Source organism: Pedobacter ginsengiterrae (assembly GCF_039537385.1).
Classification (GTDB): domain Bacteria; phylum Bacteroidota; class Bacteroidia; order Sphingobacteriales; family Sphingobacteriaceae; genus Pedobacter; species Pedobacter ginsengiterrae.
The window spans coordinates 173,014-230,684 of sequence record NZ_BAABAK010000010.1 but is presented as its reverse complement, the minus strand read 5'-3'; the positions used below and the strand labels follow the sequence as shown (position 1 = coordinate 230,684).

48 protein-coding genes (2 of these 48 only partly in view) are annotated in these 57,671 nt (G+C 35.9%); 35 read left to right on the top strand and 13 right to left on the bottom strand.

Features of this window, described 5'->3' with window-relative positions; genetic code table 11:
- Positions 1–63, bottom strand: partial view of an acetyl-CoA carboxylase carboxyltransferase subunit alpha gene (locus ABD692_RS10535; protein ID WP_316756099.1) — the 5' portion only. The gene continues 900 nt to the left of window position 1, outside the view; 63 of the gene's 963 nt are visible here — the first part of the coding sequence; the start codon lies at positions 61–63; its stop codon lies beyond the left edge, outside the window.
- A 242-nt stretch (positions 64–305) separates the two neighbouring features.
- Here ABD692_RS10535 and ABD692_RS10530 point away from each other — a divergent pair, with 242 nt between their 5' ends.
- Positions 306–905 (top strand): thioredoxin family protein, encoded by a 600-nt coding sequence (locus ABD692_RS10530; protein ID WP_344766782.1) that lies wholly within the window; start codon positions 306–308, stop codon positions 903–905.
- 207 nt (positions 906–1,112) lie between these two features.
- Here ABD692_RS10530 and ABD692_RS10525 read toward each other — a convergent pair whose 3' ends face one another.
- Positions 1,113–1,394, bottom strand: a complete 282-nt coding sequence (locus ABD692_RS10525; protein ID WP_316756095.1) for an ATP-dependent Clp protease adaptor ClpS — start codon at positions 1,392–1,394, stop codon at positions 1,113–1,115.
- Between the two features lie 148 nt (positions 1,395–1,542).
- Between ABD692_RS10525 and ABD692_RS10520 the strand changes: the two genes are divergently transcribed.
- The 8 genes from ABD692_RS10520 to ABD692_RS10485 all read left to right on the top strand — a co-directional run bounded on the left by ABD692_RS10520 (position 1,543) and on the right by ABD692_RS10485 (position 14,864).
- The gene (locus ABD692_RS10520; RefSeq protein ID WP_344766780.1) at positions 1,543–2,589 is read left to right on the top strand and encodes a 3-oxoacyl-ACP synthase III family protein; all 1,047 of its coding nucleotides are present in this window, start codon (positions 1,543–1,545) and stop codon (positions 2,587–2,589) included.
- A gap of 95 nt (positions 2,590–2,684) precedes the next feature.
- Complete coding sequence (locus ABD692_RS10515) at positions 2,685–4,253, top strand: DUF1800 family protein (RefSeq protein ID WP_344766778.1); 1,569 nt, start codon at positions 2,685–2,687, stop codon at positions 4,251–4,253.
- Entirely contained in the window at positions 4,250–5,836 is a 1,587-nt protein-coding gene (locus tag ABD692_RS10510) for a DUF1501 domain-containing protein (RefSeq protein WP_316756087.1), read from the top strand. Before ABD692_RS10515 ends, ABD692_RS10510 begins: the two co-directional genes overlap by 4 nt.
- A 75-nt stretch (positions 5,837–5,911) precedes the next feature.
- Positions 5,912–6,865 carry a Smr/MutS family protein gene (locus ABD692_RS10505; protein WP_344766776.1) on the top strand — a complete coding sequence of 318 codons (954 nt, stop codon included), beginning with the start codon at positions 5,912–5,914 and terminating at the stop codon, positions 6,863–6,865.
- A gap of 183 nt (positions 6,866–7,048) precedes the next feature.
- On the top strand, positions 7,049–8,113 hold the full coding sequence (locus ABD692_RS10500) for a FecR family protein (protein WP_344766774.1): 1,065 nt from the start codon (positions 7,049–7,051) through the stop codon (positions 8,111–8,113).
- A 186-nt stretch (positions 8,114–8,299) separates the two neighbouring features.
- Positions 8,300–11,575 (top strand): SusC/RagA family TonB-linked outer membrane protein, encoded by a 3,276-nt coding sequence (locus tag ABD692_RS10495; RefSeq protein ID WP_316756080.1) that lies wholly within the window; start codon positions 8,300–8,302, stop codon positions 11,573–11,575.
- Positions 11,576–11,594: 19 nt separating this feature from the next.
- On the top strand, positions 11,595–13,175 hold the full coding sequence (locus ABD692_RS10490) for a SusD/RagB family nutrient-binding outer membrane lipoprotein (RefSeq protein ID WP_344766771.1): 1,581 nt from the start codon (positions 11,595–11,597) through the stop codon (positions 13,173–13,175).
- Between the two features lie 129 nt (positions 13,176–13,304).
- Positions 13,305–14,864: a S10 family peptidase gene (locus ABD692_RS10485; protein ID WP_344766769.1), complete on the top strand. Its 1,560-nt coding sequence runs from the start codon at positions 13,305–13,307 to the stop codon at positions 14,862–14,864.
- Positions 14,865–15,160: 296 nt separating this feature from the next.
- Here ABD692_RS10485 and rsmA read toward each other — a convergent pair whose 3' ends face one another.
- Entirely contained in the window at positions 15,161–15,946 is a 786-nt protein-coding gene (gene rsmA, locus ABD692_RS10480) for a 16S rRNA (adenine(1518)-N(6)/adenine(1519)-N(6))-dimethyltransferase RsmA (RefSeq protein ID WP_344767080.1), read from the bottom strand.
- 157 nt (positions 15,947–16,103) lie between these two features.
- On the opposite strand from rsmA, the gene pdxA reads away from it, so the two are divergent.
- From pdxA to ade, 16 genes are all read left to right on the top strand, one after another.
- The gene (pdxA, locus tag ABD692_RS10475; RefSeq protein WP_344766767.1) at positions 16,104–17,183 is read left to right on the top strand and encodes a 4-hydroxythreonine-4-phosphate dehydrogenase PdxA; all 1,080 of its coding nucleotides are present in this window, start codon (positions 16,104–16,106) and stop codon (positions 17,181–17,183) included.
- 279 nt (positions 17,184–17,462) lie between these two features.
- On the top strand, positions 17,463–18,638 hold the full coding sequence (locus ABD692_RS10470) for an MFS transporter (RefSeq protein WP_344766765.1): 1,176 nt from the start codon (positions 17,463–17,465) through the stop codon (positions 18,636–18,638).
- A gap of 149 nt (positions 18,639–18,787) precedes the next feature.
- Positions 18,788–19,627, top strand: a complete 840-nt coding sequence (locus tag ABD692_RS10465; protein ID WP_344766763.1) for a sulfurtransferase — start codon at positions 18,788–18,790, stop codon at positions 19,625–19,627.
- Positions 19,628–19,631: 4 nt separating this feature from the next.
- The gene (locus ABD692_RS10460; RefSeq protein WP_344766761.1) at positions 19,632–20,387 is read left to right on the top strand and encodes a hypothetical protein; all 756 of its coding nucleotides are present in this window, start codon (positions 19,632–19,634) and stop codon (positions 20,385–20,387) included.
- 239 nt (positions 20,388–20,626) lie between these two features.
- Positions 20,627–21,157 carry a YceD family protein gene (locus tag ABD692_RS10455; protein ID WP_316756066.1) on the top strand — a complete coding sequence of 177 codons (531 nt, stop codon included), beginning with the start codon at positions 20,627–20,629 and terminating at the stop codon, positions 21,155–21,157.
- Positions 21,158–21,172: 15 nt separating this feature from the next.
- Positions 21,173–21,364 carry a 50S ribosomal protein L32 gene (rpmF, locus tag ABD692_RS10450; RefSeq protein ID WP_025143959.1) on the top strand — a complete coding sequence of 64 codons (192 nt, stop codon included), beginning with the start codon at positions 21,173–21,175 and terminating at the stop codon, positions 21,362–21,364.
- Between the two features lie 101 nt (positions 21,365–21,465).
- Positions 21,466–22,404 carry a phosphate acyltransferase PlsX gene (plsX, locus tag ABD692_RS10445; RefSeq protein WP_316756058.1) on the top strand — a complete coding sequence of 313 codons (939 nt, stop codon included), beginning with the start codon at positions 21,466–21,468 and terminating at the stop codon, positions 22,402–22,404.
- A 9-nt stretch (positions 22,405–22,413) separates the two neighbouring features.
- Positions 22,414–23,409, top strand: a complete 996-nt coding sequence (locus tag ABD692_RS10440; protein WP_316756056.1) for a beta-ketoacyl-ACP synthase III — start codon at positions 22,414–22,416, stop codon at positions 23,407–23,409.
- Between the two features lie 146 nt (positions 23,410–23,555).
- On the top strand, positions 23,556–24,032 hold the full coding sequence (accB, locus tag ABD692_RS10435; RefSeq protein ID WP_316756054.1) for an acetyl-CoA carboxylase biotin carboxyl carrier protein: 477 nt from the start codon (positions 23,556–23,558) through the stop codon (positions 24,030–24,032).
- Positions 24,033–24,162: 130 nt separating this feature from the next.
- Entirely contained in the window at positions 24,163–25,503 is a 1,341-nt protein-coding gene (accC, locus tag ABD692_RS10430; protein WP_316756052.1) for an acetyl-CoA carboxylase biotin carboxylase subunit, read from the top strand.
- A 70-nt stretch (positions 25,504–25,573) separates the two neighbouring features.
- Positions 25,574–26,458 (top strand): twin-arginine translocase subunit TatC, encoded by an 885-nt coding sequence (gene tatC / locus ABD692_RS10425; protein WP_316756050.1) that lies wholly within the window; start codon positions 25,574–25,576, stop codon positions 26,456–26,458.
- 46 nt (positions 26,459–26,504) lie between these two features.
- Positions 26,505–26,942 (top strand): ribose 5-phosphate isomerase B, encoded by a 438-nt coding sequence (rpiB, locus tag ABD692_RS10420; protein WP_344766755.1) that lies wholly within the window; start codon positions 26,505–26,507, stop codon positions 26,940–26,942.
- 30 nt (positions 26,943–26,972) lie between these two features.
- The gene (locus ABD692_RS10415; protein ID WP_344766753.1) at positions 26,973–28,607 is read left to right on the top strand and encodes a M28 family peptidase; all 1,635 of its coding nucleotides are present in this window, start codon (positions 26,973–26,975) and stop codon (positions 28,605–28,607) included.
- A 90-nt stretch (positions 28,608–28,697) separates the two neighbouring features.
- Positions 28,698–30,086, top strand: a complete 1,389-nt coding sequence (locus ABD692_RS10410) for a LutB/LldF family L-lactate oxidation iron-sulfur protein (RefSeq protein ID WP_344766751.1) — start codon at positions 28,698–28,700, stop codon at positions 30,084–30,086.
- An 18-nt stretch (positions 30,087–30,104) separates the two neighbouring features.
- Positions 30,105–32,081 (top strand): alpha-ketoacid dehydrogenase subunit alpha/beta, encoded by a 1,977-nt coding sequence (locus ABD692_RS10405; RefSeq protein ID WP_344766749.1) that lies wholly within the window; start codon positions 30,105–30,107, stop codon positions 32,079–32,081.
- A gap of 90 nt (positions 32,082–32,171) precedes the next feature.
- Positions 32,172–33,809: an adenine deaminase gene (ade, locus tag ABD692_RS10400; protein ID WP_344766748.1), complete on the top strand. Its 1,638-nt coding sequence runs from the start codon at positions 32,172–32,174 to the stop codon at positions 33,807–33,809.
- A 108-nt stretch (positions 33,810–33,917) separates the two neighbouring features.
- On the opposite strand, the gene ABD692_RS10395 is transcribed toward ade, so the two are convergent.
- On the bottom strand, positions 33,918–34,535 hold the full coding sequence (locus ABD692_RS10395; RefSeq protein WP_344766747.1) for a SprT-like domain-containing protein: 618 nt from the start codon (positions 34,533–34,535) through the stop codon (positions 33,918–33,920).
- Positions 34,536–34,771: 236 nt separating this feature from the next.
- Positions 34,772–37,093, bottom strand: a complete 2,322-nt coding sequence (locus tag ABD692_RS10390; protein WP_316756035.1) for a helix-turn-helix domain-containing protein — start codon at positions 37,091–37,093, stop codon at positions 34,772–34,774.
- Positions 37,094–37,874: 781 nt separating this feature from the next.
- Here ABD692_RS10390 and ABD692_RS10385 point away from each other — a divergent pair.
- Complete coding sequence (locus ABD692_RS10385; RefSeq protein WP_316756033.1) at positions 37,875–39,458, top strand: peptide chain release factor 3; 1,584 nt, start codon at positions 37,875–37,877, stop codon at positions 39,456–39,458.
- A 169-nt stretch (positions 39,459–39,627) separates the two neighbouring features.
- Complete coding sequence (locus ABD692_RS10380; protein ID WP_316756031.1) at positions 39,628–40,239, top strand: sugar O-acetyltransferase; 612 nt, start codon at positions 39,628–39,630, stop codon at positions 40,237–40,239.
- Between the two features lie 97 nt (positions 40,240–40,336).
- Here the strand turns inward: ABD692_RS10380 and ABD692_RS10375 are convergent, their stop codons facing one another.
- Complete coding sequence (locus tag ABD692_RS10375; RefSeq protein WP_344766745.1) at positions 40,337–40,762, bottom strand: YybH family protein; 426 nt, start codon at positions 40,760–40,762, stop codon at positions 40,337–40,339.
- Between the two features lie 85 nt (positions 40,763–40,847).
- On the opposite strand from ABD692_RS10375, the gene ABD692_RS10370 reads away from it, so the two are divergent.
- The 4 genes from ABD692_RS10370 (at position 40,848) to ABD692_RS10355 (ending at position 46,073) form a co-directional block, all read left to right on the top strand.
- On the top strand, positions 40,848–41,714 hold the full coding sequence (locus tag ABD692_RS10370; RefSeq protein ID WP_316756026.1) for a carbohydrate kinase family protein: 867 nt from the start codon (positions 40,848–40,850) through the stop codon (positions 41,712–41,714).
- A 281-nt stretch (positions 41,715–41,995) separates the two neighbouring features.
- Positions 41,996–43,093 carry a vWA domain-containing protein gene (locus ABD692_RS10365; protein ID WP_316756024.1) on the top strand — a complete coding sequence of 366 codons (1,098 nt, stop codon included), beginning with the start codon at positions 41,996–41,998 and terminating at the stop codon, positions 43,091–43,093.
- A 157-nt stretch (positions 43,094–43,250) separates the two neighbouring features.
- Complete coding sequence (locus ABD692_RS10360) at positions 43,251–44,738, top strand: MoxR family ATPase (protein WP_344766744.1); 1,488 nt, start codon at positions 43,251–43,253, stop codon at positions 44,736–44,738.
- 90 nt (positions 44,739–44,828) lie between these two features.
- A complete protein-coding gene (locus ABD692_RS10355; protein ID WP_316756019.1) occupies positions 44,829–46,073 on the top strand; it encodes a metallophosphoesterase in 1,245 nt (414 codons plus the stop codon).
- A gap of 93 nt (positions 46,074–46,166) precedes the next feature.
- On the opposite strand, the gene ABD692_RS10350 is transcribed toward ABD692_RS10355, so the two are convergent.
- The 3 genes from ABD692_RS10350 to ABD692_RS10340 all read right to left on the bottom strand — a co-directional run bounded on the left by ABD692_RS10350 (position 46,167) and on the right by ABD692_RS10340 (position 50,508).
- Entirely contained in the window at positions 46,167–46,856 is a 690-nt protein-coding gene (locus ABD692_RS10350) for a response regulator transcription factor (protein WP_316756017.1), read from the bottom strand.
- An 88-nt stretch (positions 46,857–46,944) separates the two neighbouring features.
- Positions 46,945–48,618, bottom strand: coding sequence for a sensor histidine kinase (locus ABD692_RS10345; protein ID WP_316756015.1), 1,674 nt, complete (start codon positions 48,616–48,618; stop codon positions 46,945–46,947).
- Between the two features lie 3 nt (positions 48,619–48,621).
- Positions 48,622–50,508: a S9 family peptidase gene (locus tag ABD692_RS10340; protein ID WP_316756013.1), complete on the bottom strand. Its 1,887-nt coding sequence runs from the start codon at positions 50,506–50,508 to the stop codon at positions 48,622–48,624.
- A gap of 227 nt (positions 50,509–50,735) precedes the next feature.
- On the opposite strand from ABD692_RS10340, the gene ABD692_RS10335 reads away from it, so the two are divergent.
- Positions 50,736–52,559, top strand: coding sequence for a tetratricopeptide repeat protein (locus ABD692_RS10335; RefSeq protein ID WP_344766740.1), 1,824 nt, complete (start codon positions 50,736–50,738; stop codon positions 52,557–52,559).
- On the opposite strand, the gene ABD692_RS10330 is transcribed toward ABD692_RS10335, so the two are convergent.
- Positions 52,556–52,894 (bottom strand): hypothetical protein, encoded by a 339-nt coding sequence (locus ABD692_RS10330; protein ID WP_344766738.1) that lies wholly within the window; start codon positions 52,892–52,894, stop codon positions 52,556–52,558. The two genes, ABD692_RS10335 and ABD692_RS10330, sit on opposite strands and share 4 nt — an antisense overlap.
- 268 nt (positions 52,895–53,162) lie before the next feature.
- On the opposite strand from ABD692_RS10330, the gene ABD692_RS10325 reads away from it, so the two are divergent.
- Positions 53,163–53,474 carry a DUF4286 family protein gene (locus tag ABD692_RS10325; protein WP_316756007.1) on the top strand — a complete coding sequence of 104 codons (312 nt, stop codon included), beginning with the start codon at positions 53,163–53,165 and terminating at the stop codon, positions 53,472–53,474.
- Positions 53,475–53,508: 34 nt separating this feature from the next.
- Here the strand turns inward: ABD692_RS10325 and ABD692_RS10320 are convergent, their stop codons facing one another.
- The 3 genes from ABD692_RS10320 to dtd are packed head-to-tail and all read right to left on the bottom strand — an operon-like array spanning position 53,509 to position 55,823.
- Positions 53,509–53,838: a nucleotide pyrophosphohydrolase gene (locus ABD692_RS10320; RefSeq protein WP_316756005.1), complete on the bottom strand. Its 330-nt coding sequence runs from the start codon at positions 53,836–53,838 to the stop codon at positions 53,509–53,511.
- Positions 53,828–55,369, bottom strand: coding sequence for a glycosyltransferase family 39 protein (locus ABD692_RS10315; RefSeq protein ID WP_344766735.1), 1,542 nt, complete (start codon positions 55,367–55,369; stop codon positions 53,828–53,830). Before ABD692_RS10315 ends, ABD692_RS10320 begins: the two co-directional genes overlap by 11 nt.
- Position 55,370: 1 nt before the next feature.
- Positions 55,371–55,823 carry a D-aminoacyl-tRNA deacylase gene (gene dtd / locus ABD692_RS10310; RefSeq protein WP_316756002.1) on the bottom strand — a complete coding sequence of 151 codons (453 nt, stop codon included), beginning with the start codon at positions 55,821–55,823 and terminating at the stop codon, positions 55,371–55,373.
- Between the two features lie 29 nt (positions 55,824–55,852).
- Between dtd and ABD692_RS10305 the strand changes: the two genes are divergently transcribed.
- Together ABD692_RS10305 and ABD692_RS10300 are read left to right on the top strand one after the other, a co-directional pair.
- On the top strand, positions 55,853–56,878 hold the full coding sequence (locus ABD692_RS10305) for a hypothetical protein (RefSeq protein WP_316756000.1): 1,026 nt from the start codon (positions 55,853–55,855) through the stop codon (positions 56,876–56,878).
- On the top strand, positions 56,844–57,671 hold the 5' end (the start) of the coding sequence (locus ABD692_RS10300; RefSeq protein ID WP_344766732.1) for a hypothetical protein. The gene runs 1,641 nt beyond the window's last position; 828 of the gene's 2,469 nt are visible here — the first part of the coding sequence; it begins with the start codon at positions 56,844–56,846; its stop codon lies off the right edge, out of view. Before ABD692_RS10305 ends, ABD692_RS10300 begins: the two co-directional genes overlap by 35 nt.

Below are 57,671 nucleotides of genomic sequence, written 5' to 3'. Positions count from 1 at the left end.
TATCTGCTGAACTAAATCGGCAATAGGTTTTTCAAAATCGAATGATGTTTTTATCTGCTGCATAATTGGGTTACAAAAATAAGCAATTATTTTTAGTTTGCAGTTAACAGTTTTTTTTTGCCAATATTTTTGATTCCGATAAATGAAATGTATAACTCAAAACTCACACAATCTTTATTGTTAGCCACGCTCTTCTCTATTCATAATTATAATAATCATGCATTAATAATAGCGAACAATTTCTTGCAAACAGATGATTATTTTCGATGATTTTCTGCTTTCCTTTGCGACATAATTTAAACATCATGGTTAATTACAGCGAAATTTTCAACGAGCAAGGAATGGATTATCAAACCTACCGTACTTTGATCGATCAACTTCTTTTAGAGGGGAAAGCAACAGGCGATGTATCTTATGATTTGCACTACACTAAAATGAATGTGCAAAGGATGAGCCGCGTTGATAAGACTGTTAACTTAATTGATGAATTAACATCAACTATCGATGCTCTTAAAGAAAATTATAAGTTTTTAGTAATTACTGAAGGCTGGTGTGGCGATGCTGCTCAAATTGTTCCAGTATTTAATAAAATTGCAACTGCCTCTTTAGGTAAAATTGATTTAAGATTTGTTCTTCGCGATAAAAACCTGCCTTTAATTGATGCGCATTTAACGAATGGTGGCAGAGCAATTCCTGTTCTTTTAGTTTTAAATGAAACTGCCGGTAAAGTTTTAGTTAGTTGGGCACCAAGACCACAGGTTTTGCAAGAACTTTTAAAAGAGTGGAGAAAAGAAACTTCTGATATGACCATCTTATCCGAAAAACTTCACAGCTGGTATGCTAAAGATAAAACGCAAAGTACACAAGCAGAATTAAATAAACTTTTAAAAAGCTTAGTTGCCTAACGAGCCTGCTGCGGGCCAGTAATCGGAAGCTGTGGTTAAAAGTGAGAAAGCGGCATTTGGTAAAAAGAAAGGCATTCTTTCCGTTTGCTCAGATTTATCATCATGACCATACGCTGCTATTGAATCAAAATCATCTTTCCATATAAATGATGAGTTTTTTCATACCCAAAGTTTAAAAACCATTTCGCTGGCAGCCAAAGTATTTCATTAATCAACAGAAACGGTCAATCCTTCTTGTTGAAGAATTTTGCGGTAAACCTCCATTTCAGTAAATGAACCTTCTAAAACAGGGCATTTTCCGTCATTATGTACTTTCCAGGCAATTTTTTCTGCCTGAGATTCGTTATAATCTAAATACTTCATCATGCAGTAAATTACATGATCGAATGTATTTACATCATCATTCCACAAAATAAGGCGATGTACGGTTTTAATAGAAGTTAGAATTTCTTCGAGCGTAAAGGTCTCTTCTTTGGTTTCTGTAGACATGCCGCAAAAATAACTATTTTTATGTAAGATGTAATAGGTTAAATGGAAGATGGTTGCGATTATTAGTTACACTTATATACATTTTCAATCCAACCTTGCACATCTTCCCTCCGTTTTAATACATTTGTTAACCAAATATTAATTTAATATGCACCAATCTAAAATTGCAGGAATCGGATATTACGTTCCAAAAAATGTATATACAAACAATGATTTAAGTCGTTTTATGGAAACCAGCGACGAATGGATTCAGGAGCGAACAGGAATTAAAGAACGTCGTTTTGCAGATAGAAATGAGGAAACTACAACCACTATGGGCATTGAGGCTGCTAGAATTGCAATCGAACGTGCTGGCATTACAGCAAAGGATGTAGATTTTATTGTATTTGCAACACTTAGCCCTGATTATTATTTCCCAGGCTGCGGTGTTTTATTACAGCGTGAAATGGGTATGGGAGAAATTGGCGCCTTAGATATTCGTAATCAATGCTCAGGATTTGTGTATGCACTTTCGGTAGCCGATCAGTTTGTAAAAACTGGTATGTATAAAAATGTTCTGGTTGTTGGAAGCGAGAAACATTCTTTCGCCATGGATTTCGAAACAAGAAGCAGAAATGTATCTGTAATTTTTGGGGATGGTGCAGGAGCCGTAGTTTTACAACCAACAGATGAACCTGGCAAAGGGATTTTAAGTACTCATTTACATAGTGATGGAGCTGATGCCGAAATTTTGGCAATGTACTACCCTGGTTCTCATGCAAATAAATGGATGAAAGATAAACCCGCCTTCCCCGATCAGGAATTAGGAGGCTTGTTTATGACGCCAGAGATTTTAGAAAGCAATGCGATGTTACCGTATATGGATGGTCCATCAGTTTTCAAAAAAGCAGTTGTTAAATTTCCAGAGGTGATAAAAGAAGCGTTAGCTGCCAATAATTTAACCGAAAAAGATATCGATATGTTGGTGCCGCATCAAGCTAATTTAAGAATAAGTCAATATGTACAACAATTGCTCGGCTTAAAAGATGACCAGGTTTTTAACAATATTCAGAAATACGGAAACACCACCGCAGCATCAGTTCCAATTGCTTTATGCGAAGCTTGGGAAGCTGGGAAAATAAAAGATGGTGACTTAGTTTGTTTGGCGGCTTTTGGATCAGGTTTTACCTGGGCAAGTGCGCTAATTAGATGGTAATTTCGGTTTTAGTAACTAAATTTTGACATTTCGTGTAAAATAACTGGAATTCAGTTATTTAATACTTAATTTTATTTTGTTTCTAAAGAGATTTTATGGCGATAGAGGTTTACTCTGGAAATTTCGGGACAAAAGAACTAAATCATTTACTAAAACGCACTTTATTTGGCGCAAAAAGAAGTGATATAAATTCGCTTGTTGGTCAATCTGTATCTCAGGTTGTCGATTTATTATTGAAAGATTTACCCCTTCCAAATCCACCAGTTAATAATTACAATGACGCCAATTATACAGATGCAAATGTTTTAGCTGGGCAAACCTGGGTAAATGCAATTTATACCGATGGAACAGCAAACAGTCGCCGTGTTGCCTCGTTTAAAGCTTGGTGGGTAACTCAAATGCTTAATCAGCCGATCTCATTAAGAGAAAAGATGACCCTATTTTGGCATAATCATTTTTCTACTGAAGCTGATACAGTTGATGATGCCCGATACATTTACAAACACAATAATTTACTCAGAAGCCTGGCCTTCGGCAATTTCAAAACACTAACCAAACAGGTAACTATAGACCCCGCAATGGTGCGTTATTTAAATGGTTATGCAAGTACAAAGGCTGCCCCCGACGAAAACTACGCAAGAGAATTACAAGAGCTTTTTACCTTAGGAAAAGGCCCAAATTCGAAATATACCGAAGCCGATGTTAAGGCTGCTGCACGTGTACTAACGGGTTACACGCTGGATGGTACAAATATTACATCCGTATTTAATACTTCGAGGCACGATACTACCGACAAACAGTTTTCATCATTTTATGGTAACAAGTTAATTAAAGGCAGAACTGGACTAGATGGTGCAAATGAAGTTGATGATTTGCTAGATATGATTTTTACTCAGGCGGAAGTGAGCAAATACATTTGCCGCAGGCTATATCGCTTTTTTGTTTATTATGATATTACTGCTGATGTAGAATCAAATATAATTACACCCTTAGCGGAAATTTTCAGGACAGCCAATTATGAAATTAAACCTGTTCTTAAAGCGCTGTTAACCAGTAATCATTTTTTCTTACCCCAAACCAGATCTTGCAATATTAAAGCACCTGTGGATTTTGTAGTCGGTTTAGCCCGCGAATTTGAAATTGTTTTTCCTGATGCTACTGATTATGTAAATGTTTACTACATGAGCGATTATTTGCGCAGCACAGCGTCTAATCTCCAACAAAACCTTGGCGATCCGCCGAATGTTTCTGGCTGGCCAGCCTATTACCAAACCCCACAGTTTTACGAACTTTGGGTAAATTCGGATACCTTACCAAAACGGAATGTTTTTACCGATAGATTTATAAGCACAGGTTATACCCGAAACAGTAAAAAAATAGTTATAGATCCAATAGCTTATACCTCAAAATTCAGTAAGCCCGAAGATCCAAATATTGTTGTTGATGAATCACTTGCACATCTTTATACCATTGATGTAAGCGCCGATGTAAAGAAGTTTTTAAAAAGCATTTTACTTAGTAATCAGGTTAACGACGCTTATTGGACGACAGCCTGGCAAGATTATAAAGCAGCACCAACTACAGCTAAAACAGCTATTGTACAAACTCGTTTACAAGAGTTTTATAAATATATTATGAACCTTGAAGAATATCAGTTATCATGAAAAGACGGGAATTCTTAACCAAGGCAATGCCTGCAGGAGTAGTTCTTCCTTCTTTAATTGGAGGCTTTTCATTGAAAGCTTTTGGCGCTTCAAGCTTGTTATCGGCGATTACGGCAGCAAATCAAGAAACCGATCATGTTTTGGTTATTATTCAGCTAAATGGTGGTAACGACGGGTTGAATATGATTCTTCCTTTGGATCAATATGATAATTTAACATTGGCCCGCCCGAATATTATTCTTCCAAAAAATAAAATTATAAAACTCACAGGATACAATACTGGAATTCATCCATCAATGTCGGGTTTGGCGGGATTATATGATGATGGAAAAGTTCAGGTTATCCAATCAGTAGGTTATCCGCAACCGAATTTCAGTCATTTCAGAGCAACCGATATTTGGCTTTCCGCATCAGATTCTGATCAAACTATAGAAAGTGGTTGGGCTGGAAGATATTTGAGTAATGAGTACACCAATTTTCCAATTGGCTATCCAAATACAGTAATGCCCGATCCGTTGGCTATCCAAATTGGCTCGTTTATTTCACCTGCATTCCAGGGGCCATCTGTAAATATGGGCATGGCAATATCCGATCCTGTCAATTTTTACAACTTGATAAATGGCATTCAATCGCCTGCACCGAACACCAACGCAGGAAAGGAATTAACCTACATCAGACAAGTTTCTCAACAAACCCAACAATATGCCTCGGTAATAAAAACAGCTGCAGGGAAAGTGACGAAACAAGGGGTTTATCCTACAAATAATTCCTTAGCCGACCAGCTCAAGGTTGTGGCCAGATTAGTTGCAGGTGGATTAAAAACCCGCCTTTACATGGTTAATATTGGATCTTTTGATACGCATGCTGCTCAGGTAAATACGGGCTCAACTGAAACAGGCACCCATGCTATACTGCTTCAAAAGGTGAGTGATGCCATTAAAGCATTTATGGATGATTTGAAAGGTTTAGGTGCTTCTAAGCGAGTTGCTGGCATGACCTTTTCTGAGTTTGGAAGGCGGATAAAATCCAATGCCAGTAACGGAACCGATCATGGTGCTGCTGCGCCTTTAATCGTTTTTGGTGATGCCATTCAGGGCGGTGTATTAGGCAAAAACCCAACAATTTCTGCCACAACTTCGGTAAATGATAATATCCCTATGCAATACGATTTTAGGTCGGTTTATGCTACATTGTTAGAGAAATGGTTTTGCGTTGATAAGGCAACTCTTTCAGCTGTAATGTTAAAAGATTTTCAATCTCTACCACTTATTCAGGCGAGTACAAATTGTATGTCTACCAGTTTGGCGCAAGCCAATCATTTAAGTGGCGAAAGTTTAATTTCCAATTACCCAAATCCATTTACCACATCTACTACTATAAAATACTCATCAAGAGGTGGTCACGTTTTAATTCAGGTGTTTAATACGATGGGCAAATTAATGTCGACAGTAGTAGACAACGTTAAAGAAGAGGGCACATATAATATCAATTTCGAAAATCAACATTATGCACCTGGAGTATATTATGCCCGTTTTCAAAATGGCGAATTGCAACAAGTTCGAAATATGCTCATCGTAGCCTAATTTAAAAATCGATACCTTTGTGCTTAATCTCCTCATTTCTTTGTGGAGATAATTTGATACTCAATCTGATAAAAAATGAAATTTAAGCTGGGTGATTTTGTGCGTTTCGTTGATGAAAAACGTGAAGGCTATGTTACTAAAATTATTGATGCACAAACTTTGGGTGTTACTGATGAAGACGGCTTTGAAATTCCCGTTGCAGTAAGCAATCTAACATCCGTGCACGGACATGGAGTTGTTGCAGAAGAAACTGATACACCAAAGCCAATTAAGGTTAATATACCAAGTGTAAGTAAAATAGAAAATGGAATTTATGTTGCCGTTGCTACTGATGATAAGGCGGGTAATGTTGTTCATTTCCATTTGCAAAATCAATCGGCTAATGTTTTATTGGTAAGCTTAACAACCGAAAGAAAAGAAAAATATGTAGGTTCTTTTTATGGTATTCTAGAAGCTTATCAAGCTAAATTAGTTTATTCTGCATCGCTTGCCGATTTAGATATCTGGCCAGAATTTACCTTTCAAGTTTTATTATTCAGCAAAGCTGATGTTAAACCCGCTGAACCTTTAGTAATTAAGAAGAAGTTTAGAGCAAAGGATTTTTCTTCAGAACAAAAGGAACTGCCACAACTAAAAAATAAGGGTTGGTTAATTCGTTTAGATGAATTGCCAATGGTTGCTATTGATGCTCAGAAATTAAAAGAAAGCTTTTTTAAATCGCCTGCCGAAAAGAAAACTGTTGATGCCCCATCAAAGGAAATTGATTTACATATTGAAAAACTAAGAGATGATCATCATTTTTTAGAAGCAGATGAAATATTGCAGATTCAGTTATCTCATTTTCAAAACACTTTAGATGCAGCAATTGTTCACCATTTCGATAAAATGATTTTTATTCATGGCTCTGGCAATGGAACTTTGAGAGATAAAATTCACAAACTAATAAGCAAAAACCCTCATATCAAAACGTATATGGATGCCAGAAAAGAGAAGTTTGGTTATGGAGCAACAGAAGTGGTTTTTAAATAGAAAGATTGTTTATCAGTTTATTCTTTTACTTGGCAAAAAATGCGCATTAAAAGTTTTTAGCCAATATTAATTCGTCTGTTAATCTACTTACAAGGCATATATTTCGTGTTGTTAAAAAAAAGTTAAAATTTCTTTAGGAAAAAGTAAACTTTTTAGGCACTGATATATAAAAGCCAAATAATAATGATTGATAGAAGTCAATTCGATGCAGAAGACTTTCTTGTAGATAGCACTTTCCAGCAATTTTGCGCTGGAACTGATAAGCTGTGTGTTGAATATTGGGAGAAGTATATTTCGGCTCACCCAGAGCAGGCAAAGGTTATTGCCGAATCAAAAAGATTATACTTTATTTTAAGCGGGAACAAACGTCCTTTAAATAATCAGCTTGAATTATTGAAGCAGAATTTCGACACCGAAAAGAAAAATTTTAAACTTAATAGAAATTACAACTGGTTAAAAATAGCCGCGGCTATATTTTTAGTTGCGAGTATTGGTTTCCTGTACGAAAACTATAAAACTAAAAAAGATATACTGGTTGCATCCGTGGCTCAAACTTTTTCGACAAAAAGCGGAGAAAGAAAAAAAATCACGCTTTCTGATGGTTCGACAGTTTTACTTAACGCAAAAAGTTCTATTTCAATAAGTGCAACGTTTAACGAAACAAATCGAGAAGTTATTTTAAATGGTGAGGCTTATTTTGATGTTGTTCATAATAAGGATAAACCTTTTAAGGTTCATACAAACGAATTCAACATTAATGTATTGGGCACGGCTTTTAATGTTAGGGCTTATTCTGATGAAATTTCATCCGAAGCTACATTAATTAGAGGTTTAATTACCATGGAAGCCGTTAATGGAAATGGTGGTACAATTACATTAAAGCCAAGCCAGAAGGTAACTTTTTATAAAAACGTTATTGTTGAAGAAAAAAAGAAAGTTTTAAAACCTGCTAAAATCAGTCCTGAGATTACCATAAACCACTATACTTTAATAAAAGATAGCACAATTGTAGAAACGGCCTGGACTCAAAACCGAATTGAAATTTATGATCAGGATTTCGACGAAATCCAAGGCGTTTTAGAAAAATGGTTTAATGTTAAAATCAAATTTGCTGATCCTGAAATAGAAAAATATCGTTTTACGGCAACATTTAGCCAAGAAAGTATTGAACAGGTTTTATCAGCCTTACAGAAAGTAGAAAATTTTAAATATGAAATAAAAGGAAATCAAGTAATCATCTCGAAGTAAGAGAAAAAAAGGACGGTGTTGGCGCACCGCCCCTTAAAAGTTCTTCTTTGATTAATCAATGGCAGTTTATGCGCAAACAGATTGCTGCCAACTAATTATGCAACCAAAAAAAACAAAAATATGATTTATTATTACTTATTGCAAGGGCATCCAAAATACAGGAGGCTTTTAAAATTCATTATGCTAATGAAACTAACCTGCATCATGGTTTTCATTACCTGCCTTAATGTTTCTGCATCGGTTTTTTCTCAGGAAAAAATTTCTTTAGATGTAAAGAAAACAAAACTAGCCAGGGTTTTACAGATTATAGAACAGCAAAGCAGCTATCATTTTGTTTACAGCTCTTCTTACGTTCCTGTTAATAAGGATGTAAGTATTACTGTAACCAATATTCCTGTTACTGATGTGCTATCAACCATCTTAAACAGAACCAATTTAAAATATTCAGTTTCTGATGGTGGTTTAATTGTTATTAGCAGAAACAAGGAAGTTCCAGTTTCAGGAACTGTAAAGGATGCACAAGGCGGATCATTACCTGGAGCCACAGTAAGGGTAAAGGGAACGGCTATTGGTACCTCATCAGATGTGAATGGCAAGTTTACCTTAAATGCGCCAGAAAATGCAGTATTAGTTGTTTCTTACGCTGGGTTTCAAACCAAAGAAATTTCTATAGGTACGCAAACATCGATTGATGTTGTATTGGCTGAAGATACCAAGCAACTTACCGATGTTGTGGTTACAGCCTTAGGTATAAAAAAGGAAAGAAGAGCTTTGGGTTATTCGGTAACACAAGTTGGAGGCGAAACCTTAACTCAAGCCCGTGAAAATAATATTACCAATTCATTAGTGGGTAAAGTTGCAGGTTTAGATATTGCTGGAACTTCTGGTGGTGCAGGAGCTGCAACAAACGTAACCATACGTGGCGTATCTAGTTTAGGCTCATCAAGTCAGCCCTTATATGTTGTAAATGGTATCCCGATGGAAAGTGCACCAGTTGGTTTTGGTAGTACAATCGGAATTGGCAATAATGGTGGACAATACGATAACGCACCAGATTTAGGAGATGCGATTAGTAATTTAAATCCTGATGATATCGAGAGTATTTCAGTGCTTAAAGGTGCAGCAGCTTCGGCTTTATACGGAAACAGAGCGAAAGCAGGTGTAATTTTAATAACCACTAAAAGTGGAAAAGGAAATAGTATAGAATTTAGCAGTAATTATGTTGCTGAACAGGTAATGGACAGAACAAACTGGCAATATGTTTATGGCCAGGGCGTAAATGGCATTAAACCGACTACACAATTAGCCGCGGCATCAACAGGTAGTTCGAGTTGGGGAGCTAAATTAGATGGCAGCAATGTTATTCAGTTTGATGGGGTAAGCAGACCATATAGTGCCCAAGAAAACAATATCGAAGATTTCTACAGAACTGGAGGAAGCTGGACTAATACATTAGCTTTGAATAAATCATTTACGGGCGGTGTAATTCGTTTATCTGCTAGCGATTTAACTAATAAATCTGTTGTCCCAAATTCGGGTTTAGATAGACAAAATTTTACCTTATCTGGTACTTTCGATCCGATTAAAAATTTGGTGATTGATGCTCGCATGAACTATATTTTAGAGCAGGCTAACAACAGACCAATGCTTTCAGATGGTGCTGGTAATGCCAACTATAATGCAGCATTTCTGCCAACAAGCGTAAATATTGCAACTTTGCAACCAGGTAAAAATCCTGATGGAAGTGAACTTTCTTACAATACAGGTAATCCTTATGCAACAAACCCTTGGTTTGCAGCTAACGACTTTATTCATAACACCAAAAGAGAGCGTTTATTAAGCTCGTTCAGTGCTAAATACACTTTCGATAATGGGTTGTTTTTACAAGGTAGAGCTGGTAGAGATTCGTACAACGATAGCTATATTGCTGTAACACCTTCTGGAACAGCTTATGATGCAGATGGAGGATATACTGAACAAAACAGTAAATTCTCTGATATTAATATTGATGGTTTAGTTGGTAAATCTTTTAAAGTAGCAGATTTCTCTATTACACCTAATATTGGCGCAAGTTATCGCCGAACAAAAAGCGAGGCGGTTACAAACGGAGGTGCTTCTTTCCAATTATTTGGTATATATACTTTAGCGAATACTGGTGGTAAATCGGTTTCTGCCTATAAACAAGATCAAGAAACTCAATCCGTTTACGGAACTTTAGAGCTTGCTTATAAAGATGTTCTATACTTAACTGGAAGTGCCCGTTCGGATTGGTTTTCTACATTGGCTACACCTGGAAAAGACAATAAACTTAATGTAATCTATCCTTCAGTAAGTGGTTCATTTGTTTTTTCTGAATTGTGGAAACCATCATTCTTAAGCTTTGGTAAATTAAGAGCTGGTTACGCAATGGTTGGACAAGCGACTATACCTTTTCAAACTCAGCTTTATTACAATTTACGTAGCGAATCTATTAATAATAACCCATTGGGTAACATCGTAAACTCTTCTATACCAAATTCATCATTAAGAGCATCAAAAGCAACAGAGTTGGAAATTGGTACTGAAATGAAATTTTTTAAAGATAGATTGAGTTTAGATTTTACCTGGTATAATAAAAAATCTACTGATGAGATTCTTCCTGTTCCCACCTCAACAACTACAGGGTACAGTGGAGCTGTGTTAAATATCGGTAAACTTAGAAATAAAGGAGTAGAAGCTTTGGTTTCTGGCGTTGTTCTAAAAACAGATGATTTCAACTGGACATCTAGCATAAACGGGTCTTACAACGACAACAAAGTTATTACGCTTGCACCAGGAACTGCATCTCAGCTTTTGGCAACATCAAGAAGTAATGTAGGTTTCTTGCAGAATTTAGAAGGTATGGCTATCGGGCAAGTTATGGCTTATGATTTCTTATATGATGCAAGTGGTAACATTGTGAAGGATACCAATGGCGCACCACAAAGAGGCGAATTAAAAGCTTATGGTTCTGCTTACAATAAATGGGCCGCTGGTTGGAATAACGAATTCAGTTATAAAGGCGTAAATCTTTCTTTCTTAATTGATGGTAAATGGGGCGGAAAAATCTTCTCTGCAACAGATTATTATGGCTACATTTTTGGCTTGCACCAGGCAACGCTCGAAAATCGTGATGCTTTAGGTGTTAATGCTGCTAACTATTACAGCACTTACGCTAACAATGTATCAAAACAGTTCGTTCAGGATGCGAGTTTTATCAAATTCAGACAGGTTATACTTGGTTATAATTTCCCAGCTAAAATGTTTAACAATAAGATTAAGGGCTTAAACGTAAGTTTTGTTGGGCGTAATTTATTTATCCTGATGAAGAAAACAGATAATATAGATCCAGAATCGAGTTATAATGCAACTATTCCAGGTATGGAATTAGGTGGTGTTCCACCAGTACGTACATACGGTTTAAATTTAAGTGTTAAGTTATAATCTTTTAAACGAATTGAAAATGAAAACGATCATAAAATTATACGTACCACTTTTATTATCTGGCTTAGTCATGATATCTGGGTGTACAAAAGACTTCCAAAAAATAAATACCGATCCTGTATCTGTGAGTCAGGAACAATATAATCCAAATTACTTATTATCTACAGCACAGTTAACATATACTGGCAGTACAGATTTTGCATACGAAACCTGGAGAGGAAATCTAATTTATGCATCGACAATGATGCAAGGTTTATCATCGGTAATTGGTTATTGGGCTGGTGATAAATACATGTTAAATGAGGGTTATACCGCCGCTTATTGGGAAAAGGCATATCCAGATCAGGTAAAATATGCGGTTGATTTAGTTGAGCTTACCAGAGGTAAAGCACAATACAACAATGTTCATCAAATGGGTAGAATCTGGAAAGCATTAATTTTCGAGAGACTAACTGATTTATATGGCGACATACCTTATTCTGATGCAGGAAAAGGCTATTATTCGGCAATTCTTTATCCTAAATACGATGCTCAACAAGCAATTTATACCGATTTATTAAAGGAAGTAGATGAAGCTTCTACCGCTTTAAATGCATCGGGCGATGTAGTTGGTGGCGATTTGGTTTTTGCTGGCGATGTTGCTAAATGGAAACGTTTCGGAAATAGTTTGATGTTGCGTATGGCAATGCGTTTAACCAAGGCAGATGCTACGCTTGCTCAAACTTACATTACAAAAGCAGTTGGAAAAACAATGACCAGCGATGGCGATAATGCAATTTTTAAGCACGACGCTAATGGTGGTCGTGTTACACAAAACAGGAATGCACAGGTTCTATTGGGCGACGGTGGACAAGAAAATTATTATACCAGATGGAGCAGTACTTTTATTAATTACTTAAAAACGAATAACGATCCGCGCTTAAGTAAAATTGCAGTAACCAAATTATATTTAACTGATGCAACGAAAGTTCAAAATCCTGCATTTGTTACTACAGCGGCTGTACAAAAAGGTATGCCAAATGGAAAAGACTTAAGTGGCATTGCTGGTAGAGATGTTCGTCAGGATGCTTCCTACACTGATTTTACCGATTATTCTTCACCACACCCAGGCATGCTAAAAAGAGATGGAAATACTTTCATCTTAACTTATGCAGAAAGCGAATTACTTTGGGCCGAAGCTGCACAGCGTTATGCTATTGGCGGTTCAGCGGCAACGCATTACAATGCTGGGGTAACTTCTGCAATGACTTATTTATCTCAATATGATGCTAATATGGCGGTAAATGCAAGCGATGCGGCAACGTATTTAGCTGCACATCCCTATGTAGCCGCAAATGGATTAGAAATGATTGCTACACAGTACTGGGCACATACCATCACCATGTTGGATTTTTACGAAACATGGTCGAACTGGCGAAGAACTGGCTTACCTGCTTTAGTCCCAATTGTATATCCAAATACAAATACAGGCGGTTCAATTCCACGTCGTTTTCCTTATCCGTTAGGCGAAGGTGTATCAAATGCTGCAAACTATAAAACAGCTTCAGCTGCGGTTCCAGGCGGAGATAAACTTGTTGGAAAAGTTTGGTGGGATAAATAATACTTCAAAACACACATATTTTAAAACGGCATTGCATAAAGCAACGCCGTTTTTTTATGGTAACATTTTCAATGTTTTTTTGAATAGCAAAAGCTTTAGTTTGATATTTATAATCCAAATCCAAACTAAATGAAAATTAAACTCCTACTCACTGCAGGCTTATTCGCAGGCCTTTTTGCCCACGCACAGCAAACACCCAGAAGAATCCCTGCTAAAGAAACTACCACAACATCTCAGGTAACCATTAAAGAAGAGCCAAAACCAACAGGTAATGAGCGGGCTTTAAAGGTAGAAAGTGCTGTAATTACGAATCACTCCATTAATATTGATGGTAAATCGGTTCCATATAAAGCCACAACTGGAACCCTGCCTGTGTGGGATGAAGATGGTAAACCGATTGCTGGTTTATTTTATACTTATTACGAAAGAACCGACGTTCAAAATCGCGATAAAAGACCATTAGTAATTTCTTTTAACGGTGGCCCTGGTTCGGCATCTGTTTGGATGCACATTGCTTACACTGGTCCTGTTGTTTTAAATATCGATGATGAAGGTTATCCTGTTCAGCCTTATGGCTACAAAGAAAACCCATATTCTATTTTAGATGTTGCCGATATTGTTTACATCGACCCAGTTAACACAGGTTATTCAAGAGCTGTAAATAAAGACATCCCGACGAATAAATTCTTTGGTGTACGTGCCGATATCAAATATTTAGCCGAATGGATTAACACTTTCGTTACCCGCAACAATCGTTGGGCATCACCTAAGTTTTTAATTGGCGAAAGTTATGGTACAACCCGTGTTTCTGGTTTGGCATTAGAACTACAAAATAGCCAATGGATGTATTTAAACGGTGTTGTTTTGGTTTCTCCAACAGAATTAGGCATTGAGCGAGGCGGCCCAGTTGATGCAGCTTTACGCCTACCCTATTTCGCGGCTACAGCCTGGTACCACAAAGCCTTACCAGCAGATTTACAGTCGAAAGATTTAACAGCAATGTTGCCTGAAGTAGAAAGTTTCACCATAAACGAAGTTATTCCTGCAATTTCTCAGGGAGGAATGTTAAGTGCCGATAAAAAGAAAGCAATTGCGGCAAAAATGGCCCGCTACTCAGGCATCTCCGAAAAAGTGTTTTTAGATTATAACCTTGATGTGCCAACTAATTTTTTCTGGAAAGAATTATTAAGAGATAAAGGTTTTACGGTTGGCCGCTTAGATTCTCGCTATAAAGGTATCGACAAAATGACCGCTGGAGATGGCCCTGATTACAATGCAGAACTTACTTCTTGGTTACACTCTTTTACGCCTGCAATTAATATGTATATCAGAAACGAGCTGAATTATAAAACAGATTTAAAATATAACATGTTTGGTTCAGTTTACCCTTGGGATAACTCTGGGAATAAAACAGGCGACAATTTAAGACAAGCTATGGCGCAAAACCCTTATCTACATTTATTGGTACAATCGGGTTATTACGATGGCGCTTGCGATTATTTTAATGCAAAATACAGCATGTGGCAATTAGATGCTGCTGGCAAATTGCAAGATAGAATGAGTTGGGAGGGTTATCGCAGCGGACACATGATGTATCTGCGTAAAGAAGATTTAAAAAATTCTAATAACCACATCCGCGATTTCATTAAAAAGGCATTGCCAAAAGCTGGCGAAGCGGCGAAGTTTTAAGGATTTATCGATTTTAAGATGATGGTGAGAAGGATTTCCATTTCCTTAAATATACGAGAATCCTTTATTGAAACTTATAATTTGTAGCGCAAAAACAGTACAACTATTATCGTTCGTCCTGCTTTGCGCTATATTTTTTGCTTTAGTCCTAGCTCGAAAACCCTTTCAAAGCAAAAAATGCCGCTTCAATCAGGGCTATTTAACTCAGGTATTTGCAAATCCCCTCAATTTGTACAAACCTGTGTAATCAAAAACACACTGCCGAAACCAAAAAGTACAGAAATTTACTTTAAAAATTAAGCTTCCATCAACTTGCTTACATGTTGTGTAAGTGCTACAAAATCTGCAACGGTTAATTGTTCTGCCCTTTTTTCGAAGTAAATATGATTATCCATTTTATCTTTTGGCATTACAGCCGAAACCGCATTTCGCAATGTTTTTCTGCGTTGATTAAAACCAGCTTTAACTACACGCCAAAATAGTTTTTCATCGCAATCCAATGTTTCCACCTCGTTTCGGGTTAAACGAATTATAGCCGAATGAACTTTTGGTGGTGGATTAAATGTTCCAGGCTTAACTGTAAACAAGTATTCGATTTTGTAATAAGCTTGAAGAAAAACGCTTAAAATACCATAATCTTTCGTTCCTGCTGGCGAAGCGCAACGTTGCGCAACTTCTTTCTGAAACATACCAACCATTTCGACAACCTTATGGCGATTATCTAAAATTTTAAATAAAATTTGTGAAGATATGTTGTAAGGAAAGTTACCAATAATGGCAAAATGGCCAGGAAAAGTATCGTCGAAATTCATTTTAAGAAAATCGCCATTTATTAAACGATCGCCCAACTGAGGATATTTCTCATTCAGAAAGTGATAAGACTCCGTATCTATATCAATAAGGTAAGTTTGTAAATCCTCGCGTTGCAGCAAAAAATCAGAAAGAATACCCATTCCAGGGCCAACTTCCAAAACCTGATTATACTGATCAGTACGCACCAAACTTTCTACAATGCGCTTAGCAATGCCTTTATCGGTTAAAAAATGCTGCCCTAAATGTTTCTTTGCTTTTACTAAACTCATATCACCCCAAACCCCTAAAGAGGCTTTAAAATTTAAAATTACCAGCAAAGATAGGCTTATTATTCCTTTGCGAATAACTTCGTGTTCTTTACGGTTTCATTTTTTTTAAAGTCTTTAATCGAAAATCAGTAATTTGCGCTAAAATTTTCCAGTAATTATGAGCAATAAACTTAAAATTGGCATCAGTATAGGCGACGTGAACGGCATAGGTTTAGAGGTAATCATCAAAACATTATCCAACCCTGCAATTTTAAATTATTGTACACCAATTGTTTACGGCCATACAAAGGTTTCTTCCTTCCACAGAAAGGCAAATAACCTTGGCGATTTCAGTTTTAATGTAATTAATCACGCTAATCAAGCGCAGCTTAAAAAAGCAAATATGATTAATTGCTGGGAAGAAGATGTTAAAATAGAGCTGGGGCAGGTAACCGAAACAGGCGGAAAATATGCGCTTTTATCATTAGAAAGAGCTACAGCCGATTTGGTAAATGGCGATATCGATGCTCTGGTTACGGCTCCGATCAATAAACACAACATACAATCAGAAACCTTTGCTTTTCCAGGTCACACCGAATATTTGCAAGAAAAAAGTGGCAGTAAAGATGTATTAATGTTCTTAATCAGCGAAAATTTAAGGGTTGGTGTAGTTACTGGCCATATTCCAGTTAAGGATGTTCCGACAAATATTACCAAAGAAAAAATTCTCAGCAAGCTAAAACTGATTAATGATAGTTTAAAAAAAGATTTTTGGATTGAAAAACCGAAAATTGCCGTTTTAGGTTTAAATCCACACGCAAGCGATAATGGTTTATTAGGAGCGGAAGAAGCTGAAATTATTACTCCAGCAATTCAAGAAGCTTACGATAAAGGCATGATGGTTTTTGGCCCATATCCTGCCGATGGCTTTTTCGGAAACGGAAGCTACAAAAAATTCGATGCGGTATTGGCTATGTACCACGATCAGGGTTTAATCCCTTTCAAAACATTGGCTTTTCACAATGGCGTTAATTATACGGCTGGCTTAAATTTCGTGCGCACCTCTCCCGATCATGGCACAGGTTACGATATCGCAGGTAAAGATCTAGCCGATTCAACCTCATTTACCGAAGCTTTATTTTCGGCAATTCATATTGTTAAAAATCGTAGAGAGCAAGAGGAAATGTTAAGCGGTCAGTTGCGTACGGGTGGCAAAGTTGTAGAAACACAGTTCGATATTAAAGACGATGCTTCTTAGGCAGAAAGATTAAAGCCTAAGGCCAAACTTAACTGTTCAAAGATTTCTTAGGTGTAAAATAATTTGTAAAGCAAGTACAGTATTCCATTGGCTGCATCAGTACTGCTATGCGTTACAATCTTTTTTAACTCCTGTCATTCTAAGGTACGAAGAATCTGTTTCATCGCATGCAAATGCTTCGTACCTCAGCATAACAGCACACTCAAGGTTACTGCAATCAAAAAAGTATTTCCACTTCTATCAGGTTTATTTTTATTAAAATTGTACATCAAATAAAAAATGAGCGGCACCAGCAATACTAAATTTGTCCTTCTAATCATCGTTATTTCGCAATTTCTTTGCACTTCCTTGTGGTTTGCAGGTAATGCAGTTCTGCCCGATATAATTAAAAATTTTCCCGCCGAATTAAATCTTTTAGCCAATTTAACCAGTATGGTTCAATTCGGTTTTATAGCTGGAACTTTAGTGTTTGCTATATTCGCCATATCCGATATTTTCGCCCCATCAAAGGTTTTCTTCGTTTGTGGTATCGCCGCTTCCATATTTAATTTAGGGATTTGCCTGGAGTTTTCTGATGTTAATTTATTGCTTTTATTCCGCTTTTTAACTGGCTTCATGCTTGCAGGAATTTATCCTGTCGGAATGAAAATTGCATCCGACTATTTTAAAGATGGCTTAGGCAAATCTTTAGGCTTTTTAGTCGGCGCTTTGGTTTTAGGCACCGCATTCCCACATTTATTAAAAACTTTTACTGCAGATTTTCCATGGAAATATGTAATCTACGCAACTTCAACACTATCATTAATCGGAGCAAGTTGTGTTTTCTTTTTAGTACCCAACGGGCCATTCAGAATGGCAGGACAAAAATTCGATTTTAGTGCCTGTTTAAGCGGATTTAAGAACATTAATTTCCGTTCAGCAGCATTTGGCTATTTCGGGCACATGTGGGAATTATACACGTTTTGGGCTTTCTTACCAGGAATACTTCTGCTTTACAAAAGCACGCATGATGTGGCTAAACTAAACGTTTCCTTATTTGCGTTTTTAATTATTGCATCGGGCGGCTTATCTTGTATGCTTGGAGGATTACTTTCTCAAAAGTTTGGAGCAAAAAAAATTGCAACTATCGCACTTTCTGTATCAGGTTTATGCTGCTTACTTTCTCCAATATTTCTTTTTGCCGATTCGGTTTATATCTTTTTCATGTTTTTATTTATCTGGGGTTTAGCCGCAACCGCCGACTCACCACTTTTTTCCTCATTAGTCGCCAAAAATGCGCCAGAACACTTAAGAGGAACCTCACTTACTTTAGTTAATTGTATTGGCTTTGCAATTACAATCGTAAGTATTCAGTTACTCAATATTTTGTCAAAGGAGATGAATTCGCATTATCTTTACATGGTTTTGGCAATCGGTCCGATTTTAGGGCTTTGGGCTTTATTAAAGAGAGCCTAAGAATTCGATTAATTGACCATAGGGTTTTCTTTTCTCATTGTCGAATCAATAAAATTCCTGAACTTTAAATAAACCAAAGGAAAACGAGTAAAACATTAGTTTAGCGTTTGCTTCTTAGATTAATTTATAGTGATACACACTTTATTTATATGCAAAATACACTATCACCAGTCATAAAACCCGAAGATTTAACCTGGTTAAATCAGGATGAAGAAATAATAATTATCGATGCCAGTGCTGGCTCAAAAACCAGGTATGATGAACAACATTTAACTGGAGCCTTATTTGTTGATGTGAATGAGGATTTGGCTGCCATCGGTGATTTCGCTGTTGGCGGTCGTCATCCACTACCATCCTTTGAACAATTTGCCACCGTTTTACAGAAACTCGGAATCACAAAAGATACACTTGTTATTGTTTACGATGATAAAAACGGTGGAAATGCTGCCGCTAGATTATGGTGGATGTTGCGGTCTATCGGGCACGAAAAAGTTCAGGTAATAGATGGAGGATTTCAAGCTGCTGTAAAAGCAGGTTTTCCTACAACAGGAAAAGCTGAAAATCCTAAATCGGTTGGCGTTTATCATATAAAATCGTGGAATCTACCTTTATCAAATATTGATGAAGTAGAAAATGTTGCAAAAACCAATGAATATTTAGTTATTGATGTGCGAGATGCAAATCGTTACGCTGGTTTAACAGAACCCATTGATTTAATTGCAGGTCATATTCCTGGTGCAACGAATATTCCATTTACTGAAAATCTGGATGCCGATGGCCGTTTTTTGGCCCCAGAAATACTTAGAGAGAAATACACCGAAGCTTTGGCTAATGTTAAGCCAGAAAATGTAATTGTACATTGTGGCTCGGGGATTACTGCTTGCCATACGCTTTTAGCTTTAGATTATGCAGGTTTACCAATCCCGAAGCTTTATGTTGGCTCTTGGAGCGAATGGAGCAGAAACAATAAAGAAATGATTTTGGCGTAATTATATGAATATAAGCAAATTAGCCCTCTTGTTTCTGCTTACGATGTCCAGCAAGACATTACACTCACAATCACAAGTATTACACCCAAAAACTGGTTCAGCTATTTATATAAAGAGTTCTAGAATTACAGATGAAAATGCTTTCAATCGAACTTCTGAATTATTTGTAAATCGTTTCCTTGACACTCTAAAGAAACAGTTCATAGCAGATAAATACAATATTAACGGAGATGTTGATACAAGTAAGGTGGCAAATACTATTGAACAACTCAAAGATATTTTGCCTCAAGAATTGTTCAGAACCGACATTAGCGAAAAAAATATTGATGATTTTGAAAATGACAAAGTAAGAAGTTATAGAATAGATCAACAGGATAAAAAAGAGCTTTTTCGTTACAATATTTCAGATGGGCGAGTTTACGATAGTTTTAATTCAGAAGAAATTATAGATTATTTCACCGCTGAGAAAGTCTTTTTTTTAAAAGAATTACCAACGGAGAGAAAAAATATTAAAGGGTATGATTGTTATAAAGTGATTTATAGATTTCATGAGCAATATTCTGATTCAGAAATTCCGACTCCTGATGTGAAAAATGAGAGAGTACTATGGGTAACAGATAAAATAATTTCACCGTTTCATTCCATTGTAAGGTCAAAACAGATCTTATCAAAATATTATCCCTTGGAAATAATCGACAAAATAATTGATGTAAATGGTTTCGAAACAAGTTACGTTATCGAGAGTATAAGTTTTAAATAAGAAATCTGCATCTACATATATCGTTAGACGAAAGCGGATGACAATCTGAGTAATCGAGTGAGCATCGAGGTTGTTAAACTTCCTATATTTCAATTTAAAACCGATTAAACTGATTCTCAAAAATTTATAATATAAGCTGTTCGATTAAAAAACGATGCTGATAACTCAACAATTTTTAAAAAACATTTTTTATCTAATTATTTTATACCTACATTTGCAGGCTAAAATTTTACAGTACTTTGAACCCGCTAAAAGAATTTTCAGTACCGTTTACCGGATTAAAATTGGGATCTCATCAGTTTGATTATGAGCTTGATGATGCCTTTTTTAATGCTTTCGAGTACTCTTTAATTAAAAGCGGAAACTTAAAAGTTAACCTGGAACTTGAGAAACAAGAAACCATGTTGCTTTTAAAATTTAAAGTTATTGGCACAGTAAATTTAGATTGCGATAAATGTTTATCGGAGTTTCCATTGCCAATAAATTTGTACGAAAGACAAATTGTAAAATTTGCAGGAGATGACTTAGAAAGTGATGACGAAGAAATTATCTCGCTAAGCCGTAAAGAAACTGCGATTGATATATCGAAACCGTTATACGAAATGATTAACGTAGCGGTGCCTTATATTAAAAACTGTGAGCAAGCTAACAAAGAATGTGATCAGGAAATGATTAATCGTTTAGAGAATTTATCTATCGATAATCAGCACGAAGAAAATGAACAAAATAGCGACCCACGTTGGGAAGCACTTAATAAGTTAAAAAAATAATTAGATTATACACCAATGGCACATCCAAAACGGAAAATCTCGAAACAGAGAAAAAATAAAAGAAGAACACACTACAAAGCAGTGACTCCTTCTTTAGCAACATGCTCAGCAACAGGTGCTATCCACGTACCTCACCGTGCATACAACGTTGATGGTAACCTATACTATAATGGTAAATTGGTTATCGAAAATACTCAAATCGGGTAATTTTCTTAAAAAATTGTTTGTGTTTTCAGCGGCTTTAGTCATACCTTAGTCAACTGAAAATTTTAGGATTTTACCTAATCTAACACAAACAGATTTTTTCTATGAAAATAGGCCTCGACATAATGGGCGGAGACTATGCTCCCAAAGCAATTGTTTTGGGAGCAATAGCAGCTCATCAATCGCTAAACGCTGGAGAACATTTAGTTCTAATTGGCGATACCGAACAGATTAAACCAATTCTTGCAGAAGAAGGTTTTAATCCAGATCATTTTGAATACGTTCATACTGATGAAGTAATTGGTATGGGCGAACATCCCACAAAAGCAATTGTTCAGAAACCTAATTCGAGCATAGCAGTTGGTTTTAACCTTTTAAAAGAAGGTAAGATCGATTCGTTTGCAAGCGCAGGTAATTCAGGAGCAATGTTAGTTGGCGCTGTTTTTAGCGTTAAAACTATCCCGGGCATTATCCGCCCATGTTTATGTTCAATTCTTCCGAAACTTAAAGGCGGCACAGGCTTACTTTTAGATGTTGGCGCTAATGCCGATTGCAAACCAGATATTCTATTACAATTTGGCGTTTTAGGTAGTTTATATGCAGAAAATTTATTGCAGATAAACGATCCAAGAGTTGCTTTAATGAATATTGGCGAAGAAGATGAAAAGGGAAATATGCTAAGCATGGCTACTTTTCCGTTAATGAAGGATACCAAATTATTCAACTTTGTAGGTAACGTAGAAGGACGTGATTTATTTAACGATAAATCGGATGTTATTGTTTGTGATGGTTTTACTGGAAACGTAATGCTTAAATTAGCAGAATCTTTTTATGTTATTACCATTAAAAAAGGATTGAAAGATGAGTTTTTCGATCGTTTTAATTATGAACAATACGGCGGCAGTCCAGTTTTAGGTGTTAACGCTCCTGTTGTTATCGGACACGGAATTTCTAGTCCTTTAGCAGTTAAAAATATGGTTCTTCAATCTAGAGAAATGATTACTACAGGATTGATTGAAAAAATTAGAATTGCATTTAAATAATTTATTAAAATGAGTAAAATTCACGCTGCTATTACGGCAGTAAATGGTTACGTCCCCGACTATGTGTTAACAAACACAGAGTTAGAAACTATGGTTGATACTTCGGATGAATGGATTACTAGCAGAACGGGAATTAAAGAACGTAGAATTTTAAAAGGTGAAGGTTTGGGTACTTCGGATATGGCAGTACATGCGGTAAACGGCTTACTTAAAAAGAGAGGCATCGATGCAAAAGAAATTGATTTAATTATTTTTTGCACAACTACCCCTGATTTTACTTTCCCTGCAACGGCAAACGTTTTAGCCGATAAAATCGGAGCAACAAATGCATGGGGTTACGACTTACAAGCAGCGTGTTCAGGTTTTATTTTCGGTCTTTCAACAGGTGCTTCGTTTATCGAATCGGGCAGACATAAAAAAGTATTGGTAGTTGGTGGCGATAAAATGTCTTCAATTATTAATTACGAAGATCGTACAACTTGTATAATTTTTGGTGATGGCTGTGGTTGCGCTTTATTAGAACCAAACGAAGAAGGTTTAGGCATTCAGGATTCAATTTTAAGAACCGATGGTTCTGGCAGAGATTTCTTAGGCATGAAAGCTGGAGGTTCTGTTCAACCGGCAACACACGAAAGCATCGATGCAAAATTACACTATGCACACCAAGAAGGACCAACTGTATTCAAATTTGCAGTTACAAATATGGCAGATGTTGCTGCAGAAATTATGGAACGTAACAGTTTAACATCTGATGATATTGCCTGGTTGGTACCTCACCAAGCTAATAAGCGTATTATCGATGCAACAGCAAATCGAATGGGTGTAACTACCGATAAGGTTATGATTAACATTGAACGTTACGGAAATACAACCAACGGAACCATTCCATTATGTTTATGGGAATGGGAAAGCCAGCTTAAAAAAGGCGATAACATTGTGTTAGCAGCGTTTGGTGGTGGTTTTACCTGGGGATCTATTTACCTTAAATGGGCGTACAATAGTTAGTTTTTAGTTGATTGATAAGGTTCTCAATAATTGAAAATCTTTCAAACAACAAAGAAGCCAAACACCCAAACAACAAAAAATAAAACAAAAAAAGTATAACTTAGTTAATTCAATAAACACTATTTTTTACATAACTAGCCTAAAAAATGGATATCAAACAAATACAGGAACTGATTAAATTTGTTTCTCGTTCTGGTGTAAATGAAGTTGCGATCGAGCAAGAAGATTTTAAAATCACCATTAAAACAAACCAAGCACCAACAGTTGTTCACGCTACGTTGCCTCAGGCACCACTTGTACAAGCGGCTGCTCCAGTTGCAACAGCACCTACAGCGCCGATTGCTGCTACACCTGTTGTTCCTGCTGCAGAAGATACTTCGAACTACATTACAATTAAGTCGCCAATGATTGGTACTTTCTACCGTTCATCGAGCCCTGACAAACCTATGTTTGTTAACGTTGGTGATGAAATTGGTACTGGTAAGGTAATTTGTATTATCGAAGCTATGAAACTTTTCAACGAAATCGAAAGTGAAGTTTCAGGTCGTATCGTTAAAATATTAGTTGATAATGCATCTCCAGTAGAGTATGATCAACCATTGTTTTTAGTAGAACCTATTTAGTAAACCGTCTTTTATTACGCCATGGTTTGTGGTTTCACAAATCAAATAACATATAAATGGTTCGTGGAAACACGAACCATGGTATTTAAAATTGTTTCCAATTGGAACAAAAGACGAAAACGAAAAAATTATGTTTAAAAAAATACTAATTGCCAACAGGGGTGAAATCGCTTTGCGTATTATTCGTACCTGTAAGGAAATGGGCATCAAAACGGTTGCTGTTTACTCTACTGCTGATAGAGAGAGTTTACACGTACGTTTTGCTGATGAGGCTGTTTGTATTGGTCCTCCTCCGAGTAAAGATTCTTATTTAAATATTCCAAATATTATTTCGGCTGCAGAATTAACTAATGCCGATGCAATTCATCCAGGTTACGGTTTTTTATCAGAAAATGCTAAATTTTCTAACATTTGCCGTGAGTATAACATCAAATTTATTGGTGCTACACCTGAGCAAATTAATGGAATGGGTGACAAAGCTTCTGCTAAAGAAACCATGAAAATTGCTGGTGTACCTACTATTCCAGGTTCAGAAGGCTTATTATCAAGCGTTAAAGAAGGTATCGCAATTGCGAACGAAATGGGTTATCCAGTAATACTTAAAGCAACTGCTGGTGGCGGTGGCCGAGGTATGCGTGTGGTATGGAAAGATGAAGATTTTGAAAACGCATGGGATAGCGCTCGTCAGGAATCTGGTGCTGCTTTTGGTAACGATGGATTATATTTAGAAAAATACATTGAAGATCCACGTCACATTGAAATCCAGATTATTGGCGATCAGTTTGGCAAAGCATGCCACTTATCAGAACGCGATTGTTCAATTCAACGTCGTCACCAAAAACTGGTAGAAGAATCTCCTTCGCCATTTATGACCGAAGAACTTCGTGTAAGAATGGGTGAAGCTGCTATTAAGGGCGCTATGGCTGTAAACTATGAAGGTGCTGGTACAATCGAATTTTTGGTTGATAAACACCGTAACTTCTACTTTATGGAGATGAATACCCGTATTCAGGTAGAACACCCAGTTACGGAAGAAGTAATTAATTTCGATTTAATTAAAGAACAAATTAAAGTTGCTGCAGGAATTCCAATTTCAGGAAAAAATTATTTCCCTGATATGCACGCAATCGAATGTCGTATTAATGCCGAAGATCCAGCAAATAATTTCCGTCCATCACCAGGCAGAATTACTAATTTCCACTCTCCAGGTGGGCATGGTGTAAGAGTAGATACTCATGTTTACGCAGGTTACTCTATTCCATCAAACTACGATTCGATGATTGCGAAGTTAATTTGCGTGGCACAAACTCGAGAAGAAGCAATTTGCACAATGGAGCGTGCGTTAGGCGAATTTGTAATTGAAGGTGTTAAAACAACAATTCCTTTCCACTTACAACTGATGAAAGACCCTAACTTTAGAGCAGGTAATTTCACTACAAAATTCATGGAAACATTCGAATTTTCAGAATAACATAAACTATTTCTATATTTAACACGTAAATACCATTCTATTCAAATAGAATGGTATTTTTGTTTTCAACATGAGCGACACTAAAGAAAAATCATCACTACTAAAAGCTATCGGTAACAAAGGGACAAACCTTGAGGCAGAAATGTCTTTTTTCGACCATCTCGATGTTCTTCGTAAGCACTTAATCAGAGCTGCCATTGCTATTGCTGTATTTACAGGTATTGCATTTTATTTTAACGAAGAAATATTAGATAAAATAATTTTCGGACCTAAAAAACCTGATTTCTGGACTTACAGAATGATGTGTAAATTAGCTGAAAACTTCCCATCTCTTGGAAAGGATATGTGTATTACCAAAATTAATGGCGAAATCATTAATACCGAAATGGCTGGTCAGTTTAACTTACAGTTAAATGTTTGCGTAATGTGTGGTATCGTTTTAGGTTTCCCTTATCTACTTTGGGAAATATGGCGCTTTGTAAAACCTGCCTTGCACGAAAAAGAACGCAAATCGGCAAGTGGGTTTGTCTTTTTTGCCTCACTCCTTTTTATAATTGGTATTCTTTTTGGTTATTTCATTATCTGTGCCCTATCAATTAATTTCTTAACTGGTTATACGGTTAGTTCGGAAATTAAAAATACATTTACAATAGATTCTTATGTTTCATCTATTTCAACCCTAACTTTAGGTACAGGAATTATTTTTGAGCTTCCGATAATCATATTTATTCTTTCAAAACTAGGTTTAATGACACCAAAGTTTATGAGAGCGAGCAGAAGATACGCAGTTGTAATTATCTTGATTATTGCAGCAATTGTAACCCCAACACCAGATATTTTAACAATGCTAACTGTGGCGGCGCCATTATTCTTGCTTTATGAGTTAAGTATTTTTGTTTCGGCTTACATCGAAAAAAAGAAGAAAAAGGCAGAGACAGCTTTCTATGCTAAATAACAAAAACATTACGAAGAGATTTCGTTATTCTCTATAAATTTGAAACATGCCAAATACAAAAATTAAAATTGCAATTGGTTCAGACCATGCAGGTTTTGATTACAAAGAAATTTTAAAAGATTTTCTATCAGATTACGATGTAAAAGATTTTGGACCGCATTCTTTGGATTCTGTAGATTATCCTGATTTTGCCCATCCTGTTGCATCTGCTGTAGAAAATGGCGATTTTAGATATGGCATTTTGCTTTGTGGCTCTGCCAACGGCGTAGCTATCACAGCAAACAAGCATCAACAGATTAGAGCTGGCCTATGTTGGACGAATGAAGTTGCTTCATTAGTTAGAAAACATAACGATGCTAATGTATTGTGTATTCCAGCAAGGTTTTTATCTGAAGAAGAAGCAAAAGTGATAGCGACGACATTTTTAAATACAGAGTTTGAAGGTGGTCGTCATCAAAACAGAGTAGATAAAATATCTTGCTAAGATCAAAAAACAACTAACTTTTACTACATAATGAATAAAAAATTTTTAACTCTTGGCGTTGCGTCGCTTCTTACCGCAAGTAGCTTCGCTCAAGTTAAACCTCTAGTTCCAAATAAGGATGCGATTAGGTTTAGTAAAGCCATAAATCCTGAAAATGGCTTTAAACATCTTTCTGTTTTAGCTTCTGATGAATATGAGGGTCGTGAAACGGGCAAGAAAGGTGCATGGATGGCTGCAGATTACATTCGCAACTATTTCAAATCTATTGGCTTAAAAGGGCCTGTTAATGGCGAATACTTCCAAAAAATTGATCTCGTTAACCTGATGCTTAAAGAAAGTCATGTAACTTTAAACGGACAGGTAAAAGATTATCAAAAAGATTATTTGGTACTACCGAATACAATTAGCGATAAAGGTTTTACATTTTCTAGCGATGAGGTTGTTTTTGTTGGTTACGGATTAAAAAAAGATAATTACGATGATTTTGCTGGCGTAGATATTAAAGGCAAAGTGATTATGATGTTCAGTAATGGCGATCCTACTCTCAAACAAGGAGAAAGAATGGATCGTAATGCTATGATGAAAATCCGTAAAGATCGAGCTGATTATTTGGCTCAGAACAATGTTAAGGCAATCATTACGATAGATCCAAATGTTGACAGACTTTCTGAGGCTTACAAAAAATACTTAAATGATGGCCAGGTTATGGTTAAAACCAAAAGCATGGCAGAAGCGCAAAAACAAAATGATGTGCCTCGCATTTCAATTTCATCAGCGTTAGCAAATGAAATTTTAAAAAGTACAAATACCACAGTTGCTGATTTGCAAAAGAAAATTATCGATAGCAAAACTCCAGCTTCACAAGTGTTAAATATTCCTTTTTCTGCGAGTGCGACAAAAACTGAAACTCCAGTAAGATGTGAAAATGTTTTAGGTTTCCTAGAAGGTTCTGATCCTAAATTAAAAAATGAAGTGCTAGTTTTAACTGGTCATTACGATCACATTGGATTAGTTAATGATCCGAATGCAAAAGATAAGGTAAATAATGGTGCTGATGATGATGGTTCTGGTACAACGGGCGTTTTGTTAATGGCTAAAGCATTTACCGATGCTAAAAAAGCAGGTAAAGGTCCAAAACGCAGCATTTTATTCATGACAGTAGTTGGTGAAGAAAAAGGCTTATGGGGTTCTGATTGGTATTCAGAGCATCCAGTATTTCCTGTTGAGAACACTATCGCAAATTTAAATACTGATATGATTGGTCGTATTGGCGAAGAATACTTAGGTAAGCCAGATTCTGCAAACTACATTTACTCAATCGGCTCAAATATGTTAAGCAGCGATTTAGGCAAATTAAGTGAACAAGTGAATGCAACTTACACTAAAATGAAATTGGATTATAAATACGATGACCCTAAAGATACTGAGCGTATTTATTACCGTTCAGATCATTATAATTTTGCTAAACTAGGTATTCCTATCATTTTTTATTATGACGGAATGTTGCAACAAGACTACCACAAACCTGGTGATGAGGTAAGCAAAATTAATTTCCCTTTATTGGCAAAAAGAGCTCAATTAACTTACTATACCGCATGGGAATTAGCTAATCAAGCTAAACGACCAGTTGTTGATATGGACGGAGCTGGACATCCAAAGAAATAATAAAGTCAAAATACTAAGCCCCGACATTTCAATCGGGGCTTTTTTATGCACAATACTTTTCGTGCCTGCTTAAATTCATATCTTTGATTTATGATCAAAACTGCCGAGGAATTTTTAGAGAAGTCTGATGAGAAAGCTTTCGATTTGCCGCATCGTAAAACCATAAACTATAATATTGGTAAATACAATACGGCTGTTGAACGTGGTTTATCAAAATTCGAAAATCTCGAAGCATCAAAAAAGAAGGCTCACGTTATTAAATGGCGTGTAATGGAAAATCTCGATAAGTTTTTACCTGAATTCGAATCGAATTTTCAGCGAAGAGGTGGTAAGGTAATTTGGGCAAATGATGCGGCAGAAGCTCAACAGGAAATTCTAAACATCATCAAAAGGAACAACGGAAAAACAGTTATCAAATCAAAATCGATGACGACCGAAGAAATTCATTTGAATGATTTTCTGGAAAGTAATCAAATCGAATCTTTAGAAAGTGATTTAGGCGAATACATTGTTCAGCTACTTGGGCAGGCGCCATATCATATCGTTACGCCTGCAATGCATTTAAGCGCAACTGATATTGCTAAATTATTTCATGATAAATTCGGAACACCGATTGATGCTACGCCACCTCAATTGGTTCAAAAAGCGAGGGAATTACTTCGTGACAAATATTTGAATGCTGATATCGGCATCAGTGGCGGAAACTTTTTAATCGCTGATACTGGAAGTATTGCCATCACAGAAAATGAAGGTAATGCTCGATTAAGTACCACATTTCCGAAAATACATATTGCAATTGTGGGTATCGAAAAGATTATTCCATCGATGGCTGATTTGGATTTGTTTTGGCCATTATTGGCTTCTCATGGAACAGGGCAAAATTTAACGGTTTACAATACAATTTTGAGTGGACCTCGTCAACCCAATGAAACAGATGGACCAGAAGAAATGTATGTGATCCTTCTTGATAACGGGCGAACAAATTTATTAGCTCAAAAAGATCAACGACAAGGTTTATATTGCATTCGTTGTGGCGCTTGTTTAAATGCTTGTCCTGTTTATAAAAATATTGGTGGCCATACTTACAATACGACTTACAGTGGCCCAATCGGTTCGGTTATTACGCCGCATTTAAAAGGCATGGAAGAGTTTAAACACTTAAGTTATGCCTCAAGTTTGTGCGGAAAATGTTCTGAAGTTTGTCCTGTTAAAATCGATATTCATAAAATGTTATTGCTCAATCGCCGAGATGCAGCAGCGACACATGAAAATGGTAAGGTAGAGGAAATGGGCTGGGGAATGTTTAACCGAATGATGCAAAAACGAAAGTGGATGGATTTTTTCGGTGGAAAATTCAAAAACTTCATGCTTAAAACATTTTTCAAAAAAAGCTGGGGAAAATATAGAGAAATGCCAAAAGTTGCCGATAAATCATTCTCAAAACAATTTGAAGAGATGAAGAAGCAGAAGGAATCTTAAAACAAATAAAAACCAAATATGCAATTTAACCGCGGCAACAAAGACGACTCATTCCTCCTAAATTTATATAAAAGATTGCTTTACCCTCGAATGATTGAGGATAAAATGCTTAAACTTTTACGACAGGGCAGAATTGGCAAATGGTTTTCGGGTATTGGACAAGAAGCCATTGCCGTTGGTTCTACATTAGCTATGCAAAGCGATGAATATATATTACCCATGCATCGCAATTTGGGCGTTTTCACAACCAGAGATATTCCGCTAAAAAAATTAATGGCACAATGGCAGGGTAAAGCAACAGGTTTTACCAAAGGCCGCGACCGCTCATTTCATTTTGGTACGCAAGATTATAGAATTATTGGGATGATTTCTCATCTCGGTCCACAGATGGCATTAGCAGACGGTATTGCATTGGCAGATCTTTTGGCTGGGAAACAAAAAGCAACACTGGTTTACACGGGCGAAGGTGCTACCAGCGAGGGCGATTTCCATGAGGCAGTTAATGTTGCGGCAGTTTGGAATTTACCTGTGATTTTTCTTATTGAAAATAATGGTTATGGGTTATCAACACCAAAATCAGAGCAGTTTAGATGCAAAAATTTAGTAGATAAAGCTATAGGTTATGGTATAGAAGGTAGGCAAATTGATGGTAATAATATTCTGGAAGTTTACGATACGATCAATCAACTGGCAAGTGAAATTCGCAGAGACCCACGCCCAATTTTACTGGAATGCCTGACGTTTAGAATGCGTGGGCATGAAGAAGCATCGGGCACAAAATATGTTCCTCAAGAATTATTTGATGAATGGGAAAAGAAAGATCCATTGCGCAATTATGAAACTTATCTAATTGAAGAGGGGATTTTAACAGCTGATTCAATCATAGATATTAGAGCGGGAATCAAAAAAAACATTGAACTGGAAGTTGAGGAAGCATTTGATGAACCCGAACCAGAGGTAAGTTCAGCACTAGAGGAAAGCGATATGTACTTCCCTTATGAACAAACAGTAATTGATCCAAATCAATCTCAAACAGAAAAGAGATATTTAGACGCGATAACAGATGCGTTAGATTTAGCAATGCAGAAATATCCAAATCTGGTTTTAATGGGACAGGATATTGCTGATTATGGTGGCGCATTTAAAATTACTGATGGTTTTACTGCCAAGTATGGCAAAGGCCGGGTTCGTAACACACCAATTTGCGAATCGGCAATTGTCGGCGCAGGTTTGGGCTTATCAATAAATGGATATAAAGCCGTGGTAGAAATGCAATTTGCCGATTTTGTTACCGTGGGTTTTAATCAAATTGTAAATAATTTAGCTAAAACTCACTACCGTTGGGGCGAAAAAGCCGATGTTGTAGTTCGTATGCCTACGGGTGCGGGAACTGGCGCAGGTCCTTTCCATTCGCAAAGTAATGAGGCTTGGTTTACCAAAACACCAGGTTTGAAAGTTGTTTATCCAGCTTTTCCTGAGGATGCAAAAGGCTTGCTGCTTGCCGCAATTGAAGACCCAAATCCTGTTTTATATTTTGAGCATAAATATTTATACAGAAGTTTAACTTCGCCAATTCCTGATGGTTATTACACCACTGAAATTGGCAAGGCTGTTACACTGAAAACAGGTGGGAAATTTGCTATTATCACTTATGGTTTAGGCGTTCATTGGGCATTGGATTACCTGAAAAACAATCCTGAAAGTGATGCAACACTAATTGATTTAAGGACTTTACAACCTTGGGATAAGGAAACTGTTCGCGATGCAGTAAAATCTACTGGGAGAGTTTTAATCTTACATGAAGACACACTGACCAACGGCTTTGGTGCAGAAATTTCTGCGTGGATTGGCGAACATTGTTTCCAATATTTGGACGCACCCGTATTGCGTTGCGCCAGTTTGGATACTGCAATTCCAATGAATAAAGCACTAGAAGATGAGTTTTTGGCCAAGGCAAGATTGACAGAAACGATAGAAAAATTATTAAAATATTAAATTATTTTGCCACGGAAACACAGAAATCACAGAAGTTATAATTTCGATTCCGTGTCAATCCGTGTTTCCGTGGCTAATTCATACATAGCAATGAGCAATTTTAAAATCCAGGGAAACATAGTAGATACCACAAAGCGAAATATTTTCTTTGGCGAAGTTGAGATAGAGGATGGGAAAATTAAATCCATTAATAAAATTTCAGAAATAAAAGATAAAACTCATTTTATCCTCCCAGGATTTATTGACAGTCACGTTCACATAGAAAGTAGCATGCTTATTCCGAGCGAATTTGCGAGGTTGGCGGTTGTGCATGGAACGGTTGCTACCATTAGCGACCCCCATGAAATTGCTAATGTTTGTGGCATGGAAGGCGTTGAATTTATGATTGAAAATGGCAATACCGTTCCTTTTAAATTCAATTTTGGTGCGCCAAGTTGTGTTCCTGCTACTATTTTTGAAACTGCTGGTGCCGAACTAAATCACAATGATGTTAGATCACTTTTAGAACGCCCAGAAATAAAATACCTGAGTGAAATGATGAATTTCCCTGGTGTGCTTTATAAAGATGAAGAAGTTTTAAAAAAGATTGCTGCTGCGCATGAATTGGGCAAACCCGTTGATGGACATGCACCAGGCTTACGTGGCGATGCGGTACAACAATACATCGATGCAGGGATTTCCACCGACCACGAGTGTTTTACTGCCGAAGAAGCTTTAGATAAACTTCAACGCGGCATGAAAATTCTGATTCGTGAAGGAAGTGCCGCCAAAAATTTTGACGCATTAATTGATTTGCTAAATGATTGGCCAGAAATGATGATGTTTTGCAGTGACGATAAACATCCAGATAGCTTGGTTGAAAATCACATAAACGAACTTTGTGCAAGAGCTGTAGCTAAAGGAATTGACATTTTCAACGTGTTGCAAGCGGCTTGCATCAATCCTATTCTTCATTATAAATTAGATGTTGGCGCATTACAAATTGGCGATTATGCCGATTTTGTTGTCGCTGAAGATTTGGTAAACTTCAAAATAAAGCAAACCTACATAGATGGCGTTTTACTTTCTGAAAATGGCAACACTGTTGGCGATTGGGTAAAACATAACAAGGATAAAGAATCTGTAAATCATTTCGATTGCAATTTTAAAAAAGTAGAAGACTTTGTTTATCCATATCAAAAACAAGATGAAATCCCAGTAATTGAGGCTTTGGATGGTCAATTAATTACCAATAAGCTCACTGCTAAGCCAAAAGTTTCAAACGGAAACATCATTAGTGATTTAGAAAAGGATGTGTTGAAAATGGTTGTTGTTAATCGGTACCACGAAGCGCCAATTGCCATTTCATTCGTTAAAAATTTCGGAATGAAACATGGAGCAATTGCATCTAGTGTTGCTCATGATAGTCATAACATTATTGCAGTAGGTGTGGATGATCTAAGCATTTGCGAAGCCGTTAATTTAGTCATCAAAGAAACTGGTGGTGTAGTGGCTGTTGGCAATGGAAAGGAAGAAGTGTTGGCTTTACCTGTTGCTGGTTTAATGAGTAATCATAACGGCTATGAAGTTGCACAACGTTATACTTCAATTGATCAGTTTGCGAAAGATTTAGGTTCAACTTTGGTCGCGCCTTTTATGACACTTTCTTTTATGGCATTGCTGGTTATTCCGCATTTAAAATTGAGCGATAAAGGTTTATTTGATGGCGACAAATTTGAGTTTGTATAATCAATTTTTCGTCAGTGCGGGGCACGAAGTAATATTAAGCTTTGGGGCGCTATATTGTGGCCGTTATAGGATCGCTTCGTGCCTCGCAATGACGACCGTAAATATCAATTATTTAACGTACTCCAGCACAAATACCTCTGCCAGAGGATTAAAAAGATATATTCTTTTATCATCCAAACAAACACAACGATAACGCTTTCTAATGCGTTCGCCTTTAGTAAAACGGCGACCATCTTTAATTTTGAAAATCGTATTAAGCGGTAGTTGCTCTAAATGTAAGGTTTCAACTTGATTGGAATCATATTTTTTTAACGCTCTTGATAAACTCAAATCTGAGCAGCTTGATGCTGCTGGATTAGACATGTAATTGTCAATGGCTTTATGAATATCATCAGGAAAAATATTCATTTCAAAAAATGGAACCATCATCCGTTGGAAGTTTTTCTTCCATTCTCCGCCGTGTGGTTTTACTTTATTTTTGAAATCGTTCCAGGTTAAAAGGTGTGCAAATTCATGTACGGTTGTAACAAGAAAAGCATAGTGATTTAAATTGAAATTTACCGAAATTCGGTGGCCTTTATCGCGGTAGGGATGGCGATAATCGCCCAGTTTGGTAGAACGGGTTTTAGCGATTTTGAATTCGCACTGAAAATAATCTATCCACTTTGCAATTAGCGGCGCTGCCTCAGCAGGCATGTATTGCGCTAAAAGGTTAACTTTCTCCACAATGCTAAGATAATTGTTTTTATTAATTTAACCACAGAGGGCACTAAGTTTTCACAGATTACACCGAGATTTGTTAATAGCCATTTAGTACTTGCTTGATTCCATCTTTTAATTTCAAGACATTAAAATTCATCAATAGATCAAACCTGAATGAACATTTATTGCAAGTCCAATAATTGTTCTTTATAACAAATCTTCTCTCATAAACTTTATGTGCTCTGTGTTAAAACTGATCCCTATTCCTCCGATGGAAACAGCGATGCCAACACCAGCTTAATCTCTCCAAAAGAATAATCCTTACCTAAAAAATCGCGAATTGTAGCCATCGATTTTGTTTTCTGGCTTTCCACCGCATCACTTATATTTCTGATTTTATTTGGTTTAACCAGTTTAGCCACATCAATTTGTTGCGTTGAAACATAATAAGCCAAATGCCCCTCAATGGTGCCGATAGAAAAACCACGTTCTTTTGCAATTTCTTCCAAAGTTTTTCCTTGCTCGTAAAGTTCAAAACTTACCAGTTTAGTATCTACTTTTGGCTCTTTTTTCTTCTTTTCAGCCGCAGATTTCACTTTCAAAACCTGTCCTTTTAATTGAATTGCTTTTTGCAATTGTTTATCACGCTCGGCAGCATTTAACAAGGCATCTGTATCGGCTTTACTAAACTCCTTACCATCAATCATAGCTTGCAATAGCGCCTTACTTTTGTGCATTTTCTTCAATTGCTCGTAAACCAAAATTTCCAATTCAAGTAGTTCGGTTAAATAAGTTTTAATTCCTTTTTCATCCTTTACCGCTTCAATATGCGCCAAAAGCTTTTCAGAAACCTCTTTAACTAAGGGATTAAAATATTTTAAAGCCGCTGCCACTCGTTTCGAAACATTAAATAAAGTATGTTCGGTTTGTGTGGAAAATAAGTTTTTAAGCTGATTGATAAAACTGTCAGCCGTTGCCGAAAGTTTCTGAAAATCGCGGTAAAGTTCCATTGTCCAATCATCGTAATGTTGTTTGGTCGATTTTTCCCCTTTATCAAAAGTTTGAACGTGTTCTTTAATGTAATAACGAACCAAGTTTAAGTCGAAAGCTGCTAGTAAATAAGTTCTGATAAAATCATAACTCTCCGCGCTAATCTGCTGATTAAGTACATCAGATGGTTGTTTGGTACTCGAAAAATAATGAATATTCGGGTCTTGCTGCAAACCAGTTTCACGCAAGTGCGAAGTCAAAACCAGCCCCTTTAAAGAACGTAAACGCGAAAGCGCAACATACGCCTGTCCTGGAGCGAAAGCATCGCCAATATCAATAATTGCTTTATCAAACGTTAAGCCCTGACTTTTATGAACCGTAATTGCCCAGGCTAATTTTATAGGATACTGAACAAATGAACCAGCAACATTTTCCGAAATTTCGTTTGTTGCCTCATTTAATTTATACTTTACGTTTTCCCATGTGTAAGGTGAAATTTGGATAACCACCTTATCATCTGGTAATTCAATTTCTACAATATCCTTTTCAATATGATGAACAACGCCAATTTTACCATTATAATAGCGTTTTTCAGCAGTCATATCATTTTTAATAAACATAATTTGTGCACCCACTTTCAGTTCTAAACTTTTATCGTTTGGAAACGAATGCTCACTAAATTCTCCAGTAACCTTGGCATCAAAGAAGTAAGATTTAGTTTTAAGCTGTGTTAATCGTTCACGATTTATAGTATCAGCTTTATTATTATGCGTTGTTAAAGTGATGTAATTTTCATCGGCCGCAGGTTTGAAATCTTGCTTAAAATGTTGGCGAAGCAAAGTCGTATCATCTGCGGTAATTTGATTATTTCTGAGATTATTTAATAAATCGATAAAAACAGAATCATCTTGACGGTAAATTTTATCCAACTCAATATAAATCGGTGGATTATTTTGTAACGCTAAAGCATCGAAGAAATAAATGCTCTTGTAAAAACCTGCCATAACCCGCCATTCATCGTTTTTTACAACAGGAGGTAACTGGTGCAAATCGCCAATAAAAAGCATCTGCACTCCGCCAAAAGGCACATTTCTATTTCTTCGGATGTAACGCAAGGAGAAATCAATCGCATCAAGCATATCGGCTCGGAGCATACTCACTTCATCAATAACCAGCAATTCAAGCTCTTGAATCATGCGCCTTTTATTGCCTTGCATATTCAGATGCTTTACGATTGTGCGTGGCGTATTGAAATTAAAAGTGATGTTTTGGTTGATGATATTCGCTGCTGCATCAGGAAAAAACGCACCAAAAGGTAATTGAAAAAGCGAATGAATAGTTACACCCGAAGCATTAATTGCAGCAATACCTGTAGGTGCACAAATCATTGCTTTTTTGTGCGTAAGCTGAATCAATTTGCGCAAAAAAGTAGTTTTACCCGTTCCAGCTTTTCCTGTTAAAAAAACATGTTTCGAGGTATAGTTAACAAATTTTGCCGCTATTTCTGCGGCCATAGAAGTTTCTTCTAATTCTGGCATTGGCAATAAGATTTCGGTTTGCTCTATTTTCGGAGGGATAATTAAAGCTAACAATTTTAGCACAAAAATAGGTATGATTTATAGAATTTCGGCAAACAAATACGGTTTTAACCTGTATATTTTCTTTTGAAAATGAATGCTCAGTTTTTTATCGGGAAAAACCGTCCTGCTGTTCGCTTTACTCCGTTACACTCCGTGCTCGCTGCCATCAAGTTTATTAACAAAGTTTGTTGAGCTTTGGATTGTAAACCATAAATATCATCCTAAACGTAGTCGAAAGACAGATTATTATTTGTTTTCGACCATAGAATTGGTCATCGACTACGCTCAGAGTGACAACATTTGAGCTTAAATTATGATATTATAATAGTTGCAATTAATTGCGGTTTGGGTTTAACCCACAGAAATCGATTGATTGCAGAAATTCGCCATCATTCTTACTACTCCCCTCCCAATTTAGGAGGGGCAAGGGGTGGTTAAACTATACCCAAAACCGTTAAAGAAGTTTCATAAACGCCACAGTAATGGAATACTTTTTTGGTGCTAACGAAAAAGATTGCTACTTCGTTCGTCCTCCCAATGATGGAATGGTGAGAACAACAGAAATTTAAAAAAGATTGGAATGTATGGCGGGGCCAACCCGAACCGAAGAACTACAGCTACTGCTTTTCAAAAACTAATTAGCCATTTGGTTTTCAATTAAACAGTTAAGTGATAAAAACAGTTCGTCAAAATTCTTATCTTTGCAGCCTGATGAAACAAAATTATTCAAATCTAATCGCAGTTAAATTCCTTTAACCAGGTTTCATCGCCATTTTTTACCCAAAATTTTATTATGCTTAACCCTGAAATAGAAAAACGTAAAACCTTTGCCATTATTAGTCACCCCGATGCGGGTAAAACCACTTTGACAGAAAAATTTCTGCTTTTTGGTGGTGCAATTAATACGGCTGGTGCGGTAAAACGTAACAAAGCGAACCAAAGCAATACTTCCGATTTTATGGAAATTGAGAAACAACGTGGTATCTCGGTTGCAACCTCGGTTATGGGTTTTGAGTATAGCGGCAAGCGAATTAACATTTTGGATACCCCTGGTCACAAGGATTTTGCGGAAGATACCTACCGTACTTTATCGGCAGTGGATAGCGTGATTTTGGTGGTAGACTGCGTAAAAGGTGTGGAAGAGCAAACCGAAAAATTAATGTCCGTTTGCCGTATGCGTAACACGCCTGTAATTATTTTTGTAAATAAGATGGATCGTGAAGGTAAAGAAGCGTACGATTTATTGGATGAAATTGAGGAAAAACTTAACATCAGTTTGTGCCCGCTTTCTTGGCCAATTGGACAGGGACATACCTTTAAAGGTGTTTACAGCATTTATAACAAACACTTAAATTTATTTAATTCTGATAAAACCAAAGTAACCGATTCGGTTGTGGCGGCAAATGATTTGAACGATCCAACGTTATTAAATTACCTTAAAGAAAACGAAATTAACACATTGAAAGATGATGTTGAATTGGTTGACGGTATTTACGGCAAAATCGATAAAGATTTATATACTGAGGGTTTGGTTGCGCCAGTTTTCTTTGGTAGTGCCATTAACAACTTCGGAATAAAGGAGCTTTTAGATACATTTATTGATATCGCACCAAGTCCGCGCCACCGTGAAGCAGAAGAGCGTGATGTGCTGGTTGAAGAGAAAAATTTCAGTGGTTTTGTGTTTAAAATCCATGCCAATTTAGATCCAAAACACCGCGATCGGATTGCTTTCTTACGTATTTGTTCAGGCAAATTTGAGCGTAATAAATTCTATTATCACACCCGTCAGGATAAGAAATTAAAATTCTCAAACCCGATGGATTTCATGGCCAATGAGAAAAGTATTGTAGAAGAAGCCTGGCCAGGCGATGTGGTTGGTTTATATGACAGCGGTAACTTTAAAATCGGCGATACTTTGACAGAAGGTGAAAAATTGCAGTTTAAAGGAATCCCAAGTTTTTCTCCATCTATTTTTAAAGAAGTAGAAAACATGGACCCAATGCGAACCAAGCAATTGGAAAAAGGTATTGAACAATTAACTGATGAAGGTGTGGCACAATTATTTGTTATGCAGCCTGGAAACAGAAAAGTAATTGGTGCTGTTGGTGAGCTTCAGTTTGAGGTTATTAACTTCCGTTTGGAGCACGAATATGGCGCAAAATGTCGTTTCCGTACATTAAGTTACACCCGTTCGAGTTGGGTAACATCATCTGATAGAAAAAAATTAGATGAATTTGTTAAACGTAAACAACAGCATATTGGTTTCGATAAGGAAGCGAATCCAGTTTACTTATCGGATAGTGATTATATGATTAATTTAACCAAACAGGATTACCCTGATATCGATTTTCATAAAACAAGCGAGTTTAAGAGTTAATTATTCTATAGATTTTAATAAACTGAAAACCTTACAGGATTTAAAGCTTGTAAGGTTTTTTTACGCATCTATTTTGATAGTCTTGGTAGAATCAAAGATGTGTAACGAAATAAATTTGTTGTTTGCATACAATTATTAACTTTAAATTTTGAGCCTAATAACGATATCAATGAGTACAATACTAACTGAAAAACAAAAAATGCTTGCAGGCAAAGCCTACCAAGCTGGAGAAGCAGAGTTATCAAAAGAAAGATTAAAAGCACGAGAAATAGTTTTCGAGTTTAATAATCTTGCTCCAAAATTTATAAAACAACGCAAAGAGTTAATAAAAAAACTCTTTGGTAAAACTGAAAAGATGTTTTACCTGGAGCCACCTTTTCGTTGCGATTATGGCTATAACATCGAAATTGGCGATAACTTTTATGCAAATTTTAACCTCGTAATTTTAGATTGTGCTAAGGTGGGTATTGGCAACAATGTTTTTATTGCACCAAATGTGGCAATTTATACTGCTGGACATCCAATACACGCACATCTTCGCGATCAGGAATACGAATGGGCGCAAGAAATTAGTATTGGAAACAGCGTTTGGATTGGTGGAAATGTAGTAATAAATCCAGGTGTAAAAATTGGCTCGAATGTAGTAATTGGTTCTGGAAGTATAGTTACGAGAGACATTCCAGATAATGTTTTTGCTGCAGGAAACCCTTGTAGAGTAATTCGTCAGTTAACTGATGAGGATAAAGACTTTTACTACAAAGACATTAAATTAGAGCAATAATATCTTGCTAAAAACATCTTGAGCTTGTCGAAAGACTTATATTCTTGCTTTCGACAAGCTTAAATGATTTTACATTTAGAAACGGCTTCTAATCCGTTTAACTACTATGGTCAACCACTACTTTCCACTCTCCTTTTAGTTTCTTAAATAACAACGTGAAATAACCTTGAGGTTCATCCTTTTCACGTTTTAAATGCCAGCTTCCCAATACAAAAGCAACATCTTTACCTAAGAAATCAACTTTTTTAATTCCAAAAGTTAAAAAACCCATTCCTGAACTGCCTGAATAGTTTTTCTTATAATTATCTAAAGTTTTTTGCCAGCCATAAGTCGGACCACTTTTTCCAACAAATAATAAGCTGTCTGATTTTAAGTAACCATCCATAAAGGCAACTAAATCACCTTTGTTCCATGCTTTCCTTTGCGTTTCTAAAACATCCAAAATGGCTTGTTTATCTTTAGGCGTTTGTGCCTGAGCAAAGAAGCCAGACAATAAGAATAATAGAATCAGCTTTATTTTCATATCAATAGATTTAGAAAATAAAAATGCGTTTTATTTTATTTAAAAGCTACATAAATTTGTTTCTTTACAGGCTTAAATCATCAAAATGCAAAAAACAGTAACTTCAATCGGCGAAATTTTGTGGGATGTTTTTCCAGAGGGAAAGAAAGCTGGCGGTTCATCTATGAATGTAGCCTTACATCTTCATAAACAAGGTATAAACAGCAAATTTATTAGTGCTGTTGGTCACGATGAATTGGGTAAAGAGTTAATTAGTTTTTTATATGATCAGAATTTCAGCTCCAATTTAATACAGGTTGCCGACTTACCAACAAGCACTGTAGAAGTTAAACTGGATGAAACGCACCAGGCCACTTACTCAATTATAGAACCCGTTGCCTGGGATGCAATTGAACTTTCTGATGAGGCCATTGAGACCGTGAAAAAATCGGATGCTTTTGTGTATTGTAGTTTAACGTGTAGAAACGAAAAGAGTAGAAATACAGTTTTAAGTTTACTTAATAACGCAAAGCTGAAAGTTTTCGACATCAACCTGCGTGAGCCCTTTTATACGATTAATACCTTAAAGGACTTATTAAATGAAGCAGACGTTTTAAAAGTAAACGAGCATGAAATTATTTACCTGAAAGATGAACTGGCATTAACAGGAAATACCGACGAGCAATTATTAAAACAACTAAGCCACTTATTTAACATAAAAATTATTTGCCTTACTATGGGCGAAAACGGGGCTTGTGTATTGCATGATGACAAATTATATCATCATAAAGGCTACCCTGTAAAAGTTGCAGATACGGTTGGAGCGGGCGATTCTTTTTTAGCAACCTTTATTTCTAGCTATTTAATTGGCTACCCAATGGATACGATTTTAGATCGAGCTTGTAAAGTTGGTTCTTTTGTTGCTTCGCAGTTTGGGGCAAACCCAAATTATGGAGATGAGATTTTCGATTAACTGATATTTTTAACCCTAGCCCACTAAATTTAATTAATTGAGTTTTGCGTTAGGGATTGTAAGGGTTCAGTACCAATTTTTTATTGGTACCGCACCGAAGCGAAGCCCTGAAAAGCCCGACCCTTGCGTAGCTTGGGGAACGCCCAAATCATTTTAATTTTTTATATGTAGTTTTCAGTTTTGCCTTATTTTTTGGCTTTAAACTTCGCCCAAATATGACACCCTGCTTAAATTAATGCAAATCGAAACTTTTATCTTCGATAAATCGTTAATACAAGCACATGAGAGGTTTTCGTTTTTCTGATTACAAGCCTGGCGATACGCCAAAAGGTGGGTTCGATGAGTTGCTGAAATTATTTAGCGAATTGCTAAATTATACAGCTGGTGATGCAGCAGAGGCATTAAGTTGGTTAAACGAGCTCGACAAGCAATACAAGTTAACCAACAATGATTACGGTATTGGTAATTTTATCGATGAATTGAAAGATAAGGGTTACCTCACAGAAGACAATCAATCTGGAGAATTTAAAATTACAGCCAAAACCGAGCAAACGATTCGTAAATCGGCCTTGGAAGAAATTTTTGGGAAACTAAAAAAATCGGGTCGTGGCAATCACAATAGCAACCAAAGCGGCATTGGTGAGGAGAAAAATGCGGACAGGCGGGAATATAATTTTGGTGATAGTTTAGACCAGATTGATATGACTGCCTCGATTCAAAATGCGCAAATTAACCATGGTATTGGCGATTTCACATTAACCGATCGGGATTTAGAAGTAGAGGAAAAGGATTTTAAAACCTTAACTTCTACCGTACTAATGATTGACATTTCGCACTCGATGATTTTGTATGGTGAAGATCGAATTACACCTGCAAAAAAGGTGGCAATGGCCTTAGCCGAATTGATTAAAACAAAATACCCGAAAGATACTTTAGATATTGTTGTTTTTGGAAATGATGCCTGGCCGATTTCGGTTAAAGATTTACCTTATTTGCAAGTTGGCCCCTACCATACTAATACTTTTGCAGGGTTAGAATTGGCTACGGATTTACTTCGCAGGCGTAAAACGCACAATAAGCAAATTTTTATGATTACAGATGGGAAACCAACCTGTTTGAAAGAGAATGGAAAATATTATAAAAATAGTATGGGCTTGGATAGAAAGGTGATTAATAAAACCTTAAATATGGCTGCTCAGTGCAAACGCTTGAAAATTCCAATTACCACTTTCATGATTGCTAAAGACCCTTATTTACAGCAATTTGTTCGTCAGTTTACCGAAATAAATGGCGGAAGAGCATTTTACAGTTCTTTAACGGGTTTAGGCGAATACATTTTTGAAGATTACATTAAAAACAGAAGAAAAACAGTTAAATAAGGTTGAAGTTAAAGGGCTGAAGGTTTAACCCAAACCAATAACGATAACCCGCAACAGTTTACATAAAAACATTAACAAGGAGAGATTTGAGATTAAGTTATAGCACCTTGCCGAGCCTTAAACCCTAAACCTTATGCCTTAAACCCTTTTTAAAAAGATGCAAAACACAACTTTAGGCCAGTTAAAGGCAACAAATTATAAATCAAGAAGCGTTAAGGAAGAACTTAGAGAAAATCTGATTAAGGTTCTGAGAGATAAAAAAACCGAGTTCGAAGGCATTATTGGTTACGATGAAACGGTAATTCCAGAATTGCAAACAGCGATCCTTTCACGCCATAATATTTTACTTTTAGGGTTACGCGGTCAGGCGAAAACCCGTATTGCTCGTTTGATGGTTAACTTGCTAGACGAATATGTACCTTATGTTGCTGGGAGTGAAATTTTTGATGATCCATTGAATCCTATTTCCTGGTACGCAAAAAATGAAATCGCCACCAAAGGTGATGAAACCGAAATTGCCTGGTTGCACCGCAGCGAACGTTATACAGAGAAATTGGCTACGCCTGATGTAACAGTTGCTGACTTAATCGGTGATGTTGACCCGATTAAAGCGGCTACTTTGAAACTTACTTATAACGATGAACGTGTAATTCACTTTGGGTTAATTCCTCGTGCACACCGCAGCATTTTTGTTATTAACGAATTGCCCGATTTGCAAGCTCGTATCCAAGTAGCATTGTTTAATATGTTGCAAGAAAAAGATATTCAAATTCGTGGTTTTAAATTGCGTTTACCATTAGATATTCAGTTTGTGTTTACAGCAAATCCTGAAGATTATACCAATCGTGGTAGCATTGTAACGCCATTGAAAGATAGAATTGAAAGTCAGATTTTAACGCACTATCCAAAAAGCATCGAAGTTTCAAGAAAAATTACTTTTCAGGAAGCTAAACTAACCAAAGAGCAAAAAGAAAATATTGAAGCTGATGGTTTAGTTAAGGATTTAATTGAGCAAATCGCTTTCGAGGCTCGCAAGAGCGAATATATCGATCAGAAATCGGGTGTTTCGGCAAGGTTAACTATTTCTGCTTTTGAAAATTTAATCAGCACTGCAGAACGTAGAATATTAATTTCTGGCGAGAAAAACACATTTGTTCGCCTATCTGATTTAGCAGGAATTGTTCCAGCAATTACAGGAAAAATCGAACTGGTTTACGAAGGCGAATTGGAAGGACCTGCCCATGTAGCAACCACACTTATCGGCAAAGCGGTAAAAACCTTGTTTGCCCGTTATTTCCCAGATCCAGAGAAAGCGAAGAAAACCAAAACAGCTAATCCATATACTGAAATTACAGAGTGGTTTACAGAAGGCAATAATGTTGATGTAACGGATTCGCTAACAAATGCGCAATACAAAAAAGCACTAATGTTGGTGCCAAGTTTATATGATACTGTTAAAAAATTCCACCCAAAATTAAGCGAAAACCAAACGTTACTTTTAATGGAATTTGTGCTGCATGGTTTAGCAGAATATTCGCAATTGAGCAAAAATTATTTAAACGGTGGCTTCGGATTCTCTGATATGTTTGGCAGTTTATTTAATGCCGAATTTGACGAGGAAGAAGATGAGGACGATTTCAGATAGTAATTAAATTATACATTTTAATTAGCTTTGATATTTCTTTCCGAAAGGCAGGAAATATTAAAGCTTTTTTATTTTAAACCAAACTTCTAAATGGGAAGATTACCTTTCATTATTGCCGCCTGCATACTTATTACTGCTTTTGATATTTATTGCTTCAATGCCTTGATGGCAGTATTCAAAAACTGGAAACCTAGAACAAAAAAAATCTTCGGAATATTATATTGGACGTATAGCTTTCTTTTGATTGTTGGTGTTTTTGCAGGCATTTACCTTAATCTTTTCTTAACGCTCAGGGCAATTATTTTGGTTGCTTTCTTTTTAACGGTAGCTTGTAAAATGGCGATGTTGCCTTTCTTAGTTATTGATGACATAAGAAGGTTGTTTATTAAAATTTTTAGAAAAAAAGAACCTCTAAAAGCACAACAAATAACAGAAACAGAGCCCATTTCCCGCTCCGAATTTTTAGTTAAGGCAGGCTTGGTTGCTGCAGCCGTGCCGTTAACTTCTTTAAGCTGGGGCATTATATCAGGTGCTTATGATTATCAGGTTAGACGAGTAAATTTAATACTCCCAAATTTACCTAAAGCTTTTGATGGTATTACTATGGGTCAAATTTCTGACATTCATTCTGGAAGTTTTTATAACAAAACAGCTGTTAAGGGAGGTGTAGAAATGCTTTTAGGCGAAAAACCCGATTTCATTTTCTTTACTGGGGATTTAGTAAATAACCTTACCAATGAGGTGAAAGATTATCAGGATATTTTTGCTAAAGTAAAAGCGCCGCTTGGCGTATATTCTTCTTTAGGGAACCACGATTATGGCGATTATTATTTCGGCAAAGAATCATCACCTGCTAAGGTTAAAAACCTAAAAGACATGGTCGATGTGCATAAGATAATGGGTTATGATTTGTTAATGAACGAAAACCGCAGATTGAAAGTAGATGGCGAAGAAATTGGTATTTTAGGTATCGAAAATTGGGGAATGGGTCGTTTTCCAAAATACGGTAAAATGGAGCTTGCAGTAAAAGATACGGATGATTTACCTGTTAAGCTTTTACTTAGTCACGATCCATCACACTGGCGTGGCGAGGTTTTACAGAAATATCCACAAATAGATGCCATGTTTAGTGGTCATACTCACGGCATGCAATTTGGAGTTCGTTTAAAAGAATATCAATGGAGTCCTGTTCAATATATTTATAAAGAATGGGCAGGATTATATCAAGAGCAAAAACAACAGCTTTACGTTAACGTTGGCTATGGCTTTTTAGGTTATCCAGGTAGGGTTGGTATTTTACCAGAAATAACAATATTTACGCTGAAAAGGGCTTAATTTAAGAAGTATCATATTGAGCTTGTCGAAATGCTTTTATTTTTAAAAGCTCTTCGACAAGCTTAGCATGAAAGAGGCAGTATAGAATTAATCTTATCCTGCATTAAAGCGATATCCAACGCCTCTAACGGTTTGTAATAATTGTGGATTATCAGGATTTAATTCAATCTTTTTGCGCAAACGAACAATGTGCATATCTAGAGTTCTGGTATTTACATCAGAGTTATAACCCCAAACCACAAGCATTAATTCATCACGATTAATTACTTTTCCTGGATTACGTAAAAAATAAAGAAGAATACGGTTTTCCAAGATGGTTAACTCAATTTTCTTTCCATCTCTAAATAGAGTATGGATATTAGGATGATGCTCCATGTTACCAAAACGATGAATTTCGGCGGTATCTTTATTTACGATGAACTTCACTTTGCTTTCTAACATAGCTACCAAAACATCCATATTAAATGGTTTAGTAATATAATCTGAAGCACCAAAGTTGTAAGCATCAATTTTATCAACATCTTGCGCCTTTGCAGTCATCATAATTATTAAATTCTCGAAACCTTGTTTACGAACGCTTTCGCAAACTTCAGCACCCTGTTTTCCTGGCATCATCCAATCTAACAAAACAATATCAGGTTGGTCGGCAATAATCATTCTTTCGCCAGCGTCACCATCGTTTGCTTCCAAAACATTATACCCTTCAGTTTTTAAACGATGTGCTACTAAAAAGCGAAGGTTTTCATCGTCTTCTACAATTAAAATTTTTACTTCTTTAGACATTTGTGTTTTATTTTATGTTGAAGAACGGCTGAAATGTTGCAGTGCTTTAAACACTTTAACATAGATTTTTCCAACTTCAATTCAATTTTTAATTATTATATGGCAGCACAATTTTAAACTCTGTACCCGAGCCAACTTTACTTTTTACGGTAATTTCGCCCTGCATAAAGTTAACCAGTTCTTTGCAGAATGCCAAACCTAAACCAACGCTTCCCATTTGGTTATATTCGTTCTGTATTCTAAAAAACTTTTTAAATATATTATTTAATTCTGATGACGGAATCCCTATTCCTTTATCGGTAAAACGAAATACCAGTACACCTTTAATTAACTTAGCGCTAATGTTTAATCTCTTACTACCTGGGTTTGAATATTTGTAAGCATTTTCGGCCAAGTTATCGAACAAACTTCCAAGTAAAACAGGATCGGTTATAAAGGTTTTAAAGCCAACAACCTCATAAGTAATATCAAAATCGGGATGCTTAAGCGTGTGCGATTCGATTGTACTTTCAATAAAATCTTCTATGCTAACCGAATCCTGATTGAGAATGATCGCCTTATTTTCGATTTGTGTAAAGGCTAACAATTTATTCATTAATCCATTGAGCTTGTCGGCTTCCTCATCCAGAATTTTACCATACAATTGCTGCTCTCTCTGGGTTAAAGCTGTCGCACTTTTTATGTTATTTCCAGCAATTTTAATTACACTAACTGGTGTTTTAAATTCGTGGGTTAAATTATTTACAAAATCGTACTGTAGCTTAAACATTTTACTGTTGATGTTTAAATTACGATAGATTAAAAATGCAACCAAAAGCAAAACGCCGTAAACCAACAGAAGCACCAAAGCTATAGGCATGAAATAAATAAATATTTCCTTTTTGATATAGGATTTTGAAGAAGTAAAGTACAGTTTGAAATCAGAAAAAGCACCTGGTAAAGCAATTTCAGTTGTTATGTTTTCATCCGAAGTATCTATCGGATCGTAAGTCATAGGTTCTACCTTAATACTTTGGTACAACAACGGACGAGTATTAATAATTTTGATTTTACCTGGATCTAATTGAAAAACCATCATATCCTGTTGATATATGGGAGCAGGATTTAGCTTACGCATCATCATTTGCTTATAAGCTTTCAGATCTTCACGCCTGGGAATGTTTAGATAACTTATTTTATTATCGTTAGAGTTTACAACCGAGAAATTAGTAAAAAGTTCTTCTTGGGTGGGTACAGTTGCAGTATCTAACTGACCAACAAATGTTGCCAGTTTGTAAGCCATTGCATTAAAATCATCACTTACATCAAAAGAATTAGTATTATCTTCAGAATATAATTTTATCGAATCGGGATTAATGCCCTTACCAAACTGATAGATATATTTGGGGCCAATACCTAAATGGTTGGCATTAATTCCATCTCTTACAGGTGTATTTTTAACCTCGGTATCATAAAAAGTAACTTTCGATATAAAAGGGTATTTAAGCACTACAGTATCAACAAACTTAGAAGCCGTAGAGGAATCTAAAAAGCCATTGTAATAAGATACTTCAGGCATTTTATTTTGAAAAAACTCATTGTAAGGCTTAATACTCTGCTCTAAAACATTAACTTTTTCCGAAACGAATTCGTTTTCGATAGATTTTTTGCTGTAGTTAAAAGCTAAAAATAAAGACAGAATAAAAAGGATCGAAATTAAAACGATGAACGTTACGCTTAACGAGAAATTTTTACGATAGCCGCTCTTTTTTTCTAAAATCATAACCTATTTCTTACCTAGGTTTTCTTTTAAAAACTCTTCTAATGCCTTATACAAAGCCGTTCTACCTTGTTGACGAAGCACAGGATTGGGTCCTTCTTCTTTCTCGATATAAGTTACAGATACATCACGTTTTTTTAGTTCCTTGATAAATTGAACTCCAATGGTTACATCAACACGTGGATCTTTAGGATTTTGAGCAAAAAATACTGGTGCTTTAAATCGATCTGCATGAAAAACAGGCGAAGCGAAACGAGTATAATCCGTATCGGTTTCAGGGTTGCCAAAAATTTCGTAGTACATCTGCAAATTCGATTTTAAAAACGGTGGAATAGTTTTAAAATAGCTGAATAAATTAATGATACCAGAATTTGAACCACCGCAACTATAAATATCGTTATTTTTATACAAACAATTAAGTGCTATAAATCCACCAAAACCATTTCCATAAATAGCTACCTTTTTTGGGTTGGCAATTTTCTTTTTAATTAACCATTTAACACCATCATTAACATCTTCCTGAATTTTATCACTCCACTGCTTAAATCCAGCTTTGTAAAATGCTTTACCATAACCTATAGAACCTCGATAATTAATTTGCAAAACTGCATAACCTCGGTTAGCCAGAAATTGAACGTCGGCATTATAACCCCAGGTATTTCTTGCACCAGGACCATTATGTGGCAAAACAACAACCGGCAAATTTGTTGGTTTTTTATCTTTAGGTAAGGTTAAATAACCATTTATGGTTAAGCCATCGCTACTTTTATAACTTATCGGCTGCATTGCACTCATATCTGCTTCGTTTATAGAAGGATTTATATCGGCAAGTTTTTTAAACTTATTCTGATCGGCAACGTATAGATAGTAAGAACCTGGATTTTTATCGGTATAAGTTCTAATAACAAAAGCATTATCGCCTTTATCTTTATCCATAATACGCCATTCGGTACCAGGTAAAAGTTCATCAATTTTTGCGTACCTAACTCTTGTGCTGTCATCAAGGTAGTATTTCTCCTTTTTCCACGATTCGCAGGTAACAAAAATCATTTTCTTTTTACTCTTCGAATATTTAGCATCAACCACATTTAAGGTATCATTTCCAAACAATACTTGTTTTTCTTTCCCAGTTTTTAAATCGAGCGCAACAAGTGCATTTTTATCGCGGTTTACATTTGATATGGCAAAAAGTACATCTGCTTCATTTTCGGCAAAAGCAACAGGTTGTAAAGTGGTTTCGAAACTATTCGTAATAACGGGTTTAAAAGGAAGGCTTTCATTTTCACGATACAACAATGTTTCATTTACACCATCGCTTGCAACTGCAATTTTAAGAATACCCTTATTATCGGTTACCCAATCGGTAATATTACCAGGGTTTTTTGCTGCAATATCCATTTTACCGCTACGAACATTTAAACGGTAAACATCAAAAACTGTAGAATCTCTTTTATTCGATGCAACAATAATGTATTTATCATCAATTAACTGATCTTCGATTACCCTTAATCTTGTTTTTTCGTTAGAGCTTAACTGCTTTTGGTTCTTTCCATCTTTTCCAACAACAAACAAATCCGACTTTCGTTCTTTCGACTCATCTTCTGTGTAATAAATAATTTCGTTGTTGCTAGTCCAGAAATAAAAGCTAATACTTTTTTCTGTTAAGTGTGTAATCTGAGTGCTATTTCCTGTTGCAATATCCTCTACAAATAAATCGAGTTTTTTATCTTGTAGCTTTAAATAAGACAAACATTTTCCATCTGGCGAAACGTGGTAGTAGGCCTTATCCTGTGTTCTAAAAAAATTATCTACGGGTATAATCTTACCCTCATCCGAACCTTTACAAGCCCAAATAAAAGCTACTAAAACCAATAAAATTAATCTCTTCAACATAAAAAATTCCTTTTCGGACCACAAAAATAGAATAACCAAACAGCTTAAATACCAATTACATTAAGAATGTTACCAACACCACCTAAAAGCCGTGGTGCATCCAATTTAGTATTTAAAATACCGAGAAAAATAAAATACAGGTAACATTTAAAATACGTTTTATATACACGTGGTTTTTAAAGAAAGATGTATTAAAATGTTACATTTAAACCTTATATTTTAGCAATATGAATCGGTTAATATTCATTCTGTTTATATTTTTTTTCGGCTCGGTAAGTGCCCAAAGCCTTCGCCAGAACAGGCAAATTGTACCTGATGAAAGTGCCTTGGCTATTCAATATTACCAGGAAGGCGATTACGAAAAAGCGGCTGTAGTTTTCGAAAAACTATTTTCGAATCCCAATAACGAAGGATATTTTGATATCTATTTTAATACTTTATTAAAGTTGAAAAAGTACGATGTTGCTGAAAAGATAGTTAAAAAACAAATTAAACAATCGCCGCAGCCCGAAATGTATTCTATTGCACTAGGCAAACTTTATCAAGAAAAAGGTGATTCGCCTGCAGCCAATAAAATTTTTGTGGATGTTATTGGCAAGCTTCCTAAAGATGAATTTAAAATAAGAATGTTGGCCAATAATTTTTATCGCTACGAAAATTATGAATACGCAATTCAAACTTTCAAACAAGGCAGAAAATTAATGAACAACGATAAAGCTTTCGCATTTGAGCTTTTGAATATTTATCGCTTTAAAAAAGATAAACCTATGTTGATGCAGGAGTATTTAGATATTCTGCCAAGTACCCCACAATTGTTACCACAAGCAGAAGCTGTTTTATCGATGCTTTTTGAAGATAAAAGTGATTATCAAAATTTTCAAGCTGGAATATTAAAAAAGATTCAGAAAGAACCAGATGTAGAAATTTATATCCAACTACTAACCTGGAATTACATTCAGCAACAAGAATATGATATGGCTTTACGTCAATTAATTGCATATGATAAGAGAACAAAAGCCGATGGAAGTACACTATTTAATGCCACTTATACTTTTGTAAATAACGGGGCTTACGAAACTGCTATAAAATCTTACGAATACCTTTTAACCAAAGGCAAAGAGAATCAATATTATTTACCATCGAAAATTGAACTGCTGAACACAAAATATAATATTCAAACCAAAGGAAAATACAATAAAGCAGATTTAGATTTGTTAGCAAAAGATTATCAGATTTTGCTAGATGAAAACGGTAAAAACAAAAACACGCTTTTCGCGATAAAAAGATGGGCTACGCTTCAGGCTTATTATTTAAACCAACCTTCTAAAGCTGAAACTATACTCGAAGAAGCTACGAAACTTCCTGGCCTTAGCGGTACCGAAGTTGGACAATTGAAGCTGGATTTAGGAGATATTTATATTTTAACAGCTCAGCCCTGGGAAGCTTTTTTGGTATATGAACAGGTTAGTAAACAGTTTGAAGGACAGCCAATAGGTAACGAAGCTCGCTATAGAAGCGCTAAACTTTCGTTTTATCAGGGAAATTTTGAATACAGCAATGGCCAATGTTTGGTGTTAAAGGCAGCTACTTCTCAGCTAATAGCAAACGACGCTTTAAATTTGGGTTTATTGATTACAGATAACACGCAAACACCAACTGATAGCAGTGCTTTAAAAATGTATGCTGATGCAGAAATGTTACTATTTAGGAATTTATCCGAAAAATCCATTAAAAAATTAGATAGCATTTCGATTGCTTATCCAAATAATTCGTTAGCCGATGCAATTTTAATGACTAAAGCAAAAATCTTTATCAAAGCAGATGATTATCAAAAAGCTGCCGATATTTTAAGGAAAATTACGGAAGATTTTAAAGAAGGAATCTGGACGGATGATGCATTATTTACTCTTGCAGATTTGTACGAGAAAAAACTAAACGATATTGCCCAGGCGAAAATATACTTTCAAAAACTAATTACCGATTACCCAGGCAGTATGTTTAGTGCCGAAGCAAGAAAAAGATTTAGGAATTTACGCGGTGATGGCGTTTAAGAATTCGCTTCTTTTTCACCTTCTTCCTTTTTAATTCTATAAACAATCTCACTTACAAACCCTATTTCAATTATAAAGGCGTATAAAAGCGAGTTAATTACCAAACCTAAAAAGTATAACACATTATTCGAGCTAAAAAAGCCCCACAATAACGTATGTGTTGGAAATTGAAAAACTGAATACAAATCGGATAAAGAACTTAAAAAGAAATTAGGAGCAAAAACATTCTTATCTTCTGATACAAAAGCGAAGAAGCAAATCGTAGTCAAAATTCCGATTGCTACAAAGGCTTTAAAGAACCTATATTTACTAAAATGCCAGATGTAGTATTTCATTGAGGGATGAAAATTTAAATTGTGGTAAACCACTAAGTTCGAAAATTTTATGGTTAACTGAAACATAAAACGAATTTTAACAAGCTTTTATTTTTTCCAGTTCCGCACTACAGTACCCCAAGCCAAAACATTTTCATCATTAGTTTGATAGATTTAGCTTAAAACAATTCATTTTTTTCTTGCGATCATTTTATTAAACAACCAACATGTTTAATAAAATGACATCTATATTTTTAAACCCGATAAGCTTATTTATTATCTTTGTGGCATGTTATTATACAACGTTACGCTAATTTTAGAAGATTCTGTAGTTGAAGAATGGTTGCAATGGATGCAGGAAACTCATATCCCACAAGTTATGGCAACGGGTATGTTTTTATCGCATCGCCTATTAAAAGTATTAGATTCGCCAAATGAGGGCGTTACTTATTGTACTCAATATATTGCAGAAAACCTAGAAAACTACGAAACTTACCAAACTGTACATGCACCTGCTTTGCAAGAAGATTTAAACGAGCGTTTTAAAAATCGTTTTGTTGCATACAGAACTTTGATGGAGTTTGTATCTCCAATTTCTTAGAGTCTTTTAAGCGCCTTTAATTTTTTAAATCAATTTAGGGTTTTAATTTGTCGTTATTTTTGTGTCTATCAGCGTCTCGGATGGTTTTCTTTTGCAGATTTTTCTCTAAAGCTTCTGTTAAATTAATACCAGTTTGATTCGCCAGGCAAATTAAAACAAACATTACATCGGCCATCTCATCGGCAAGATTTACATCTTCATCACTTTTTTTGAAAGATTGCTCCCCGTATTTTCTAGCCATAATACGGGCAACTTCACCAACTTCCTCCATTAAAATGGCAGTATTAGTTAACTCATTAAAATAACGGATCCCAGTTGTATTAATCCAATTATCTACTGTTTGCTGTGCTTCATTAATGGTCATTTATTCTTTCTTCTATTTCTGAATTCAATCTTTTATTTATGTCTACCTTGGCGTCTTCAAATAAAAAAACTGTGGCACCCTTCTCTCTTGCCCATCGATTTTTTATTTCACCTATTTTAGTTGTCTTATTAAAAAACGGACGAGGCTTTTCACCCTCTCGCTCACTTACGCTGCCATCAACTATTAAAATTAAATCATTAATAGGCTTATCCATTCTAAACCAATAAAGATAATCGGCATTGTAAGATACGGCATTAATATTTTGATATTTTGAATAATAATTAATTGCACCTGCCTGTCCGTAATTGTCGGCTCGCACAACAACTGCCGATTTATCCTTTATTTTCGCGTATGCAGAATCTACTATCTGCGCAAGCTCTTTCCAACCCTGCATATCTGCATAATCTTGTGGCAAATCATGATTTTTTCCGTCTTCCCAGCGTAAAGCACCAACCCTTTCAAATCGCTTATGGTTTGCCATTATTTTTTCGGGCGCATAAACAGGCATTACCAGTGGGGTGATATAAGCAAATGAGCCAGTTATAAATAATATCAGTAAAGATGGAAGAATCCATTTTCGCTCCATAAGTTTACTGATATAAACACTTCCGAAGGCAAGTAAAACAGGATACAAACCCAAAGCGTAATAAGCCTTAGCCTTAAAGTAGCTAAAAATAATTAACGTAAAAATATAGGCTAAAAACACCCATAAGTATTTCTTGAACGGTTTATAAAATAAAAATCCAACGAAGGCGGCTAAGAGCACAAAAATATCACTAACAAAAAACAGGATTTGTTCCTTAAAAAAATCAGCTCGCTTTATGTTTACCAATTGCGTTTCGCTTAGTTCTTTCATGTGACTAATAACAGGGAAATTATGAGCGATTTGCCAGAGTATGTTCGGCAAAATTAGTAACAGCGCCAACCCTATTGCAAAATATAAATGCTTGGTAACAAAAACTTTTCTGTTAGGCGTAATTAAAACTGCAGGCAAAATCCCTAATATCAGAAAAAGGACATTGTATTTATTCAAAAATCCTAAAGCACCCCAAATGGCGAAATAATAAAGATAATGGGGTTTGTTATCATCTTCGAAATAAATAATCAAATAATAAAACATGGCTGTCCAGGCCAAAACATCGAAAGAATTCGGCTGATAAAGAATATTAAGTCTTAAGTAAGATGAGCATATAAAAGCTATCGCGAGCAAACATTTAGCGTAAAAACTTCCTTTTAACTTATCTACAACTAACCAAGCAAAAACCATTGTTAGTGCCCCGAAAAGTGCTGGAAAAAATTTAACCCAAAATATCCCATTACCCAAAAATTTAATAATTAGAGAAAATAAAGATGTTAGTGGAGGAACTGACGTAAAACCAGCAGCCAAATGATTAGCTTGATCTAAATGCAAAAACTCGTCTCGATGGAGTTCGTAAGCACCATTAACCAAAACATAGCTCAAAACGAATTTCAATAGAATGAAAAATAATAGAAAAAGTAGTTCTTGATAATCAGATTTCGAGCGCTTCATTTTACTCCTTATTTTTAGTATCGATTAAAATGGTAACTGGTCCATCATTTAATAAACTTACTTTCATATCTGCACCAAAAATTCCAGTTTCAATCTTTTTTCCAAGTAAATCACTTAATTTTTCAATCATTTTTTCATAAAGCGGAATGGCAACATCTGGTCTCGCGGCTTTGGTAAAACCTGGGCGATTGCCCTTTTTTGTTGCTGCAAAAAGCGTAAACTGACTTATCAAAAGAATATTGCCACCTACATCAGCAAGTGCTTTATTCATTAAATCGTTTTCATCAGCGAAAACACGCATACCAACAATCTTTTGAGCAAGCCAATCTAAATCCTCAGTTGTATCAGCATCTTCAATTCCTAAAAGAACTAAAAATCCTATTTCAATTTGGCCCGTTATATTTCCATCAACAACGCAACTTGCCTGTGTAACTCTTTGTAAAACTGCACGCATTTTATACTATTTTTGGGATTCAGATTAATATGCGCAAGATAAGTATTTTAGTAGTTATAGCACTTTTGTTTACCGCCTGTAAACAAAAGTTTACCGTACACTCTACCTTTTATTTTTGGCGAACCCAATATAAAAATCAAAAAACCGAAACCGAATACCTCAATCATTTTAAATCAAAATCTTTATATGTACGCATTATGGATATTGATTTAAATTCCGATACACAAGAGCCAGCCCCAGTTTCGCCAATAACGTTTAAAGATTCTCTTCCGAGTAAAATTGATATTGTACCTGTAGTTTATATTGTAAATAACGTTTTTAATAATCTGGATGAAAACCAAACAAAGTTACTGGCCAACCGAACGGCAAAATTTGTTGATGCAAAAGTTAAACAGAGTGGAAAACAAAATTACAAAGAAATACAAATTGATTGCGATTGGACACAAACAACAAGAGATAAATATTTCAACTTTCTAAAACTATTAGAGCAGGCACCAATATTCAAAGGGAAAGAGATTTCGGTTACTTTAAGGCTACATCAAGTCAAAAACCTGATTTCAAATGGTATTCCGCCTGTAAAAAAAGTAATGTTAATGTGTTACAACATGGGCAATCTTCGAAAATATGGCGAGCAAAATTCTATTTTAGATATGAATGAAATGGAAGTTTATTTAAAAGATAAGCTTAAAAGTTATCCATTAAAAATCGATGTTGCATTACCGCTTTTCAGCTGGGCTGTTATTTTCCGAAAACAGCAATACGCAGGTATTTCAAAACATATAAATAAAGAAGAATTAAATAACACAAAGCTTTTCAGCCGAAGAAAAAACACCATTCTTTATGATTTATTGATAGATTATCCTGCAGCTGGATTAAAGAAAAATGATGTGGTTAGATGGGAAGAAATTTCTACCGAAGATTTACTTGCAACATCCAGTTTTTTATCCCGATATTTAAAACCAGAAGAACGAAATCTCGTCTTCTATCATCTCGATACCGACCTTTTAAAAACATTTAAGCATGAAAACCTTCAAAAAGTTATCGATAATTTTTAGTTTCTTTTTTTTAGCCTTTTTTGGTGAAATCGCAATTAATGTTGCCTGTGGTGGCGAAATTGATCCTTACGATTATTACGTTTCTTATTTTCATAATAATACACAAGGTGATGAATATAGTGCATTTGCCTTTACCGAAATGGCGTATTTATATAGTGATTACGAAATGGAAAGTGAATCGGATATAAATAGCAACGAGTGGGCTAAATACCTAAATGTAAAAGCTGCTGATGTTTATCATGTTATGTACGCCAGCGATAGCGCAACGAGTGTTCTTCTTTCTAAATACAATACCAAAACGAGCTTACCAGACAGTTTAAGCAAAAATTCATTTTTAGCAGGTTTAGCTAAAAATAAAGAAGCCTTGAATTATTTTCTGTATGCAAAAAGTTGCGAGCCTTTGGCTAATGCAAGTTGGAATCAGTGGAATCCCGAACCTCGAGATTTAGGCGCCATGGTAGAAAAGGCGGATGAAGGTTTAAATTTAATCGCCAGTGAAAAAGACGATTTTTTAAAGCTGCGTTATGCTTATCAAACGGCAAGAATGTTTCATTATGCAGCTCAATATCAAGATTGTAAAAGCGTTTACGAGAAATTTATAAAAACCAACAAAAGTAAAAGTGCTGCAAAAGGCTGGGCAGAAGCGCTGTATGCAGGTTCGGTTCGTAAATCTGGCAATCCCGAAGAAGCAGCGTACTTATTTTCTAAAGTTTTCGCTAGTAATCCCGAGCGTCGTGTGCAGGCTTATAAAAACTATTATTACACCAGTTCGCCATTAACTAGTGTGTTAAAA

Coding starts and splice junctions, on each gene's coding strand:
- accB (WP_316756054.1), top strand. CDS start 23,556: ATGGATATCAAACAAATACAGGAACTGATTAAATTTGTTTCTCGTTCT.
- ABD692_RS10315 (WP_344766735.1), bottom strand. CDS start 55,369: ATGAAGCGCTCGAAATCTGATTATCAAGAACTACTTTTTCTATTATTT.
- ade (WP_344766748.1), top strand. CDS start 32,172: ATGAGCAATTTTAAAATCCAGGGAAACATAGTAGATACCACAAAGCGA.
- ABD692_RS10470 (WP_344766765.1), top strand. CDS start 17,463: ATGAGCGGCACCAGCAATACTAAATTTGTCCTTCTAATCATCGTTATT.
- ABD692_RS10410 (WP_344766751.1), top strand. CDS start 28,698: ATGATCAAAACTGCCGAGGAATTTTTAGAGAAGTCTGATGAGAAAGCT.
- ABD692_RS10405 (WP_344766749.1), top strand. CDS start 30,105: ATGCAATTTAACCGCGGCAACAAAGACGACTCATTCCTCCTAAATTTA.
- ABD692_RS10375 (WP_344766745.1), bottom strand. CDS start 40,762: ATGAAAATAAAGCTGATTCTATTATTCTTATTGTCTGGCTTCTTTGCT.
- ABD692_RS10520 (WP_344766780.1), top strand. CDS start 1,543: ATGCACCAATCTAAAATTGCAGGAATCGGATATTACGTTCCAAAAAAT.
- ABD692_RS10355 (WP_316756019.1), top strand. CDS start 44,829: ATGGGAAGATTACCTTTCATTATTGCCGCCTGCATACTTATTACTGCT.
- ABD692_RS10490 (WP_344766771.1), top strand. CDS start 11,595: ATGAAAACGATCATAAAATTATACGTACCACTTTTATTATCTGGCTTA.
- accC (WP_316756052.1), top strand. CDS start 24,163: ATGTTTAAAAAAATACTAATTGCCAACAGGGGTGAAATCGCTTTGCGT.
- ABD692_RS10305 (WP_316756000.1), top strand. CDS start 55,853: ATGCGCAAGATAAGTATTTTAGTAGTTATAGCACTTTTGTTTACCGCC.
- ABD692_RS10365 (WP_316756024.1), top strand. CDS start 41,996: ATGAGAGGTTTTCGTTTTTCTGATTACAAGCCTGGCGATACGCCAAAA.
- ABD692_RS10325 (WP_316756007.1), top strand. CDS start 53,163: ATGTTATTATACAACGTTACGCTAATTTTAGAAGATTCTGTAGTTGAA.
- ABD692_RS10340 (WP_316756013.1), bottom strand. CDS start 50,508: ATGTTGAAGAGATTAATTTTATTGGTTTTAGTAGCTTTTATTTGGGCT.
- ABD692_RS10525 (WP_316756095.1), bottom strand. CDS start 1,394: ATGTCTACAGAAACCAAAGAAGAGACCTTTACGCTCGAAGAAATTCTA.
- ABD692_RS10385 (WP_316756033.1), top strand. CDS start 37,875: ATGCTTAACCCTGAAATAGAAAAACGTAAAACCTTTGCCATTATTAGT.
- dtd (WP_316756002.1), bottom strand. CDS start 55,823: ATGCGTGCAGTTTTACAAAGAGTTACACAGGCAAGTTGCGTTGTTGAT.
- ABD692_RS10530 (WP_344766782.1), top strand. CDS start 306: ATGGTTAATTACAGCGAAATTTTCAACGAGCAAGGAATGGATTATCAA.
- ABD692_RS10515 (WP_344766778.1), top strand. CDS start 2,685: ATGGCGATAGAGGTTTACTCTGGAAATTTCGGGACAAAAGAACTAAAT.
- ABD692_RS10500 (WP_344766774.1), top strand. CDS start 7,049: ATGATTGATAGAAGTCAATTCGATGCAGAAGACTTTCTTGTAGATAGC.
- rpmF (WP_025143959.1), top strand. CDS start 21,173: ATGGCACATCCAAAACGGAAAATCTCGAAACAGAGAAAAAATAAAAGA.
- plsX (WP_316756058.1), top strand. CDS start 21,466: ATGAAAATAGGCCTCGACATAATGGGCGGAGACTATGCTCCCAAAGCA.
- ABD692_RS10360 (WP_344766744.1), top strand. CDS start 43,251: ATGCAAAACACAACTTTAGGCCAGTTAAAGGCAACAAATTATAAATCA.
- ABD692_RS10465 (WP_344766763.1), top strand. CDS start 18,788: ATGCAAAATACACTATCACCAGTCATAAAACCCGAAGATTTAACCTGG.
- ABD692_RS10380 (WP_316756031.1), top strand. CDS start 39,628: ATGAGTACAATACTAACTGAAAAACAAAAAATGCTTGCAGGCAAAGCC.
- ABD692_RS10495 (WP_316756080.1), top strand. CDS start 8,300: ATGAAACTAACCTGCATCATGGTTTTCATTACCTGCCTTAATGTTTCT.
- ABD692_RS10320 (WP_316756005.1), bottom strand. CDS start 53,838: ATGACCATTAATGAAGCACAGCAAACAGTAGATAATTGGATTAATACA.
- tatC (WP_316756050.1), top strand. CDS start 25,574: ATGAGCGACACTAAAGAAAAATCATCACTACTAAAAGCTATCGGTAAC.
- ABD692_RS10510 (WP_316756087.1), top strand. CDS start 4,250: ATGAAAAGACGGGAATTCTTAACCAAGGCAATGCCTGCAGGAGTAGTT.
- rpiB (WP_344766755.1), top strand. CDS start 26,505: ATGCCAAATACAAAAATTAAAATTGCAATTGGTTCAGACCATGCAGGT.
- ABD692_RS10440 (WP_316756056.1), top strand. CDS start 22,414: ATGAGTAAAATTCACGCTGCTATTACGGCAGTAAATGGTTACGTCCCC.
- ABD692_RS10505 (WP_344766776.1), top strand. CDS start 5,912: ATGAAATTTAAGCTGGGTGATTTTGTGCGTTTCGTTGATGAAAAACGT.
- ABD692_RS10350 (WP_316756017.1), bottom strand. CDS start 46,856: ATGTCTAAAGAAGTAAAAATTTTAATTGTAGAAGACGATGAAAACCTT.
- ABD692_RS10330 (WP_344766738.1), bottom strand. CDS start 52,894: ATGAAATACTACATCTGGCATTTTAGTAAATATAGGTTCTTTAAAGCC.
- rsmA (WP_344767080.1), bottom strand. CDS start 15,946: ATGAGTTTAGTAAAAGCAAAGAAACATTTAGGGCAGCATTTTTTAACC.
- ABD692_RS10335 (WP_344766740.1), top strand. CDS start 50,736: ATGAATCGGTTAATATTCATTCTGTTTATATTTTTTTTCGGCTCGGTA.
- ABD692_RS10370 (WP_316756026.1), top strand. CDS start 40,848: ATGCAAAAAACAGTAACTTCAATCGGCGAAATTTTGTGGGATGTTTTT.
- ABD692_RS10460 (WP_344766761.1), top strand. CDS start 19,632: ATGAATATAAGCAAATTAGCCCTCTTGTTTCTGCTTACGATGTCCAGC.
- pdxA (WP_344766767.1), top strand. CDS start 16,104: ATGAGCAATAAACTTAAAATTGGCATCAGTATAGGCGACGTGAACGGC.
- ABD692_RS10485 (WP_344766769.1), top strand. CDS start 13,305: ATGAAAATTAAACTCCTACTCACTGCAGGCTTATTCGCAGGCCTTTTT.
- ABD692_RS10345 (WP_316756015.1), bottom strand. CDS start 48,618: ATGATTTTAGAAAAAAAGAGCGGCTATCGTAAAAATTTCTCGTTAAGC.
- ABD692_RS10415 (WP_344766753.1), top strand. CDS start 26,973: ATGAATAAAAAATTTTTAACTCTTGGCGTTGCGTCGCTTCTTACCGCA.